Annotated in this window: 47 protein-coding genes (1 of these 47 cut by a window edge); 23 read left to right on the top strand and 24 right to left on the bottom strand. The window is 69.7% G+C overall.

Translation table 11 applies throughout. From position 1 onward, the window contains the following. From CKO41_RS00485 to gnd, 3 genes are all read right to left on the bottom strand, one after another. A protein-coding gene (locus CKO41_RS00485) for a hybrid sensor histidine kinase/response regulator (protein WP_207143564.1) crosses the window boundary here: on the bottom strand, positions 1-508 show its 5' end (the start). It extends 2,972 nt beyond the left edge of the window; only the first 508 of its 3,480 coding nucleotides appear in the window; it begins with the start codon at positions 506-508; its stop codon lies beyond the left edge, outside the window. Positions 509-598: 90 nt separating this feature from the next. Then, positions 599-1,729 carry a glycosyltransferase gene (locus CKO41_RS00480; protein ID WP_200380938.1) on the bottom strand — a complete coding sequence of 377 codons (1,131 nt, stop codon included), beginning with the start codon at positions 1,727-1,729 and terminating at the stop codon, positions 599-601. 39 nt (positions 1,730-1,768) lie between these two features. Further along, positions 1,769-3,205 (bottom strand): decarboxylating NADP(+)-dependent phosphogluconate dehydrogenase, encoded by a 1,437-nt coding sequence (gene gnd, locus CKO41_RS00475; protein ID WP_200380937.1) that lies wholly within the window; start codon positions 3,203-3,205, stop codon positions 1,769-1,771. 216 nt (positions 3,206-3,421) lie between these two features. On the opposite strand from gnd, the gene CKO41_RS00470 reads away from it, so the two are divergent. Both CKO41_RS00470 and CKO41_RS00465 read left to right on the top strand, forming a co-directional pair. Beyond that, complete coding sequence (locus tag CKO41_RS00470) at positions 3,422-4,258, top strand: transglycosylase SLT domain-containing protein (protein WP_420826414.1); 837 nt, start codon at positions 3,422-3,424, stop codon at positions 4,256-4,258. Between the two features lie 110 nt (positions 4,259-4,368). Beyond that, the gene (locus tag CKO41_RS00465; protein ID WP_338113744.1) at positions 4,369-4,884 is read left to right on the top strand and encodes a disulfide bond formation protein B; all 516 of its coding nucleotides are present in this window, start codon (positions 4,369-4,371) and stop codon (positions 4,882-4,884) included. Positions 4,885-4,900: 16 nt separating this feature from the next. Here the strand turns inward: CKO41_RS00465 and CKO41_RS00460 are convergent, their stop codons facing one another. Then, positions 4,901-5,791 carry a carbon-nitrogen hydrolase gene (locus tag CKO41_RS00460; protein WP_200251811.1) on the bottom strand — a complete coding sequence of 297 codons (891 nt, stop codon included), beginning with the start codon at positions 5,789-5,791 and terminating at the stop codon, positions 4,901-4,903. A gap of 255 nt (positions 5,792-6,046) precedes the next feature. Here CKO41_RS00460 and CKO41_RS00455 point away from each other — a divergent pair, with 255 nt between their 5' ends. Both CKO41_RS00455 and CKO41_RS00450 read left to right on the top strand, forming a co-directional pair. Further along, a complete protein-coding gene (locus CKO41_RS00455; protein WP_200251809.1) occupies positions 6,047-6,418 on the top strand; it encodes a rhodanese-like domain-containing protein in 372 nt (123 codons plus the stop codon). 65 nt (positions 6,419-6,483) lie between these two features. After that, a complete protein-coding gene (locus CKO41_RS00450) occupies positions 6,484-6,819 on the top strand; it encodes a hypothetical protein (RefSeq protein WP_200251806.1) in 336 nt (111 codons plus the stop codon). 50 nt (positions 6,820-6,869) lie between these two features. Here the strand turns inward: CKO41_RS00450 and oadA are convergent, their stop codons facing one another. After that, positions 6,870-8,705 (bottom strand): sodium-extruding oxaloacetate decarboxylase subunit alpha, encoded by a 1,836-nt coding sequence (gene oadA / locus CKO41_RS00445; protein ID WP_200251804.1) that lies wholly within the window; start codon positions 8,703-8,705, stop codon positions 6,870-6,872. Between the two features lie 16 nt (positions 8,706-8,721). After that, entirely contained in the window at positions 8,722-10,143 is a 1,422-nt protein-coding gene (locus CKO41_RS00440) for an acetyl-CoA carboxylase biotin carboxylase subunit (protein WP_200251802.1), read from the bottom strand. A gap of 277 nt (positions 10,144-10,420) precedes the next feature. On the opposite strand from CKO41_RS00440, the gene CKO41_RS00435 reads away from it, so the two are divergent. Then, a complete protein-coding gene (locus CKO41_RS00435; RefSeq protein WP_200251800.1) occupies positions 10,421-10,897 on the top strand; it encodes a universal stress protein in 477 nt (158 codons plus the stop codon). A 22-nt stretch (positions 10,898-10,919) separates the two neighbouring features. On the opposite strand, the gene CKO41_RS00430 is transcribed toward CKO41_RS00435, so the two are convergent. From CKO41_RS00430 to CKO41_RS00415, 4 genes are all read right to left on the bottom strand, one after another. Continuing rightward, positions 10,920-13,787, bottom strand: coding sequence for a DUF349 domain-containing protein (locus tag CKO41_RS00430; protein ID WP_200251798.1), 2,868 nt, complete (start codon positions 13,785-13,787; stop codon positions 10,920-10,922). Between the two features lie 146 nt (positions 13,788-13,933). After that, the gene (locus CKO41_RS00425; RefSeq protein WP_200251796.1) at positions 13,934-14,575 is read right to left on the bottom strand and encodes an MBL fold metallo-hydrolase; all 642 of its coding nucleotides are present in this window, start codon (positions 14,573-14,575) and stop codon (positions 13,934-13,936) included. Positions 14,576-14,690: 115 nt separating this feature from the next. Next, on the bottom strand, positions 14,691-14,927 hold the full coding sequence (locus tag CKO41_RS00420; RefSeq protein WP_200251794.1) for an HP1242/YdcH family protein: 237 nt from the start codon (positions 14,925-14,927) through the stop codon (positions 14,691-14,693). Between the two features lie 233 nt (positions 14,928-15,160). Further along, positions 15,161-15,682 (bottom strand): OmpH/Skp family outer membrane protein, encoded by a 522-nt coding sequence (locus CKO41_RS00415; RefSeq protein ID WP_200380936.1) that lies wholly within the window; start codon positions 15,680-15,682, stop codon positions 15,161-15,163. Between the two features lie 391 nt (positions 15,683-16,073). Between CKO41_RS00415 and CKO41_RS00410 the strand changes: the two genes are divergently transcribed. The 7 genes from CKO41_RS00410 (at position 16,074) to lysS (ending at position 24,185) form a co-directional block, all read left to right on the top strand. Next, positions 16,074-16,610, top strand: a complete 537-nt coding sequence (locus CKO41_RS00410) for a DUF2058 family protein (RefSeq protein WP_200251791.1) — start codon at positions 16,074-16,076, stop codon at positions 16,608-16,610. Positions 16,611-16,642: 32 nt separating this feature from the next. Continuing rightward, positions 16,643-17,383: an NYN domain-containing protein gene (locus CKO41_RS00405; RefSeq protein ID WP_200251788.1), complete on the top strand. Its 741-nt coding sequence runs from the start codon at positions 16,643-16,645 to the stop codon at positions 17,381-17,383. Positions 17,384-17,450: 67 nt separating this feature from the next. Continuing rightward, positions 17,451-18,224 (top strand): TatD family hydrolase, encoded by a 774-nt coding sequence (locus tag CKO41_RS00400; protein ID WP_200380935.1) that lies wholly within the window; start codon positions 17,451-17,453, stop codon positions 18,222-18,224. A 13-nt stretch (positions 18,225-18,237) separates the two neighbouring features. Further along, on the top strand, positions 18,238-18,999 hold the full coding sequence (locus CKO41_RS00395) for a tRNA threonylcarbamoyladenosine dehydratase (protein ID WP_200380934.1): 762 nt from the start codon (positions 18,238-18,240) through the stop codon (positions 18,997-18,999). A 4-nt stretch (positions 19,000-19,003) separates the two neighbouring features. Then, on the top strand, positions 19,004-21,373 hold the full coding sequence (gene hypF / locus CKO41_RS00390) for a carbamoyltransferase HypF (protein ID WP_200380933.1): 2,370 nt from the start codon (positions 19,004-19,006) through the stop codon (positions 21,371-21,373). A gap of 170 nt (positions 21,374-21,543) precedes the next feature. Next, a protein-coding gene (prfB, locus tag CKO41_RS00385; protein ID WP_200380965.1) for a peptide chain release factor 2 occupies positions 21,544-22,642 on the top strand; the annotation gives its coding sequence in 2 pieces (ribosomal slippage) (positions 21,544-21,618 and positions 21,620-22,642; 1,098 coding nt in all). A gap of 37 nt (positions 22,643-22,679) precedes the next feature. Continuing rightward, positions 22,680-24,185, top strand: a complete 1,506-nt coding sequence (lysS, locus tag CKO41_RS00380) for a lysine--tRNA ligase (protein ID WP_200380932.1) — start codon at positions 22,680-22,682, stop codon at positions 24,183-24,185. A 532-nt stretch (positions 24,186-24,717) separates the two neighbouring features. Here lysS and ygfZ read toward each other — a convergent pair. Then, complete coding sequence (ygfZ, locus tag CKO41_RS00375; protein WP_200380931.1) at positions 24,718-25,749, bottom strand: CAF17-like 4Fe-4S cluster assembly/insertion protein YgfZ; 1,032 nt, start codon at positions 25,747-25,749, stop codon at positions 24,718-24,720. Between the two features lie 170 nt (positions 25,750-25,919). On the opposite strand from ygfZ, the gene CKO41_RS00370 reads away from it, so the two are divergent. Beyond that, on the top strand, positions 25,920-27,764 hold the full coding sequence (locus CKO41_RS00370; RefSeq protein WP_200253391.1) for an RNB domain-containing ribonuclease: 1,845 nt from the start codon (positions 25,920-25,922) through the stop codon (positions 27,762-27,764). A 317-nt stretch (positions 27,765-28,081) separates the two neighbouring features. On the opposite strand, the gene mepK is transcribed toward CKO41_RS00370, so the two are convergent. After that, a complete protein-coding gene (gene mepK / locus CKO41_RS00365) occupies positions 28,082-28,609 on the bottom strand; it encodes a peptidoglycan L,D-endopeptidase MepK (protein ID WP_200253389.1) in 528 nt (175 codons plus the stop codon). Positions 28,610-29,469: 860 nt separating this feature from the next. On the opposite strand from mepK, the gene CKO41_RS00360 reads away from it, so the two are divergent. Further along, positions 29,470-30,147 carry a lytic transglycosylase domain-containing protein gene (locus tag CKO41_RS00360; RefSeq protein WP_200380930.1) on the top strand — a complete coding sequence of 226 codons (678 nt, stop codon included), beginning with the start codon at positions 29,470-29,472 and terminating at the stop codon, positions 30,145-30,147. 41 nt (positions 30,148-30,188) lie between these two features. On the opposite strand, the gene CKO41_RS00355 is transcribed toward CKO41_RS00360, so the two are convergent. Both CKO41_RS00355 and CKO41_RS00350 read right to left on the bottom strand, forming a co-directional pair. Beyond that, positions 30,189-32,513 carry a DUF1631 domain-containing protein gene (locus CKO41_RS00355; RefSeq protein WP_200380929.1) on the bottom strand — a complete coding sequence of 775 codons (2,325 nt, stop codon included), beginning with the start codon at positions 32,511-32,513 and terminating at the stop codon, positions 30,189-30,191. Between the two features lie 150 nt (positions 32,514-32,663). After that, on the bottom strand, positions 32,664-32,882 hold the full coding sequence (locus CKO41_RS00350) for a hypothetical protein (protein WP_200253384.1): 219 nt from the start codon (positions 32,880-32,882) through the stop codon (positions 32,664-32,666). A 246-nt stretch (positions 32,883-33,128) separates the two neighbouring features. On the opposite strand from CKO41_RS00350, the gene sat reads away from it, so the two are divergent. Beyond that, a complete protein-coding gene (gene sat / locus CKO41_RS00345; protein ID WP_200253382.1) occupies positions 33,129-34,316 on the top strand; it encodes a sulfate adenylyltransferase in 1,188 nt (395 codons plus the stop codon). A 44-nt stretch (positions 34,317-34,360) separates the two neighbouring features. On the opposite strand, the gene CKO41_RS00340 is transcribed toward sat, so the two are convergent. The 4 genes from CKO41_RS00340 to CKO41_RS00325 all read right to left on the bottom strand — a co-directional run bounded on the left by CKO41_RS00340 (position 34,361) and on the right by CKO41_RS00325 (position 38,754). Beyond that, positions 34,361-35,215: a pentapeptide repeat-containing protein gene (locus tag CKO41_RS00340; RefSeq protein ID WP_200253380.1), complete on the bottom strand. Its 855-nt coding sequence runs from the start codon at positions 35,213-35,215 to the stop codon at positions 34,361-34,363. 137 nt (positions 35,216-35,352) lie between these two features. Then, positions 35,353-36,615, bottom strand: a complete 1,263-nt coding sequence (waaA, locus tag CKO41_RS00335; RefSeq protein WP_200253378.1) for a lipid IV(A) 3-deoxy-D-manno-octulosonic acid transferase — start codon at positions 36,613-36,615, stop codon at positions 35,353-35,355. Between the two features lie 13 nt (positions 36,616-36,628). Beyond that, complete coding sequence (locus CKO41_RS00330) at positions 36,629-37,717, bottom strand: glycosyltransferase (protein ID WP_200380928.1); 1,089 nt, start codon at positions 37,715-37,717, stop codon at positions 36,629-36,631. Further along, positions 37,714-38,754, bottom strand: a complete 1,041-nt coding sequence (locus CKO41_RS00325) for a glycosyltransferase family 9 protein (protein ID WP_200380927.1) — start codon at positions 38,752-38,754, stop codon at positions 37,714-37,716. The genes CKO41_RS00330 and CKO41_RS00325 overlap by 4 nt, the downstream gene beginning before the upstream one ends. A 357-nt stretch (positions 38,755-39,111) precedes the next feature. Here CKO41_RS00325 and CKO41_RS00320 point away from each other — a divergent pair, with 357 nt between their 5' ends. The 4 genes from CKO41_RS00320 (at position 39,112) to CKO41_RS00305 (ending at position 42,900) form a co-directional block, all read left to right on the top strand. Further along, a complete protein-coding gene (locus CKO41_RS00320) occupies positions 39,112-39,993 on the top strand; it encodes a CPBP family intramembrane glutamic endopeptidase (protein WP_200380926.1) in 882 nt (293 codons plus the stop codon). 62 nt (positions 39,994-40,055) lie between these two features. After that, entirely contained in the window at positions 40,056-41,561 is a 1,506-nt protein-coding gene (locus tag CKO41_RS00315) for a Ycf46 family AAA ATPase (protein ID WP_200248785.1), read from the top strand. A gap of 70 nt (positions 41,562-41,631) precedes the next feature. Beyond that, positions 41,632-42,573 (top strand): DnaJ C-terminal domain-containing protein, encoded by a 942-nt coding sequence (locus CKO41_RS00310; RefSeq protein ID WP_200248808.1) that lies wholly within the window; start codon positions 41,632-41,634, stop codon positions 42,571-42,573. 3 nt (positions 42,574-42,576) lie between these two features. Next, entirely contained in the window at positions 42,577-42,900 is a 324-nt protein-coding gene (locus CKO41_RS00305; protein WP_200248810.1) for a chaperone modulator CbpM, read from the top strand. Positions 42,901-43,276: 376 nt separating this feature from the next. On the opposite strand, the gene CKO41_RS00300 is transcribed toward CKO41_RS00305, so the two are convergent. Beyond that, positions 43,277-44,479 carry a glycosyltransferase gene (locus CKO41_RS00300; protein WP_200248813.1) on the bottom strand — a complete coding sequence of 401 codons (1,203 nt, stop codon included), beginning with the start codon at positions 44,477-44,479 and terminating at the stop codon, positions 43,277-43,279. A gap of 82 nt (positions 44,480-44,561) precedes the next feature. Between CKO41_RS00300 and CKO41_RS00295 the strand changes: the two genes are divergently transcribed. Further along, the gene (locus tag CKO41_RS00295) at positions 44,562-44,942 is read left to right on the top strand and encodes a hypothetical protein (protein ID WP_200248816.1); all 381 of its coding nucleotides are present in this window, start codon (positions 44,562-44,564) and stop codon (positions 44,940-44,942) included. Between the two features lie 73 nt (positions 44,943-45,015). Here the strand turns inward: CKO41_RS00295 and CKO41_RS00290 are convergent, their stop codons facing one another. Then, positions 45,016-45,462, bottom strand: a complete 447-nt coding sequence (locus tag CKO41_RS00290) for a cache domain-containing protein (RefSeq protein ID WP_200248828.1) — start codon at positions 45,460-45,462, stop codon at positions 45,016-45,018. A 219-nt stretch (positions 45,463-45,681) separates the two neighbouring features. Next, positions 45,682-46,839 (bottom strand): aminotransferase class V-fold PLP-dependent enzyme, encoded by a 1,158-nt coding sequence (locus CKO41_RS00285; protein ID WP_200380925.1) that lies wholly within the window; start codon positions 46,837-46,839, stop codon positions 45,682-45,684. Positions 46,840-47,142: 303 nt separating this feature from the next. On the opposite strand from CKO41_RS00285, the gene CKO41_RS00280 reads away from it, so the two are divergent. Continuing rightward, positions 47,143-47,910, top strand: coding sequence for a PilZ domain-containing protein (locus tag CKO41_RS00280; protein ID WP_200248834.1), 768 nt, complete (start codon positions 47,143-47,145; stop codon positions 47,908-47,910). A 27-nt stretch (positions 47,911-47,937) separates the two neighbouring features. On the opposite strand, the gene CKO41_RS00275 is transcribed toward CKO41_RS00280, so the two are convergent. Both CKO41_RS00275 and pta read right to left on the bottom strand, forming a co-directional pair. Further along, complete coding sequence (locus CKO41_RS00275; protein WP_200380924.1) at positions 47,938-49,134, bottom strand: acetate/propionate family kinase; 1,197 nt, start codon at positions 49,132-49,134, stop codon at positions 47,938-47,940. Positions 49,135-49,302: 168 nt separating this feature from the next. Then, a complete protein-coding gene (gene pta / locus CKO41_RS00270) occupies positions 49,303-51,405 on the bottom strand; it encodes a phosphate acetyltransferase (RefSeq protein WP_200380923.1) in 2,103 nt (700 codons plus the stop codon). 507 nt (positions 51,406-51,912) lie between these two features. Here pta and CKO41_RS00265 point away from each other — a divergent pair. Both CKO41_RS00265 and CKO41_RS00260 read left to right on the top strand, forming a co-directional pair. Beyond that, positions 51,913-52,971: an efflux RND transporter periplasmic adaptor subunit gene (locus CKO41_RS00265; RefSeq protein WP_200248843.1), complete on the top strand. Its 1,059-nt coding sequence runs from the start codon at positions 51,913-51,915 to the stop codon at positions 52,969-52,971. After that, a complete protein-coding gene (locus tag CKO41_RS00260; RefSeq protein WP_200380922.1) occupies positions 52,968-56,081 on the top strand; it encodes an efflux RND transporter permease subunit in 3,114 nt (1,037 codons plus the stop codon). The genes CKO41_RS00265 and CKO41_RS00260 overlap by 4 nt, the downstream gene beginning before the upstream one ends. 80 nt (positions 56,082-56,161) lie before the next feature. Here the strand turns inward: CKO41_RS00260 and CKO41_RS00255 are convergent, their stop codons facing one another. Beyond that, positions 56,162-57,118, bottom strand: a complete 957-nt coding sequence (locus tag CKO41_RS00255; RefSeq protein WP_200248849.1) for a DUF808 domain-containing protein — start codon at positions 57,116-57,118, stop codon at positions 56,162-56,164. Positions 57,119-57,139 lie beyond the last annotated feature (21 nt).

The following is a 57,139-nucleotide window of genomic DNA, read 5'->3' as shown; positions in this document are numbered from 1 at the left end:
CGGTGGCCCGCAGCGGCGCGTAGCCGGAGAGCCAGTGGCCCCAGCGATCGGTGTAGATCTCCTCCTCGACGATGGGGCCGGCCATCCTGTCGAACTGGCTGCGCAGGAGCGGACTGGCCTCGTCGTAGCGGCCGCCGAGCGGGGCTGTCTCGGCTGGGTCCTCCTCGGCGTCGACGACGAACCGGATGGACCCATCCGGGGCCTGTCGCATCGTATACACGAAGTAGAGATCCGAGGCGTTGTCGCGGATGCGCTGGAGCTCGCGCTGCATCTGCCGATAGGCGGCGGAGTCCATGCCGGCCTCCGGTGTGATGCGCGCGTGCAGGTCGCCGTCCAGCGTGGCCGCGGCGACCCCGGCGACGTCCTGTAGCCGCTGGCGCAGATCGGCGATCGCCTGATCGCGGGCGATCTCGAAGAGCACGAGGGAGAGGAGTCCGGCGACGACGGAGGTCACGCCGAAGAAGATCAGCGTGAGCTTGGTCTGCAAGCGAAACGGGCGACGCGTCAAGGTGGCTCGCGGGATACGTTCGGTGTTCAAGTCTGTGATGCGACTATACCGAATCCGGCCGCGGCTGTCGTCGAAGTCGCCCGACGGCGGTCACGTCGGATGGGCCGGGTCGTCGGCGAGTCCCAGGGCCGCCAGATAGCGGCGGGCGGCGATCGCCTGGTCGTATTCGGCGACGGCAGTCCGCAAGGTCGCCGCGGGCAGCGGCGCCGCTAGCGTCGCCGCCATCGCCTCGGCCAGCGCCGCGGCGTCGCCGACCGGTACCAACGCGCCGAAGCGGCCCTGATCGAGCAGTTCGGCCGGCCCGCTCGGGCAGTCGGTCGACACCACCGGCGTGCCGAGCGCCATGGCCTCGGTGAGGACGTTCGGCGAGCCCTCCCAGGCCGAGGACAGGACGAACAGCCGGGCGCGCGCCATGAAGGGATAGGGATTGGCCTGAAAGCCGGGCAGGTCCAGGTCGGCGGCGATGCCCAGTGCGCCGGCCAGGGCCTCGAGGGCCGGGCGGTCCTGCCCCTCGCCGAGGATGATCAGTCGGCAGGGCCGTTGGGCACGCACCCGTGCGAAGGCGCGCAACAGGGTCGGAAAGTCCTTCTGGCGGGCCAACCGCCCGGCCCCGACGACGACCGGCGGCCCGCCCGGCTCCAGCCAGGGATGGGGGCAGGGGGCCGCCGCCTGGGCCGGGAGGTCCGGCGTGATGACCGGGTTTCGGATGACGGTGATCCGCGCGCGCGGCAGGCCGGCGATGGCGGCCGTGTCGGCGGCGACCCCCTCGGAGACGGCGACGATCCGCTCGAGGTGCGGATAGAGCCGCCGGATCGGCGCATAGCGCAGCGCGCGCTGGAGGGCGGACTTGCCGGCCATCGCCGTGGACAGGTGGGTGCCGAGGCGCAGGACGATCGGCGTCTCGGTGCCGGCGATCGCCCGGGCAAGGACAGCGGCGCGTCCGGCCCGGTCCTTAGCGGCGAGCAAGGCCGCCGGCCGCTCGCGGCGCAGGTAGGCGGCCAGGGCCGGGACGGCGAGGAGCGCATGGCCGCTGCCCATCGGCAGGCAGCGCACGGACGTTGGCAGGCGCTCGAGGTGGGGGCTCTGCCGGCGGATCGGCAGCAGGTCGACCGCGCGGCCGAGGTCGACGAGGCCACGGACCAGGTTGACGATCATCCGCTCGACCCCGCCATGGCCGGAGAAGGAGACGAAGACGGCGATCTGGCCGGGGTGGTCGGTCATTGGGGCGGTCTTCCGGGGGCGGCGGCGAAGGCCGCCATTTTACCCGAGGTCGCCGCCCTGGCGGCCTCGGCCCCAGTCGGTGTGGAAGGCTTCGCCGCGCGGGCGATCGGTGCGCTCGTAGGTATGGGCGCCGAAGTGGTCGCGCTGCGCCTGGATCAGGTTGGCAGACAGGTCGGCGCGGCGGTAACCGTCGTAGAAGGCCAGTGCCGAGGTCAGTGCCGGAACGGGGAGGCCGAGGCCGACCGCCATCGCCACCGTCTTGCGCCATCTCGGCAGGGTGCGGGCCAGTTCGTCGCGGAAGAACTCCTGTTGGAGCAGTGATTCGGGCTCCGGGGTCTCGTCGTAGGCGGCCTTGATGTCGTCGAGGAACCGGCTGCGGATGATGCAGCCACCGCGCCACATGAGCGCGATGCCCCCGAGGTCGAGCTGCCAGCCGTAATTGTTGGCCGCCTCGCGCAGGAGCAGGAAGCCTTGAGCGTACGAGCAGATCTTGGCCGCATAGAGGGCGTCATGGATCCGCTCGATGAACCTCTGCGGCTCGATGCCGAAGGTGAGCGGCCCGGCGGGCAGACAGGTGCTGGCCCGTATCCGCTCGTCCTTCATGGCCGAGAGGCTGCGGGCGAACACCGCCTCGCCGATCAGGGGTGCCGGCACACCCAGCTCTAGCGCCTCGATCGCGGTCCAGGATCCGGTCCCCTTCTGGTCGGCCCGATCGAGGACCTTGTCGATCAGCGGGGCGCCGTCGTCGTCGCGCACCGCGAGGATCTGGGCGGTGATTTCGATCAGATAGGAGCTCAACACCCCCTTGTCCCAGTCGGCGAAGACGGCCTGGACCTCGTCGACGGTCAGGCCGAGCCCGGCGCGCAGCAGCAGGTAGGCCTCGGCGATGAGCTGCATGTCGCCGTATTCGATGCCGTTGTGGACCATCTTCACATAGTGGCCGGCGCCGCCCTCGCCGATCCAGTCGCAGCAGGGTACGCCATCGACCCGGGCGGCGATGCCCTGGAACAGCTCTCGAATCAGCGGCCAGGCCAGCGGATCGCCGCCGGGCATGATCGACGGGCCGTGACGGGCGCCGTCCTCGCCGCCGGAGATGCCGGCGCCGACGTAATGGATGCCCCGGGCGGCGAGCGCGCGGGTGCGCCGCTCGGTGTCGCGGAAGTGGGAGTTGCCGCCGTCGATGAGGCAGTCGCCGGCGTCGAGGAGCGGGGTGATCTCGCCGATCAGGTCGTCGACCGCCGACCCGGCGCGCACCATCATCAGGATGCGCCGTGGGCGTGCGAGGGTCGCGACGAGGTGCGGCAGCGCGTGGTGGCCGACGATGCGCGTGCCGGCGGCCGGGCCGGCCAGGAAGGCATCGACCTTTGCCGTGGTACGGTTGAAGACCGCGACCCGGAAACCGTGGTCGTTCATGTTGAGCGCCAGGCTCTGGCCCATCACGGCCAGGCCGACGACCCCGATGTCAGCGTCGGGCATCGCTGTTCTCCGCAGCGGTTGAAGGGGGGTTCAGTCATCGATTATAGGGGCTCTGCGTCCCGCCCGTGTCGGAAATACTTGGCAAATCGGCAGGTTTTCGGCCAGAATTCGGGCTATGCCGTCTTCGGGGCGCCGACATCGAGTGGGGCGCCACACGACGAACCGGTCTAGGGCGGCATCCTGCCGAACGTCCTCAGGAACAATGACGGGGAACCGATGCGATTGGGAACGAGAGCGACCTACTCGATGGTGCTTGGGGTGCTGATCGCGGCCTTGCTGCCCGCCGCCGTCGGTGCCATCGAACGCCTGCCGACCTTCGATGAGATCTATCAATCCCGCCATGCCGACGACCTGACCGCCTGGGGCCGGCGCTACGAGCGCGGCGTCGGCGTCGCCCAGGATGCGAAGAAGGCCACCATGCTCTACTGCAAGGCCGCCGCCAAGGGTGATCGCGAGGCCAAATTCTACCTCGGCCAACTGCTCGCCTTCGGACGCGGCATCGAACGGGACAAGGACCTCGCCGCCGCCTGGCTACACGCCGCCGCGGCAGCCGGCGACGAACGCTCGCGCAGCATGTTGATGGTGCTCGACGTCGGGGATGCGCCAACGCGCGCGGCTGTCTGTCCGCTGGACGCCGGCGGCCGTGTCACGCGCATCGCCAGCCGCCCGCATCCGGCGCGCGGGGCGATCGCCGACCTGGTGCGCCGCCTCGCCCCTAACTATGGCCTGGACCCCGACCTGGTCCTGGCCGTCATCGAGACCGAGTCGAACTTCAACCCGAGCGCCCGGTCGCCGAAGAATGCCCAGGGACTGATGCAGCTGATCCCGGCGACCGCGGCCCGCTTCGGCGTCGAAGATACCTGGGATCCGGAGCAGAACATCCGCGGCGGAATGGCCTACCTGAGCTGGCTGCTAAAGCACTTCGACGGCGACGTCGAATTGGCGCTGGCCGGTTACAACGCCGGCGAGGGAGCGGTCGAACGTCACGGCGGAGTCCCACCCTACCGCGAGACACGCAATTACGTGAGTCGCATCATCGCGCGGATCAACTGATCGCGTCGGCGGGCTTAGGCTCGGACCCGGATAGGCCGCGGCTCGCACCGGCGGGCCGAGCGCCGCGTACCGATACCCACGCCGCGCGGGCAGATGGACCGGAATTCGCTATGCCTGCCATGATCTCCATCCGTCCCCGGGCGATCTGGATGGCGCTGGCCGCGGCCAGCGCCACGGCCGTCGCCGTGAGCTTCTTCCTCACCGAGTGGCGCCTGCTCGAGGCCTGCCACCTCTGCATCTTTCAGCGCCTGCTCTTCATGCTGCTGGTCGTGCTGAGCGTCGTCGCGGCCCTTGCCGCCACGCACCTCCTCGGGCGGCTCGTCGGGGTCATGGCGGCGGCCGTCGCCGCCTTGGGGATCGGTATCGCCGCCTACCAGAGCCGGCTGCAACGTCAGGCCGTCGATAGCCTGTTCTCTTGTACCGGCGAGGAGCTGGGTCCGCTCGAACGTCTCGTCGAATGGCTCGGCGGTCACTGGCCGGCCCTGTTCATGCCGTCGGGCTTCTGCGAGGATCCGGGGGCGGTCTTCTTCGGCCTGAGTCTGGCCAACTGGACCCTGATCGTCTTCGCACTCTGTCTGGTTGCCGCCGCCTGGGCCCTGTGGTTGGGGTGGCGCAGGCCGGTCTGAACCGCGGCTGGCCGGCTCAGTCGCGGTAGCGGCGTAGCAGGTCGGCGTAGGCGTCGATACGCCGATCGCGCAGGAAGGGCCAGAGGCGGCGCACGGTCTCGGTGCGGTCGCGGTCGATCCGCGCGACGAGCAAGTGCTCTCTGTCGCCGGGGGCCTGTGCGACCAGCTCGCCCTGGGGGCCGCAGACGAAGGAGCGGCCCCAGAACAGGGCGCCGGGCGTCGCGCCGCTCGGGTCGGGCTCGAGGCCGACCCGGTTGCACACGGCGACCGGCAGCCCGTTGGCGATCGCGTGGCCGCGCTGGATGCCGATCCAGGCCTCCAGTTGGCGGGCCTGTTCGTCGGGGGTGTCCTGCGGGTCCCAGCCGATCGCGGTCGGGTAGAGGAGCAGTTCGGCCCCGGCGAGGGCCATCAGGCGTGCCGCCTCGGGGTACCACTGGTCCCAGCAGACGAGGACGCCGAGGCGCCCGACGGCGGTGTCGATCGGCTCGAAGCCGAGGTCGCCGGGCGTGAAGTAGAACTTTTCGTAGTAGCCCGGATCGTCCGGGATGTGCATCTTGCGATAGGTGCCGGCCAGCCGACCGTCGCTGTCGAGCACCACGGCGGTGTTGTGGTAGAGCCCCGGGGCCCGGCGCTCGAACAGCGAGCCCACGATGACGACCCCGAGTTCGGCGGCCAGCGCCCCGAGCCTTGCCGTGCTGGGGCCGGGGATCGGCTCGGCCAGGTCGAAGCAGGCCGGATCCTCGCGCTGGCAGAAATAGGCGCCGTTGTGCAGTTCTTGGAGCAGAACCAGACCGGCGCCGCGCGCGGCACCCTCGCGGATGGCCGTCTCGCAGGCGGCCAGGTTCGCGGCCGGGTTGCCCTGGTCGGATTGCTGTACGAGGGCGATGCTCAGCGGGGCGCGTGCCATGGTCGATGCCTCTGGGTCGGGGCGACGAGGACGGGGCGGCATTGTAGCGGGCGGCATGCGTCGGTGGGAATCGCACGCACCGCCTCCCCCGGCCGGATCGCAAGGCAGGCACCTTCTGCGGATGTCTCCGGCCTGACTTGCCTTGGCGGGCGGTGGCGGCGATGATACTGGCCATTTGCCGTTCACACCCTGCGCGGCGCTCGGTTCTGCCGGCCGGCATGGTGTGTTCGTCTGTCTTGCACGGGGAGTCCTCGCATGAGCGGTCTGCTCAGGAATCTGTTTTGGTGGGTGCCCTTCGGTACGGTGCCCGAGTTGGCGCCGCAGGCGCTGCGCGCCGAGTTGGCCGGTGCCGAGCCGCCCTTCTTGCTGGATGTGCGCACCCCGGCCGAGTGGCGACAGGACCGCATCGACGGGGCCGTGAACGTGCCCGTGACCGAACTCAAGGGGCGTCTGCCGTCGCTCGGGCTGGATCCGCGGCGACCGATCGTCGCTATCTGCCGTTCGGCCCACCGCAGCATCGGTGCCGTGCGGCTGCTGGAACTGAACGGCTTCACGGCGGTGCGTCAGCTCGAGGGGGGCATGCTGGCCTGGCAGCAGGCCGGGTTGCCGGTGGCGCGGGGGGGTTAGTCGCCCGCCCGCGCAGGGCAGGGCGAACCAAGGGCGTCGCCTTCGGGCGGCGACAGGTATGGTCGATGCACTATCGAGTCTTTTACTACTTCGCCCGCTCCCAGGAGGTGATCTCCTCGGCGAGCGCCGTCGAGATGAGCGCCCGCGCGATCCGTGAGCGGTTGGTGCCGCGCCTGCAATCGGAGGATGACTATCTCGGCATCCTCGATGCGGAGGACCAGGTCCTCCAGATCCTCCGGGAGCCCGGGGGAGAGCGCTATTGGGTCGAGATCCCGCTCGATGCGGCCAAGGCCTCCTACGGGCGTCATATGTCGCTCGGCGAGTTGAACGAGCTGCTCGCGGCCCTGCCGGGGCGCTTCGAGCAGGACCAGATTCCGGGGTTGAGCTACCGACCCTGGTGACGGGTGCCCCGCGGCGGGCCGGTCCGGCCCCGCCGGGGTGTTGGGGGCCGTCAGGCCTCCGGGGTGATCTCGACCAGGACCTCGTCGGGGTTGACCGCATCGCCCTTGACGACGAATACGCCGGTGATCCGGCCACCGATCGGCGCCTGGATCTCGGTCTCCATCTTCATCGCCTCGGTGATCAGGAGCGGCTGGCCGGCCTCGACCTGGTCGTCCTCGGCGACCAAGACCTCGACGATGCTGCCGGGCATCGAGGTCGTGACGTGCCCCTCCTTCGTCGGCTTCGGCCGCTTGCGGTTGTCGTCCTTCTGCTGGACCGCACCGCTCGCGCCGCCGGTCAGCACCAATTCGTCGAGGGTCTCGACGACGACCTCTTCGGGGATCCCGTCGATCGCGAGATAGAAGTGGCGCTCGGACTGCTCCTTGTGGCCGGTGCCGGTGACCTTGACGTGATAGGTCTCGCCATGGATCGCGATATTGAACTCGGTCGGGGCCGTGCGGGTGTCGTCGACGGCGCCCGACGGCGGGGGCTCCAGCGGCTCGGGCTCCAGGGTGCCGGCGGCGCGGTGCTCGAGGAACGAGCGGCCGATCTCGGGGAACATCGCGTAGGTCAGGACGTCCTCGTCGCTGTTCGCCAAGGTGCCGATGTCGGCGGTGAGCTTGTCCATCTCGGCCTTCAGGAGATCGGCCGGGCGGCATTCGATCGGCTCCTCGTTACCGATCGCTTGGCGCTGGAGACCTGCATCTACGGGGGCCGGGGCTCGGCCGTAGCCGCCCTGGAGGTAGCGCTTGACCTCGTTCGTGATGGTCTGATAGCGCTTTCCTGTCAACACGTTGAGGACGGCCTGGGTGCCGACGATCTGCGAGGTCGGGGTGACTAACGGCGGGTAGCCGAGGTCGGCGCGCACCGCCGGGATCTCGGTCAGGACCTCCTCCATGCGGTCGAGCGCGTTCTGCTCCTTCAGCTGGTGGGCGAGGTTCGAGATCATACCGCCCGGGACCTGATTGACCTGGACGCGGGTATCCACGCCGGTGAACTCGCTCTCGAACTGGTGATAGCGCTTGCGGATCTGGTAGAAGTAGATGCCGATCTCCTGGATCTTCTCCAGATCCAGGCCGGTGTCGTACGGGGTGCCACGCAGGGCCGCGACCAGGCTCTCGGTCGGGGAGTGCGAGGTGCCTCCCGCCATCGACGAGACGGCGGTGTCGATGTGTTCGCAGCCGGCCTCGATCGCCTTGAGGTGGCACATCTCGGCGAGCCCGGCCGTGGCGTGCGAATGCAGGTGCAGCGGCAGGTCGACGGCATCCTTGAGCGCCTTGACCAACTCGCTCGCGGCATAGGGCGTGAGCAGCCCGGCCATGTCCTTGATCGCGATCGAGTCGCAGCCCATCGCGGCCAGTTCGCGGCCCATCTTCACGTAACCGGCGGCGTCGTGGACCGGGCTCACGGTGTAGCAGATGGTGCCCTGGGCGTGCTTGCCGGCGGCCTTCGTCGCCTCGATCGCGGTGACCAGATTGCGCAGGTCGTTGAGGGCGTCGAAGATGCGGAAGACGTCCATGCCGTTGGCCGCCGAGCGTTTGACGAAGGCCCGCACGACGTCGTCGGAGTAGTGGCGATAGCCGAGCAGGTTCTGGCCGCGCAGCAGCATCTGGAGGCGGGTGTTGGGCAGGGCCTCGCGCAGTAGGCGCAGGCGCTCCCAGGGGTCCTCCTTCAAGAATCGCAGGCAGGCATCGAAGGTGGCCCCGCCCCAGCACTCCAGCGACCAGTAGCCGATCGCGTCGAGCTTGGGACAGATCGGAAGCATGTCGGCCAGGCGCATCCGGGTGGCGAGGAGGGACTGGTGGGCGTCGCGCAGGACGACCTCGGTGATGTGGACCTTTGGCATCTTCGTCGATCTCGGTTTACAGGCCGGCGTGGGCGGCGATGGCGGCGGCGATGGCGGCGGCGATGTGATCCTTGCGTCGCTTGCTGGAATAGCCCAACAGCTGCTGCTGGTTCGCCTCCAGGAAGCCGGTGTCGAAACGGCCGCGGCGGAAGTCCGGGTGGTTCAGGATCGCCAGGTAGAAGGGGATCGTCGTCTTGATCCCGAAGACCCCCATGTCGCGCAGCGATCGGGCGCCGCGATTGACCACGTCGTCCCAGGACAGCGCCCAGACGACGAGCTTGGCCAGCATCGAGTCGTAGTAGGGCGGCACCTGGTAGCCGGTGTAGATGGCGCCGTCGGTGCGCACGCCGGGGCCGCCGGGGGCGTAATACCGGGAGATGCGCCCGAAGCTCGGCAGGAAGTTGTTCTTCGGGTCCTCGGCATTGATGCGGAACTGGATCGCGAAGCCGCGCCGGCTGATCTGGTCCTGACGGAAGCGCAGTGGCAGCCCGGCGGCGATGCGGATCTGCTCCTCGACCAGGTCGACGCCGGTGATCGACTCGGTGATCGTATGTTCCACCTGGATGCGGGTGTTCATCTCCATGAAGTAGAAGCGCCCATCGGCGTCCTGGAGGAACTCGACGGTGCCTGCGTTGGTGTAGCCGACGGCCCGCGCGGCGAGCACGGCGAGACCGCCGACGTACTGGCGCTGCGCCTCGTCGAGCTGCGGCGACGGGGCGATCTCGATCAGCTTCTGGTTGCGCCGCTGGATCGAGCAGTCGCGCTCGTAGAGGTGGACGCAGTTGCCGTGCTGGTCGGCGAGGACCTGCACCTCGATGTGGCGCGGGTTGACGACGCAGCGTTCGAGGAAGACCTCGGCGCGGCCGAAGGCCTTGGTGGCCTCGGAGATCACGCGCGCGAAGTTGTGACGCAGCTCGGCGGGGTCGTTGCAGCGGCGGATGCCGCGTCCGCCGCCGCCCGAGGTCGCCTTGAGCATGATCGGGTAGCCGATCTGCTCGGCGGTCGCCAGGGCCTCCTCGACGCTCGCGAGGTTGCCCGGGCTGCCCGGGGTGACCGGCACGCCGGCCCGTTGCATCGCGAGGCGCGCCTCGGTCTTGTCGCCCATGCGCTGGATGACGCCCGCCGACGGACCGATGAAGGTGATACCGCGACGCGCGCAGGCGCGGGCCAGTTCTGGATTCTCCGAGAGAAAGCCGTAGCCGGGATGGATCGCGTCGCAGCCGGTCGCAATCGCGAGGTTGACGATGCGGTGCACGTTCAGATAGCCGGCGAGCGGGTCGGCGCCCAGGCTGTAGGCCTCATCGGCCTTCTTCACGTGCAGCGAATAGCGGTCGGCCTCGGCGTAGATGGCGACGGAGCGGATGTCCATCTCGGCGCAGGCGCGGATGATGCGCACGGCGATCTCGCCGCGGTTGGCGATCAGTATCTTACGAAGCATGCTGGCGTCTCTTCGCGGCAGAAGGCCCGCCGCCCGGGCTGCGGGCGGCGAGGGGAAAAGCCCGGTGCCCGTCGGCCGCCGGCCTCTGCGGATGTTGCGATGCAATATAGCGAATGGCGAAGGGATGGGAAAGCCCGGCACGGACCGCTCGCGGCCCCCTCGCCATCGGTCTATGATGAAAGGCGATGGTTTCCTTGGTGCCCGGCGCCAGGTGCGGTCGGGTGTGTCGACCGGCGGTCGGGTGCGCCGGCATCCGACGACCCCGAGCGAGGTGATCATGTCCGAATCGATCTATCGGCATCTGTTGCTGGCCGTCGACTTCGCCCCCGAGAGCGAGCCGGTCATCGCCCGCGCCGAACGGTTGCGCGAGGACCTCGGCGCGCGCCTGACGCTGTTGCACATCGTCGAGAGCGTGCCGCCGGCGATCGAGTACATGCCCATGTCCTACTCGGGCGAGGCGATCCTCCCCGAGGGGCTGGAGCTCGAGGGGGAATTGCTCGAGGTCGCGCGCGCCCAGATCGACGCCCTCGGCGAGCGCCTCGGCGTGCCGCCGGCCGATCGCCTGATCAAGATCGGCACGACCGGTTACATGATCGACGAGACGGCCGCCGACCTCGGCGCGGACCTGATCGTCGTCGGCAACAAGGGGCGTCACGGGTTGCATGCGTTGCTCGCTCCGTCGACGTCGAAGGCGGTGCTGCGCGCCCAGACCTGCGACCTGCTCTGCGTCCACCTGGAGGCCGGGCCGCGCTGAGCGGCACACGCAGCCGGGCGGTTCAAGCGGCCTCCACGGCGTCGGTCCGTGCGCCGCGCGCCAGGGCGGCGCGCGCCTGCGCGAAGCGCTCTTCCAGGCGCGGCGCGGACGGAAACGGCCCGCACAGGTACCACTTCGAGAGCAGGCCCGCGGCGTTCGCCAGGGGGTCCTTCTCGCCGGCCGCCATCCGTTCGGTCAGCCGCGAGACCTGGAAGGCGAGGCGCTCCTCGGCAAGCTCGGCGGGCGATTCGACCTGCGCCAGGATCTCCAGTTGCAGGCAGAGCCCCTCGCGCTCGCGATGGTTTTCGTCGAGGAGCTCGGCCGGCATCGGCTCGCCGCGTTCGAGGAGGGCGAGGGCGGTCGCGAAGCGGGCACCGATCGCGGTCTGGAGCGCCTCCTCCTGGCGTGGCAGTGCCGACCACTCGGCCTTGACCGAGGTCAGGTCGAGTCGGGTCGCATCCTCGGCGAGCAGGGCCTGCTCGACCTTGGTGCAGAGTTCCGCCTGGCGGGCGAGCAGCTCGAGACTCGCGCGCCGCGCCGCGGCACGGCGCTCGCGGGCATGGGCGAGGGCCTGGTGATGGGTCGCCCGCCAGCGCCGCTCGAGATCCTGGGCGGCGGCGCGCGGGATGGGTAGCGCCGCCGCTTCGCGCCAGCGCCCCTCGAGATCCCGCAGGGCGGCCTCGATCTCGGTCGGGGTCGCCTCGGCCTCGGCGAGGGCCTGGGCCTCGTCGCAGAGGGCGGTGCGCACGGCCAGGTTGTCGTGCAGTTCGCTCTCGCGCGCCTCGTATTGGGCGCGGCGGCGCTCGAAGACGGCGTCGCAGGCGCTGCGGAAGCGTCGCCACAGGGCGTTCTCCTCGGACTTGCGCCCGGCGACCGTCGTCTGCCAGCGGCGTTGGCAGGCCTTGACCGCCTCGATGGCCTGTTCGAGGTCAGGGTGCTCCACGAGGGCCTCGACCTCGGCGATCAGCCCCTCGCGATCGCGACGGTTGCGCGTGCGTTCGGCCTCGAGGCGGCGGTCGAGCTGCTTGATCGTATTGCGGAAGCGCCGTTCCAGGCCCTTGCGGTGACGGCCCTCGACCGGGCCGATCTCGGCCCAGCCGCGGCGCATCTCGCGCGCGGCCTTGACGGCCTTCTTCCAATCCATCCGCTCCCAGTCGACCTCGGCGAGGAAGCGTTCGAGCTCGGCGCAGAGCTGCTCGCGGGCGAGGCGGTTGGCCTCGCGTTCGGCGGCCTGCTGCTCCAAGTACGGCCGGCAGCGTTCGTAGACCTGTTCGGCGGCGGCGTGGAAGCGTTCCCAGCGTCCCTGGTCGGCCGGCGAGCCGGTCTGGTCGAGGGCCTTCCAGGCGCGTTGGATGTCGCGCAGCTGCGGCGCCAGCGTCTCGGGTGGGGCATCGCTTGCGGCCAGCTCGTCGATCGCCTGGCAGAGGGCGGCGCGCTGTTGCTCGCTGCCCCAGCGGCGCCAGCCCTGGAGCTCCTTGATCCGCGGGGCGGCCTGCTGGACCTGGCGCTGGGCCTCGGCGTAGGCCTTGCGCGGCAGCCCGCTCGCCTGGGCCAGATCGATGCTGGCCCGTAGGCTCTGGAGTAGCGGCTCGGCGCGCTTGAGTTCGCCGTCGGCCAGCGCGGCGGCGAGGGCCTCGAGCTTGCCCGGCACCTGGGCGAGGCGCTGCTCGGCCTGGTGGCGCTGCTTCTCGAGCCGTTGGGCGAGGTTGGTCAGATCTTCGCCGAGGGCCTGGGCCTGGCCGGCGGCGAGGATCCCCTCCCCGAGCAGGGCCTGGCCCTCGTTGAGCAGGGGGCGGCTCTTGGTCAGATCCAGGGGCTGGTTCTGGTCGAGCGCTTCGGCGATCCGGGCGTGCAGGGTCGCGGCCCGCCCCTGGCGGCGACGCCGTTCGGTGCGCTGCTCCTGATGGCGGGCGAGGGCCGCCAAGGCCCCGTCGAGCTGCCGCTCGAAGTCGGCCCGCTCAGTGTCAGGCAGGGCCGCGGCCGAGTCGGCGCGCAGCCCCTCGGCCCGGGTGCGCAACGCCTCGAGGGCGGCGTCGTCGTCGCTGTCGCGCGCCGCGCCCAGGTCCTCGAGCAGCGCACGCAGCGCGGCGCGCCGCTCATCCAGACGCCGCGCCTCGGCGAGTTGTTGGGCCTGGCTTTCGCGGTAGCCGGCGTAGTCGGCGAGGAAGCGCGCGCGCGCCGCGTCGTAGCGCTCGCGCAGATCTCCGTCCGCGCGCGGTCCGAGGTGCGCCCAGTCGCGCTCGATGCAATCGAGCAGGCCACGGTCCTGCTCCCATGTGCCATGTCGGCCGAGACGCTCGATCCGCTCGCAGAGCTCGAGGCACTGGCCGCGGATCTTCAGCGGCAGCGACTCCTGTTCGGCGATCGCCCGCAGCTTCTCGCGGGCGAGTCGATAGACGCGCTTGTCCTTCTTGCCGATCTGGCGGGTGATCTGCTCCAGGGCCGACTTGTCGGCAAGGCGCTCGATGGCGGCGCGGCGGTTCGAGGCGAGGGGGTCGCGCAGGGCGCAGGCGGTGAGGGTCGCCGGGCTGCCGATCCGGTCGATCGCCGAGCGGCGCAGTTCGCCCTCGTGGGCGGTGGTGGCGATCGCCTCGAGGAGTCCGGCGTCGCTCGTGACGGCGGCCTCGTGGATGCGCTCGGCGAGCGGCAGGCGCGGTTCGTCGGCGCCGCAGATCAGGTTGCGAAGCCGCGCCCGGGCGATGTCGCGCACGCCGGGATCCGAGTCGGCAGCGGCGATCTCGCGCAGATCACGCAGGCTCGTGAGGCGTCGGCAGGCGTCGCGGCGGGCCGTGACGTCGTCACCCTCGCGGGCGGTGCGGGTCAGCAGCGCCTGGTCGTCGGCGGTGGGGCCGCCGGACGGCTTGGTCTTCAGAAAGCGCTTGAAGATCATAAGTCTCTATCGACCTCGGCGTCTCGAAACTGGGCTATGGTAACCGAGACCCGAGGTGAGCACAGGCCCCGGTGGGCCGTCGTCGGGCGCGGTCGGTGGACGGCGGGCGGTCTTCGCCGCCGGGGCCGGGCCATGCGCGGCGCCCGTCAATCCTCCCGGGCGCCGACGAATGGGTTGGTGTGTCGCTCCTCGCCGAAGGTCGACATGGGCCCATGACCCGGGATGAAGCGGATGTCGTCGCCGAGCGGAAAGAGGCGGCCGCGAATCGACTGGATCAGGGCCCGATGATCGCCGCGGGGGAAGTCGGTGCGACCGATCGAACCGGCAAACAGGACGTCGCCGACCTGGGCGAGGCGCGCGGCCAGGTCGATGAAGACGACATGACCCGGGGTGTGGCCCGGGCAGTGGACGACCGAGAGGGTCTGCCGGCCGACGGCCAGCGTATCGCCGTCGGCGAGCCAGCGTTCCGGGTTGAAGGACGGCATCTCGGGCAGTCCGAACATGCGGCCCTGCAGCGGTAGCGTGTCGAGCAGGAAGGCGTCGTCGTGGTGCGGCCCGAGGATCGGGACTCCGAGCGACGCGGCGAGGGGCGCCGCGGCTCCGACGTGGTCGATATGGCCGTGGGTCAGCAAGACCTGAGTCGCGATGATGCGCTCCTCGGCGATCGCCTGGCGGATGCGGTCCGGGTCGCCGCCGGGGTCGACGATGGCCGCCTCCCGGGTTTCGGGGCACCAGAGCAACGTGCAGTTCTGCTCGAAGGCGGTCACGGGAACGATGCGGTACAGCAAGATTTCGGCTCTCGATGTGGCGCTTGGTACGGGGGTGGGTCGGGACGGCGAGCGGTCGAAGCGGATGCCCCGCGCGGTCCCGATGGCCCGCGGCTGTGGTGGTGAGGGTCCGGCCTCAGCCGCGCAGGAAGCTGTACAAGCGGTCCTTCAGGAGGAGCCGTTCCTTCTTCAGTTCCTCGATGGTCTCATCCGCCACAGGCACGCCGAGCTCTTCGAGGGAGCGCACGCGGGCGTCGAGATCATCGTACTGGTCCATGATCCGGGCGAACTCCTCGTCGGAGGCACGCATCGTGGCGATCTTGCCCTCGAGCTCCGGGAACTCGTGCAACAGGTCGTGGGATTCACCAAGCATCTGTATTCGATCCTCATCGAAAAAGGCCGAGGTCTCTCGCTGCCTCGTGGTGTCTAGATGGCTGTCACGTCCTCTCGGGAGAGGTTTCGGCATTCTAACCCATCGCTTCCTAAGGCTCGCAACCTTGCGGTGAAGCGCCTTGCCGTCGCCCGGACGGGGCCTCGCGCGGCCCCGCGGGCGGTCGGAGGTGGTCCGTTGCGACCGGCGAGATCAGACGGGGAGAATCGGGTCCGTCATCGTGTGTCGGCGTCGAGCTGCTCGAGGACCGCATCGGTGAGTTCGAGGTCGTCATCGATGTAGAGCAGCCCGGCGCGGCTGCGCTCGAAGACCGCCGAGATCTTCTGCGCACTGGCGACCTTCTCGACGGCCTTGACGGCCGGGCCGATGATCTCCTGAGAGATCTTCTGTTGCTCGATCATCAGCCTCTCCTGAAAGGTCGCCGCCTCCTTCTGAAGCGCCTGGAGCCGCGCCTTGAGCTCCTGCTCTCGCTTGGCGATCTGCTCCTTGCTCATCAGTGGCTGGTCGCGGTCGAAGGCGTCTTTGAGCTGGCGGATGGCGTTTTCCTCTTTGGCGATCTCGGCGCGTTGCGGGCCGAACTCCTTCTCGAGGCGTTGCTGCGCGCGCTGGCCGAGCTGGCTCTGCTCGAGGACCTTCTGCATGTCGACATAGCCGACCGTGGCGTCCGGTGCCGCGAGGCCCGGCGCGGCAAAGGCGAGACAGGGCAGGAGGGCGAGCAGGGCGGCACGATGAGTCATCTGTCATCTCCTGGATCGACGGTGTTGGATTGAGGCACGGCAAGCCGTGGTTCGCCGCTCGGGCGGATAGGCCGGCTCGATCGGCAGTGCAGTCTCTCCCTGACGGGGGTGCGGATCGCTCGCGACCGGCTGACGAGACGAAACTCTGGCCGCGGTCAACGACGGTCCGCCGCGTCCAGGTCGGACGAAGCAGCGCCGATTCTAAACTCCCAGCCCGAGTTGGGACACCGGCAGTGCGGCCGCTGGTCGGCCCTCTTGCCTTGCGCGGGCGGCTGTTCCATCCTTGCCGGCCGAGGCCCCGGTCCTCCGTGTTGCGTCCGGATCGCCCGCGGATGCGAAGTCGCTCGGGGCGGGCGGATCGATGACGGGGCGCCATCATGGAGATCTTCAGGTGGGCAATTCCCTCCAGGAACAACTACTCAAGGCCGGCCTGGTCGACGAGCAGAAGCTCAAGCAGGCGCGAAGCGACAAGCGCAAGAAGGTCAAGGCGGCCCCGAAACGGGCGGCCGGCGCCGACCCGGCGCGGGAGCAGGCGCGCCAGGCCCAGGCCGAGAAGGCCCGACGCGACCGCGAACTCAACCGCCAACGCCAGGAGGCGGCGCAGCGTCGGGCGCTCGACAACGAACTGCGTGAGTTGATCCATGCCCACCGCCTGTCTCGCGACGGTGGCGAGGTGGCCTTCAACTTCACCGACGGCACGACGCTGAAGCGCCTCTACCTGCGGCGCGAGCAGCAGCAGCAGGTCGTGGCCGGAACCCTGGCGATCGTGCGTCAGGATACCTTCTACGAACTCATCCCGGCCGCCGTCGCCGAGCGGGTCGCGGCGCGCCAACCGGAGCGGATCGTCGTCTTCAACAAGCCGGGCGCCGACACCGGCGGGGATGATGACTACGCCGAGTTCAAGGTGCCGGACGACCTGATGTGGTGAGGGTCGGCCGTCGCCAATGTGAGGAGCGATCGATGGCGAACGATGACAACAAGCGACTGGCCGTGCTGATCGATGCGGACAATGCCGCCCCGGCCATCGTCGAGGGGCTGCTCGCCGAAATCGCCAAGTACGGTACGGCCCACGTCAAGCGGATCTACGGCGACTGGACGCTACCGAATCTGGGCGGCTGGAAGGAGGTGCTGCTGCGCCACTCGATCCAGCCGATGCAGCAGTTCCGCTACACGAAGGGCAAGAACGCGACCGACGGCGCGATGATGATCGATGCGATGGACCTGCTCTACACGGGCAACTTCGAGGGCTTCTGCATCGTCTCGAGCGACAGCGACTTCACGCGCCTGGCCTCGCGCCTGCGCGAGTCGGGCACCGTCGTCTACGGCTTCGGCGAGAAGAAGACCCCGGAGCCCTTCGTCGCCGCCTGCGACAAGTTCGTCTTCACCGAACTCCTGCGCGAGGATGACGACGGCGAGAAGACCGCGCGCAAGAGCGGCAAGGAGCTCAAGCAGGACGCCAAGTTGGTCCACCTGCTGCGTCTGGCCGTCGATGCCGTCGCCGACGACGCCGGCTGGGCCGGCCTCGGGGCGGTGGGCTCGACGATCGCCAAGCGCGCCCCCGAGTTCGATGCCCGCAACTACGGCTACAGCAAGCTCAGCGGCCTGATCAAGGCGCTCCAGCTCTTCGAGGTCGAGGAGCGCCAGATCGGCGACGGGCCGCACAAGGCCCTCTATGTCCGCGACAAGCGGTCGATCGGCTGACGGCATTGATGGCCGCCCCGGCGGTCGCCATCTCGCTTGCACGACCCTCGTCCGTCCGCGCCGCGCCATGGCCACGCCGCCCGTCTTGATCGATACCCACTGCCATCTCGATGTCGCCGCATTCGATGCCGACCGCGCCGCGGTCCTGGCCCGCGCGCGCGCGGCGGGCGTCACCGACCTGGTCATCCCGGCCATCTCGGCCGCCGGCTGGGACGGACTGCGCGGCCTCTGCGCCGCCGAGCCCGGCCTGCATCCGGCCCTCGGCCTGCACCCCGTCTATCTGGCCGACCATGGGGCCGGGGACCTCGCGGCCCTGGAGCGGGCCGTCGCCGCCAAACCGCCGGTCGCGATCGGCGAGATCGGGCTCGATCGGTTCGTCGCCGATGCCGACCCCGAGCGCCAAGCGGCCCTCTTCGAGGCCCAGCTCGCGATCGCCCGGGCCGCCGACCTGCCGGTCCTGCTCCACGTGCGCAAGGCCCATGACGAGGTCCTCGCGATCCTGCGCCGCGCGCGGGTGCGTGGCGGCATCGCCCACGCCTTCAACGGCAGCCTCCAGCAGGCCGAGCAGTACCAGGCGCTCGGCTTCGCGCTCGGCTTCGGCGGCATGTTGACCTTCGCCCGCTCCAGCCGGCTGCACCGCCTCGCCCGCGCCCTGCCGGCGACGGCGATCGTGCTCGAGACCGACGCCCCGGACCTGACCGTTGTCGCCCACCAGGGCGAGCGCAATAGCCCCGAGTACCTGCCCGACGTGCTGGCGGCGCTGGCCGAGTTGCGTGATGAGAACCCGGCCGCGCTGGCCGCGCAGACGACGGCCAATGCCCGCGCGGTCCTCGGGCTTTGAGATCGGTCTCGGTATGAGCAGCCCCGCCCCGCCCGTCGAGTCACTGCCGGATCCGGCCGGTGCGCTCGCCGAGCGCACCCGGATCGTCGTCGGCGATGAGGGCCTCGCGCGACTGCGCGCGGCGCGGGTCCTGGTCGTCGGTCTGGGCGGGGTCGGTGCCTATGCGGCCGAGGCCCTGGTGCGCGCTGGCGTCGGCCGTCTGACGGTCATCGACGGCGACCTGGTCGCGCCGTCGAACCTCAATCGCCAACTCCTCGCGCTCGGCTCGACCATCGGGCGGCGCAAGGCCGAGGTCATGGCCGAGCGGCTCGCCGACATCAATCCGACCTGCCGGGTGACGGCGCTCGATCGGTTCGTCGGCCCCGAGGAGATGCCGGAGTTGATCGCCGACGGCCACGATCGGGTTCTCGATGCGATCGATAGCCTGAGCTGCAAGCTGGCGCTGCTCGAGGCGGCGCTGCGCGCCGGCGTGCCGGTCGCGAGCAGCATGGGGGCCGGCGGGCGCAGCGACCCGGCGCGCCTGCGCCTGGGCGACCTGATGGAGTCGCGCGGTTGTCCGCTGGCGCGCGAGGTCCGCCAGCGCCTGCGCCGCCGCGGGCTGGGACGCGGCGTGCTGGCGGTCTGGTCCGACGAGCCGCCGCGTCCGCCGCTGCCGCCGGAGCCCGTGGGCCGCGGCCGACCGCGCGCCGTCAACGGGACGCTGAGCTATCTGCCGGCCCTGTTCGGGCTGATGCTGGCCGGGGCCGTCGTCGAGCGGCTCCTCGCGACCGAGTGACCCGATGACCGAGCGGGCCGGGGGCGAGGCGATCCGCGCGCGCGGCCTGGTCCAGGGGGTCGGCTTCCGCCCGACCGTCTGGCGCCTCGCCGAGGCCTGCGGGCTGACGGGCGAGGTCCGCAACGATGGGGAAGGGGTCCTGATCCGTGTCTGGGGCGACGCGCTCGCCCGCGAGCGCTTCTGCACCGAGCTTCGTGCCCAGTGCCCGCCGCTCGCGCGCCTCGATGCCCTGGAGCGAACCGCCCTCGCCGAGGCCGCGCCGCCCGGACCCTTTCGCATCGTCGCGAGCGGTGGTGGGGCCGTGCGCACCGGCGTGGTGCCCGATGCCGCGACCTGTCCGGCCTGTCGACACGAGCTCTTCGATCCGACCGATCGGCGCTGGCGCTACCCGTTCATCAACTGCACCCACTGCGGTCCCCGGCTGAGCATCCTCGAGCGCATCCCCTACGACCGCGCCAACACCAGCATGGCGGCGTTCGCGATGTGTCCGGCCTGCGCCGCCGAGTATGCCGACCCGGCGGATCGGCGCTTCCATGCCCAGCCGAATGCCTGCGGGGACTGCGGGCCGCAGGTCTGGCTCGAAGACGCAGATGGGCGGCGGGTCGCGCCGGCCGCCTTCGGGGCGATCGACGCGATCGATGCGGCGAGCCGGCTCCTCGCACGCGGGGCGATCGTCGCGCTGAAGGGGATCGGCGGTTTCCATCTCGCCTGCGACGCCGAGGACCGGGACGCGGTCGCCCGCCTGCGACGGCGCAAGGGGCGCTACGCCAAGCCCTTCGCGCTGATGGCCCGGGATCTCACCGTGATCCGTCGCTACGCCGAGGTCCAGGATGCCGAGGCCGAGCTCCTCGCGAGCCCGGTGGCGCCGATCGTCCTGCTCCGGGCCGGCGGGCCGCGGGCGGTGGCCGGTGCGGTCGCCCCGGGCCAGGATACCCTCGGCTTCATGCTGCCCTACAGCCCACTGCATCACCTGCTCCTCGCCGATTGGGAGCGGCCGCTCGTGATGACGAGCGGCAACCGCGCCGAGGAGCCTCAGTGCACCGCCAACGACGAGGCGGCCGAGCGTCTCGCGGGGCTCGCCGACTATCGGCTCCTGCACGACCGGGCGATCGTCAACCGGGTCGACGACTCGCTCGTGCGCGTCCTCGACGGCGCCCCGCAGCCGTTGCGCCGCGCCCGCGGTTATGCCCCGGCGCCGCTGCCGCTGCCGGAGGGCCTCGCCGCGGCGCCGCCGCTGTTGGCCCTCGGCGGCGAGCTCAAGGTCACCCTCTGCCTGGCCCAGGACGGCCAGGCGATCCTGTCCCAGCACCTGGGCGACCTGGAGGAGGCCCGCACGGCCCGCGAGTACGGGCGCACCATCGATCTCTATCGCGCCCTCTACCGCCATGAGCCGACGGCCCTGGCCGTCGACGCCCACCCGGGCTACCGATCGACGCTGATCGGTCGGGCCTGGGCGGCGCGCGCCGGACTGCCGGTCCTCACCGTCCAGCATCACCATGCCCATATCGCCGCGGTGCTGGCCGACAACGGCTGGCCGCTCGCCGGCGGCCGGGTCCTCGGCATCGCGCTGGACGGGCTCGGCTATGGGCCCGACGGCAGCCTCTGGGGCGGCGAGTTGCTCGTCGCCGATTACCTGGGGTTCGAGCGGGTCGCGTGGCTGGCGCCGGTCGCGCTGCCGGGCGGGGAGCGGGCCGTCCGCGAGCCCTGGCGCAACACCTACGCGCAGTTGCGCGCCCACCTGGGCTGGGACCAGGTCCGCGCCGCGCATCCCGATCTGGAGCTCGTGCGCTGGCTCTCGGGCCAGCCGTTCGCCGTCTGCGACCGGATGATCGAACGCGGCCTCAACGCCCCACCGACGAGCGCCTGCGGGCGGCTCTTCGACGCCGTCGCCGGTGCCGTGGGACTGTGCCGCGAGGGGATCGGCTACGAAGGGCAGGCGGCGATCGAACTGGAGGTGCTCGCTGGGCGAGCCGTCGCGGGCGAGCCGGGCTACGACTTCGCGCTCGTCGAGGACGAGCGTGGCCGCCTAGTCATGGATCCGGCGCCGATGTGGCAGGCCCTGCTCGCGGACCTCGCGGCCGCCGTCACCCCGCCGGTCATCGCGGCGCGCTTCCACCGCGGGCTCGCCGAGACCATCGTCGCCGCGGCCACGCGCCTCGCCTCTCGCCATGGGCTCGCGGCGGCGGCCCTCTCGGGCGGGGTCTTCCAGAATCGGCGCCTCCTCGAGGCAGTGGCCGCGGGCCTTCGCGAGGCCGGGCTGCGGGTCCTGGTCCACCGCCAGGTCCCGGCCAACGACGGTGGCCTCTCGCTCGGCCAGGCGGTCGTCGCTGCGGCACGGCTCCTCGCCGGGGACACGGGTGCCGGCCGCGCCTGAACTGTGCTCTCTTGCGCGCAATCCCTTATAGTTGCGCCCTGCTCGGTGGCCCCGACCCCGTCGGCGGGCCGCGAGATCGCACAGGGCGCGACCGCGACGGCGCGCCGGATCAGGGCGCGCCCCGCGTGCCTCGAACGCGATTGACGATGAAACGACCCCCGGAGAAGCCAGTGCAAGACATCAATCCGATCCGTGCCCAGATCCATGACCTCCGGGGACGCATGGCGTCCCTTAGGGGGTATCTTTGACTACGCCGAGAAGAAGGAGCGCCTGACCGAGGTCCTGCGCGAGCTGGAGGAGCCGAACGTCTGGAGCGACCCGGAGCGGGCCCAGGGGCTCGGGCGCGAGCGCGCCGCGTTGGAGCAGGTCGTGGTCGGCCTCGATGAGCTCGATGCCGGCCTGACCGACGCCGCCGAGCTGCTGGCGATGGCGGTCGAGGAGGGCGACGAGGCGACCGTGGCGACCCTCTGCGCGGACCTCGAGGGCTTCGAGCGACGCGTCGGCGAGCTGGAGTTCCGGCGCATGTTCTCCGGCGAGATGGATGCGAACAACGCCTTCCTCGATATCCAGGCCGGCTCGGGCGGCACCGAGGCCCAGGACTGGGCGGAGATGCTGCTGCGGATGTACCTGCGCTGGGGCGAGCGTCACGACTTCAAGATCGAGCTGATGGAGGTCTCCCCGGGCGAGGTGGCCGGCATCAAGAGCGCGACCATCCGCTTCGAGGGCGACCATGCCTTCGGCTGGCTGCGCACCGAGATCGGCGTGCATCGGCTGGTGCGCAAGTCGCCGTTCGACTCGGGCAACCGCCGTCACACTTCCTTTGCGGCCGTCTTCGTCTCGCCCGAGATCGACGACAGCGTCGAGGTCGAGATCAATCCCGCCGACCTGCGCATCGACGTCTACCGCGCGAGCGGTGCCGGCGGCCAGCACGTCAACCGGACCGAGTCGGCGGTGCGCATCACGCACAACCCGACCGGTATCGTCGTGCAGTGCCAGAACGGCCGCTCGCAGCACCAGAACAAGGACCAGGCGATGCGCCAGCTCAAGGCCAAGCTCTACGAGCTGGAGATGCAGAAGCGTCGCGCCTCGCAGCAGGCCCTGGAGGACAGCAAGTCCGACATCGGCTGGGGGAGCCAGATCCGCTCCTATGTCCTCGACCAGTCGCGGATCAAGGATCTGCGCACCGGTGTGGAGACCGCCAACACCCAGGCCGTGCTCGACGGCCATCTGGACCCCTTCATCGAGGCCAGCCTGAAGAGCGGGCTGTGAGCCGCCTCGAATCCGACAGGCAAAGATTGAACGGACGATGACCGATCAAGATCAGCACGACGAGAACAAGCTCATCGCGCAGCGGCGCGAGAAGCTCGAGCAGCTGCGCGCCCGCGGCAACGCCTTCCCGAACGACTTCCGCCGCGATGCGCTGGCCGGCGATCTACATGCGCGCTTCGGCGAGGTCGAGGCCGAGGCGCTGGAGGCCGACGCCCCCCGGGTGCGGGTGGCCGGGCGCCTGATGAGCCGCCGGGTCATGGGCAAGGCGAGCTTCTCGCACCTGCAGGACATGTCCGGGCGCATCCAGCTCTTCATCCAGCGCGACCAGCTGGGCAGCGAGGCCTACGAGGCCTACAAGCGCGACCTAGACCTCGGCGACATCGTCGCGGCCGAGGGCACGCTGTTTCGTACGAAGACCGGGGAACTGTCGGTGCGCTGCGAGTCGCTGCGACTGCTGACCAAGGCCCTGCGGCCGCTGCCGGAGAAGTTCCACGGCCTGACCGACCTGGAGAGCCGCTACCGCCAGCGCTATCTGGATCTGATCGCCAACGCCGAGACGCGCGAGACCTTCAGCACCCGCACCCGCATCATCCAGTACCTGCGCGACTTCCTGAACGGGCGCGGCTACCTGGAGGTCGAGACGCCGATGATGCACGTCATCCCCGGCGGGGCGGTCGCGCGGCCGTTCGCGACCCACCACAACGCGCTCGACATGCCGCTCTACCTGCGCATCGCCCCCGAGCTCTATCTGAAGCGGCTGGTCGTCGGCGGCTTCGAGAAGGTCTACGAGATCAACCGCAGCTTCCGCAACGAGGGGCTCTCGACGCGTCACAACCCCGAGTTCACGATGCTCGAGTTCTACGAGGCCTACGCCGACTATCACGACCTGATGGACCTGACCGAGGAACTGCTGCGCGGCCTCGCCGAGACCCTGCGCGGCGAGGCGCGGGTCGCCTACCAGGGCGCCGTCTACGATCTCGGCCAGCCCTTCCGGCGGATGACGGTGCGCGAGGCGATCGGCCATTTCAACCCAGACCTGACGCCGGCCGACCTCGCCGACCCGGCACGCGCCCGGGCCGCGGCCGCGCGCCGCCAGATCGCGCTGGAGGACGGCTGGGGGCTTGGCAAGGTCCTCCTGGAGATCTTCGAGAAGACGGTCGAGCCCCAGTTGCAGGATCCGACCTTCATCACCGAGTACCCGACCGAGGTCTCGCCGCTCGCGCGGCGCAACGATGCCGACCCCTTCGTCACCGACCGCTTCGAGCTCTTCATCGCCGGGCGCGAGATCGCCAACGGCTTCTCCGAGCTCAACGATGCCGAGGACCAGGCCGAGCGGTTCCGCCGCCAGGCCGCCGAGAAGGCCGCTGGCGACCTCGAGGCGATGCACTACGATGCCGACTACATCCGCGCCCTCGAGCACGGGATGCCACCGACCGCGGGCGAGGGGATCGGCGTCGACCGGCTCGTGATGCTCTTCACCGATTCGCCGTCGATCCGCGACGTGCTCCTCTTCCCGCACATGCGCCCCGAGGGCCGCGACTAGGCCGGCCCCGGGGCGCCCCCCGCTCAGGGCCGAGAGGTCGGGTTAGCCCCTCGGGGCGTAACCCGACGGCCGGCAACGCGGCGGCCACCGAGGCATCCGTGCCCCGACCGCCCGCAAGCGGGCGCCTACCAGCGCAGGCGGCGTCAGCGGGGCCGTTGTCGGGTTATGGCGCGCGCGACCGCTGCTTTCCCATCGAAGGCCGCGCCGGCGCGCCTGACCCGACGGCCTCGCACCCGAAAAAGAGATCTCGCGCAGAGACGCCAAGGCGCAGAGAAGGAGAAGCGGAGCGTACTGGTGACATCGACCAATGCCTTCTCTTCACGTTGCGCCTCTGTGTCTCTGCGCGAGCCCGTAGGTCGCATGAGCCCTGTAGGGTCCGCTGTGCGGGCCGTTCGGGCTAGTGCAGCACTTCAGAAATCCCGAGGCTGTTCGTTGTCGTTGTCGAGATTCGCAAGCCGACAACGACAACGATCTGAGACGGTCTCGGAACATCCGTACTGCTGTACTAGGCCGGCCCCGGGGCGCGCCCCGCTCAGCGGCCGGCCGGGAAGCCGTAGGGCGGGGCATGCAGGGTCAGGTGCGGGCCGTCGCGCCCGAGCTGGACGTGGTCCTGCTCGGCCGACTCGACCTCGACGACCGCGAGGAGTTCGTAGCGCCCCGGGGCGCTCTCCTGGGCGTCGACGACGAGCCCCGTGCCCTGCCCCGAGTGGCTGTCCGGCGAGAAGAGCTCTTCGCCGGGGCGCGGCGGTGTCGCCGTCTCCACCTCGGCCCGATACATCCGCCGCTTGAGCTTGCCGAGGTGCTGCATCCGGGCGACGACCTCCTGACCCGTGTAGCAGCCCTTCGTGAAGCTGACGCCGTCGATCAGGTGCATATTGGCCATCTGCGGCACCAGGGTCTCGCGCGTCTCCGGGTAGATGCTCGGCAGGCCGGCGCGGATGTCGAGCAGCCGCCAGCGATCCGGGCCGGCCAGCGCGGCCCCCTCGGCGAGGCGCGACCAGAGTGCCTTGACCGCGTCGACTGGGCCGAGGATCTGGAAGCGTGCTGGGTTCCCGGGGATCCGCACGAGCGCCAGATCGCCGGCCCGCGCGAGACCGTTGTCGAGTTCGGGCAGGACGCCGCAGGCACCGGCGACCCGTGCCAGCGCCCCGTCGCCGGCGACGCCGATCGCGACCAGCTCGTCGCTCGCGTCGCGCAGCCGCGCGCGCGAACGCAGCACGAACATCTGCAGGCGCTTCAGCGTCGCCTCGACCTGGCTGCGTGGCAATTGCAAGTAGATGGTCTCGCCCAGGCGCAGCAGCCGAAAATTGGCCAACATCCGCCCTTTGGGGCTACAGTACCCGCTGAGTTGGGTGTGCCGATCCGACAGCTCGCGCACGTCGTTGGTCAGCTGGCCCTGGAGGAACTCGCGGGCGTCGGGGCCATCGACGGCGATGAGCCCCAGGTGCGACAGGTCCACCAGCGTGCAGTCGGCGTCGGCCGGGGCCTCGGGAAAGGTGACCCGGCCCTCGTCGTCGATGCGGGCCGATAGGGATTCCAGGAAGGCTTTCCATTCGCTGTTCATGGTCGTGGCGTCTCGCTCTCTGTGTCGCGGGCGGCGTCGGGCGACGGCGCCCGGCGGTGTTCAAGGTCTGGCCCGCTATCATACAGGAAGCCCGGAGGCGCCTCGCGCGTCGCCCGCGTGCCCCGAATCCGCCGCGGGCCGAAGGCCCGAATCCGAAAGAGAGAAAGCCGTTGCCGCATCAGCAATCGATCCCCCAGTCCGACAGCCTGGTCCTCTACAAGCTTTATCCGGCGCGGGTGGTCGCGATCGGCGAGAAGATCGAGATCGAGCTCGAGGGTGGACAGAAGAAGCGCGTCCGGCCGAAGGACATCGAGCTGCTGCATCCGGGGCCGCTGCGCAGCCTGGCGGAACTGACGCCTTGTCGCGGCGAGATCGAGGAGGCCTGGTCGCTGCTCGAGGGCGGCGAGACGGATCTGAAGGAGCTCACGGAGCTGGTCTTCGATTGCTATACGCCGGCGGGCTGCTGGGCGGTCTGGCAGCATGTCGCGGCCGGCGTGCACTTCACCGGCAGCCCGGCCGCGATCCAGGTGCGCACGCGCGAGGCCGTCGAGCGCGACCGTGCCGAGCGCGAGGCGAAGGCGGCGGCCGAGGCCGATTGGCGCGGCTTCCTCGAGCGCGTGCGCCTGGCCCGGCCGGCCCCCGAGGATCGCGAGCGCCTGCTGGAGGTCGAGCGACTGGCCCTTGGTCAGGGCGAGCGTAGCCGCATCCTCCAGGCGCTCGGCCACCAGGAGACGCCGCAGAATGCCCACCGGGCGCTCGTCGATTGCGGCTATTGGCCGGGCGATTACAACCCCTATCCGCGGCGCGTCGGGGCCGTGATCGAGGATCCGACGCTGGTGGTGCCGGCGCTGCCGGAGGAGGCGCGCCTCGACCTGACGCACCTGAGCGCGTACGCGATCGACGACGAGGGCAACGAGGATCCGGACGACGCCCTGAGCCTCGAACAAGGGCCCGAGGGCGAGCGGCTCTGGGTCCATGTCGCCGACGTCGCCGCGCTGGTCTCGCCCGCGGGCGAGCTGGAGCGCGAGGCGCGCGCCCGCGGCGCCAACCTCTATCTCCCGGAGGGCATCGTCAACATGCTGCCGGGCGAGGTGACGACACGCCTCGGCCTCGGGCTCCAGGCGGTCTCGCCGGCGCTCTCATTCGGCTTTCGCTGCGGGCCGAGCGGGGAGCCGATCGATCTGCGGGTCGAGCGCACCTGGATCCGGGTCGAACGCCTGACCTACGAGGCGGTCGAGGGCCGCATCGAGGCGTCGCCGTTCGCCGCGATGAATGCCTTTCTCGCCCCGTTTCGTGCCCGTCGCGAGGCCCGTCAGGCGGCCAGCATCGACCTGCCGGAGGTCAGCGTGCGGGTGCGCGACGGTCGCGTCCTGATCCGTCCGCTGGCGCGCCTGCGCAGTCGGGCGCTCGTGACCGACGCGATGCTGATGGCCGGCGAGGCGACCGCGACCTTCTGCCGGGAGCAGGGGATCCCGATCCCCTATGCCTGCCAACCGGCCCCGAATGCCCCGAACGGCTCGGAGGCGCCGCTCGACCTGGCCGGGATGTACGCCTACCGGCGCAAGTTCAAGCCGACGCGGCTGGTCCGCGAGCCCGAGCCCCATGCCGGCCTCGGGCTGCCCCTGTATACGCGCGCGACCAGTCCGCTGCGTCGCTATTCCGACCTCATCGTGCACCAGCAGCTGCGCGCCTGGCTGCGCGGCGAGGCACCGCTCGGCGCCGACGAGGTGATGCTGCGGGTCGCGGAGGCGGATACGGCCAGCGCCCTGGTGCGTCGCGCCGAACGCCTGTCGAACCAGCACTGGAAGCTCGTCCATCTGCAGGCCCAGCGCGACTGGCGCGGCGAGGGGGTCGTCGTCGAGATCGACGAGCACAAGTGCACGGTCCTGATCCCGGAGTTGGCGCTGGAGACGCGAGTCCGCGTGCGTCACGAGGCGGCCTTGAATGCGCGCGTGCGGCTCGCGCTGCGCGAGGTCGACCTGCCGGAACTCGGCGCGATCTTCGCCACCAAGTGAACGCAGGGCACGGCCCTGCCCACCCTGCGGAGCGGTTCGAGAACCGCCGGCGCGCGTGCCGGGCGAGCGCGCGGCGTACCCCCAGCGCTGTGGCGCCGCCTGTCGCGTTATGGTGCGCGCAATCTGTCCTTTCCCGAAGAACGCGGCGCGGGCGCACTGGCCCGGCCAAGGCCGCTACGTCGCAGCCGATGCAGTTGGCCGTTGCGGTCCGGGCAGAGGTGGCGCGCGTTCGGGAGCTGGCGATGGGCCCCGCCCATCCGACGCGGCCGATGATCGGCGCGGCCGGCGATCCGCCGCGCGAGACGCTCCGGCCGCGGTCAGGCGACCCAGCGGCGCACGGTCCCAGTATCCAGGTGGACGAAATCGGACCTCGGATAATAGCCGACGCCACCACGGCCCAGTGCGACCGCGATGTCCCGGACCCGTCGGCTGCGGGTGTTCGCGAGGCGCACATCGACCGCTTGCCCGGTCAGGTGCAGGCTCTTCTTGGCGACGCGGCTGGAGCGGCTGCGCAGCATCGCGTTGGTCTGCGGGGAGCGGTAGGCGCTCAAGACCTCGTAGATGGCATCCTCGTTGCCGATCGATCGGCGGACATCGTAGAGGATATCGAGTAGTTTGGGGTCGATCGGGACGATATCGCCGGTGCGGAAATCCCTGAACAGGTGGTTGATCTTCCCTAATTCGCTGCGCTGATAGTTGTCGCCGATCCGATAGCAGACGGTGAGCCGCTCGTCGGTGTGTTGGTGGTGGAAGGAGAGGAAGCGTGGCTTGGCGTCGGTCTTGGTGGCAAAGGCGGGTGCTGCGGTTGCAGCGAGCGCAATACCAAGGAAGATTCGTCGGTTCAAGGGTACCCCTCCGCGATTATTTTATGTCGACGCGCCGGATTATAAGGAGCGAGTGCCATTAAGCAAATTTTTCTTGGTGAAAATGGGTTAATGTCCTGTCACGCCACATTCTGTTGCGCGATTGCACCTAATTGTTGTGATTGGGCATTTTTGCTCTTTTGCAGATGGCGCCGACTGTCGTGAGCGGCCTTGCCAGGCCCCGCGTGGCCTCGATTGGCGCAATGCTCGGAATTGATCGCGCGTGCCGTCCGATACCGGTTCGCAACGATTGAGGGGCCGCCAAATGTCTGCCATCGAGGCCAATCGAGGCGGCGCCGGTTTGTTGCCACCGGGTCCTCGCCAAGACGCGGGGGACCATCGTCGAAAAGGTCGATTTGGTCACAGTATTCCTGGCCTTGTCTATTTCAGTCAGCGACTTGCGTTTATTGCCGCACCGTGACGAGCAATGATGGTGTGCCATTAGGGGAGGCCTGTAGCACGCGTCGACCAGCGCGGTCCGCGGTCCACGTGTGGCGTGCCGTTGCCAGGTCTGGAACAGGGTTGTCGAATTGCTTATGATCCGGGCCACGATGGTAATCGTTGCACCGCCCTGGGCGCCGCTCGTTGCGACTGGGCGTTGCGGCGTCGAGCCATCCGTCGTGCCGGGGGGCGCGGGCGACGCCGAGCGCTAAGGCGTTTCCCGTTTGGGGCTAGCCGGCTAGCGGTGGCGGGGCGCCTTCCGGCGATTCGGCATGCCCTTGCGGGGCGGGGCGGCCAAGTCGGGTTCGCTGTTCCGGGTGCCGGTAGGAAGGGGGACCGGTCTCTTCGGCGCCTTCGGGCGTCGGCTCGCTTGCCCTCGCGGAGGGCCTGGGGAGGGGAAGATGGTGTGCGCGAGAGTCTGCGTGATAGCCTTGCTGTGTTGGATCGCCGTCCCTGCACTGAGCGACGTGTACAAGTACACGGACGCCCAGGGCAATGTGATCTTCACCGACAAGCCGCTCGGCCGCAAGGACCTGAGCCTCGAATGGCGGCGGTCGGCGAAGGGGCTGGCCGAGGAGAACCGCGATGCGCAGCGGCGGCTCCTCGCCTATAGCCGCGTCACCGCGTCGGGAACGCCGAAGGCCAGCGGGTCGCTGGCCGAGCGGCGCGCCGGCTACGATGGCGTGGTGCGATCGATGGCGTTGCGCTATCGGTTGTCGCCCGAGTTGCTGCACGCCGTGATCCGGGCCGAGTCGGCCTACGATCCGAGCGCCGTTTCGTCGGCCGGTGCGATCGGTCTGATGCAACTGATCCCGGCGACGGCCGAGCGCTACGAGGTCCGCGATATCTGGAACCCGGTCGAGAACGTGCGCGGCGGTGCCGCCTATCTGCGGGATCTCCTCGACCTCTTCGACGAGGATCTGTCGCTCGCGCTGGCCGGCTACAATGCCGGGGAGAATGCCGTGATCCGCCACGGCCGCAAGATCCCGCCCTATCCCGAGACCCAGACCTACGTGCGCAAGGTACTCCAGTTCTACTGGGCCGAGCGTGCCGCCGTGACCCAACTTGCCGCCCGCTGAGCGGGATTCGGCGCACGTCGGTGTGTCGCGAGTCCAGGGGTTCAGGGGGCTCGGTCGGTTTGGGGCAACGCTGCGTCTCCTTTGTCGCCCCCGCCGAGGACCTTGCGAATCGACATCAGGGCGCGGTCGATGAACGGGTGCTTCGGAGGCGGGACGATCCGGGCCCGCCCGGCGAGGATCTCCTGGGCCAACTCGCGCAGGCCCTTGACCTCGGCCTGCATCCCCGAGCGATCGACGAACATGCAGGTCGAGGTCAGGGGGCTCATCCAGGATAGCTTGATGTGGCGTGGCCGTCCGCCGTCGCTCGGGGTGAGCTCCAACCAGGTCCCGAAGCGCAGCTGACGCAGCTCCTCCAGCAGTGCTTTCTCCTCATCCGAGACGTCGTCGTTCTCGTCCTCGTCGTCCATCGCCAGTGCCTCGCTCGGTGGCAGACCGGCGTCGTGCGCTGCTTCGGGCGACGCCGCCTCATCCGGGGTCGGCGGGGTGCCCGGCGTCGGGCGTGGCCACTGCGCCGGCGGTTGATCGAGCAGCGCGAGCAGGCCTTCGATGGTGTCGCGGTGGACGTCGTCCATCGTCTGGGTCTGCGCGCGGATGGCATCGCGCACCGCGCCGATCGCCTCGGCCGACGCCGCCTCGCGCCGTGGGTCGAAGAGGTCGACGAGCTTCTCGGCCATCGCGATGGCCCGCTGCCAGCCCTCGCCCTGTTCGGGTTCACGCAGCGACGTGAAGACCAGGTGATCGGTCCAGGCCCCGCTCAGGAAGGCGAGGACGGCGTCCGGCAGCGGGCGTCGCCCGATCAGTTCCTGGACCGTGCGCATGGTCTTCTGACGGGCCACCTGGAGGCGCTCTCGGCCGCGAAGCGTGTCCTGGCTGCGCTGCTCCATGGTCTCGATGCGGCGCCGCTGCTCCTGCACCGCCGCCTCGAAATCGGCCAGCAATTCGTCGAAGAGGGCAATGTCGTCGTCGAACTCCATCAGCACGCGGTCGACCGTCCGGCGCATCGCCGGGAAGATGCCACGGTTGGGGTTGCCTTCCTCGACCCAGAGGCTGCCGGCCTCGATCATCTGATCGAGCAGGTGGCGGGCCGGGTGACGGTTGTCGACGAGCATGCGTCGGTCGATCAGGGCCACCTTGAGATAAGGGGTATGTAGGTGGCTGAGCAGCGCCTTGGCCGAATTGGGCAGGATCGGGTCGTTGAGCATGTACTCGAAGAGCATGCCGATCAGGTCGATCAGGTCGCTGTCGACGGCCGACAGGTCGGTTTCGTCGACCTGTTCGCGGATCTGTCGGCGCTCGTCGGCGAGCGTCACCTTGACCCGATCGAGGAAGGCCGCATCGACCTCGACATCGGGGGCGAAGGCCTCCGTTCCGCCGGCAGCGCTGCCCAGATCGGCGCGCGACAGGGATTGGATGCGGCTGATCGCGCTGAGCAACTGCGGGTTCGACGGCGCATCGAGATCCAGCGCCGCGCGGGCCTCGCCGTCCGGGCGGCGCTTGGCCATGAGGTCGAGGATCGAGCCGAACAGTTCATTGGCCAGCGATGGCTGGTCGTCGTGCCCCCCGTCGGGCGAGGCCGTCCGGTGGGCGGCCGTCGCGGTCTTCGCCTTGGCACCGCTTGCGTCCTTCGGGGTCGGCTTGTCGTCCCCGGCGGCCGTTGGCCGGGGCCGCTGGGCCGAGCCCCCGTCGGTGCGCAGCGGAACGGGCTTGAGATTCGGCAGGATCCCGGCCTCCTTCAGGTGCCGGTTCAGCTCGTCGTAGACCTTGGTCAACTGGCGGATGACGAAGCGGTCGAACAGGGCATAGAGGATGACCTTGATCTTGACCTCGACATCGAGGCTCTCGAGCGAGCGGCGGAACGAGCGGACCAGGTGGTGGGGGCCGGCGGGGATCTCCGAGTCCTTGAGCTTGAGCCCGCCGTTGACGACCGCAAGGCGCTGCGCCAGGGCGTAGAGGTCCGGAAAGAAGCTCGCGTTGGCCCGCATCGTGAGGTTCTCGCAGGCGACCGACTCCTCCATGTCCTCTGGCTCGATGAGGGCCAGCTCGATGCCATCGGCGGAGAATCCGCCGTCCTCGTCGGTGAGCCGGCCGTAGCGGGCAAAGCGTTCGAAGCCGCGGTTGATCTCGACACGGAAGGTGTGTTCGATGTCGGCGCGGCGCCGCTGCAGCAGGTTCATGGCCTCGAAGAATCGGCCCTGCAGGGCATTGTTCTCGGCCCGTTCGGCGAAGTCGAGCAGCACGGCGTCGCAGTGATCGAACATCTCGATGAACTGGGCATCGATGATGACGAGCGCCGTGTCGCGACAGGCATCGAGCACCGTATCGTGGCGAGTCGCCCTGATCTGCCGCTGTTTTCGTGGCTCTGACATGTCGGCTATCGCGATCGAGTGTCGGCTGTCATGGTCGGCGGGGACGCTCGCGACCCGATGCCGGCGGACGGAAGCGGTTCCGGGGTCATTGAATTCGCCGTTGGTGCTGCCGTCTCGGGCATCGACTCCATGTCGTCGCGCGCCGGGCCCCTAGTCTTCGCCGATGACGCGCTCGTCGCGCGGGATCGACAGCAGTCGTTCGGCCTCGGCCTCGTGGTGGGCGAAGATCATCCGGTACAGGGTCGTGTCATCGGCACCCCGGGTTGCCCTCAGGTCGCGCACACGCCCGCGCGCCTCCTGATAGCTGCCTTTCGTGTCCAGATGGGTTAGGATCAGCGGCGGCTCGATCCTGTAGATATAGTAAGGCATCTAGCCATCTCCCGATATGCCTGGTCGCGGATCGCGACGCGGACGCCGCCGCTGCCCCTGCGGCGCGCGAGTACCGAAGCGAGTGTAGCGGAATTTTCTGGGGCCATAAACAGAGTCCCGGACGCGGGGAGCCGCTTCGCGTGGTAAGGTTCGCCCGGCGGCCGAGGGCCGCACCCTATTTGAGAATCGGATAAAGGCGGAGCGGGCCATACCCCGACGTCCGTCGTCGCATCGATGAGGAGGCCCATGATCAAGCCAGTCGGTTCTGACGTCCTTAAGCCACGTTTCGTATATGATTCCGCACGCCACCACGCCCTTTCCAGTGAGGCCGAGGGCCTGCCGTCGGTCCTGATCAGCTCGCAGGCGGCCGGCAACGCCGTGATGCTGGCCGGGGGCTATTTCTCGCCCCTGCCGGGTTTCATGGGGCTGGCCGACGCCCTGAGCGTCGCCGAGTCGATGACGACGACCGACGGTCGCTTCTTTCCGGTGCCGGTCCTCTGTCTGCTCGACGACGTCGAGGCCATTCGCGGGGCCTCGCGGATCGCGCTGCGCGACCCCAACCTCGAGGGTCATCCGGTCCTCGCCGTCATGGACGTCGAGCGCATCGAGCGGGTCGACGACAGCCAGATGGCCCAGATGACGCACCAGGTCTATCGCACCGATGACCCGGCCCACCCGGGCGTCGCGACCTTCCAGTCCCAGGGGCGTTTCCTCGTCTCGGGGCCGATCGAGGTCCTCCATTTCTCGTACTTCCAGCAGGATTTTCCCGACACCTTCCGCACCGCCGTGGAGATCCGCAACGAGATCATCGAGCGGGGCTGGCGGCGCGTCGTCGCCTTCCAGACCCGCAACCCGATGCACCTCGCCCACGAGGAACTCTGTCACATGGCGATGGAGCGACTCGGCTGCGATGGCCTCGTGATCCACATGCTGTTGGGCAAGCTCAAGCCGGGCGATATCCCGGCCCCGGTGCGCGATGCGGCGATCCGCAAGATGGTCGAGCTCTACTTCGCGCCGAACAGCGCCATGGTCACCGGCTACGGTTTCGACATGCTCTACGCCGGTCCCCGCGAGGCGGTCCTGCACGCCTACTTCCGTCAGAACATGGGGGCGACCCACTTCATCATCGGCCGGGACCATGCCGGCGTCGGCGACTACTACGGCGCCTTCGACGCCCAGGAGATCTTCGATACCGAGGTGCCTCAGGGGGCGCTCGAAATCGAGATCTTCAAGGCCGACCATACGGCCTACTCGAAGAAGCTCAACCGGGTCGTCATGATGCGCGAGGCCCCGGACCACACGAAGGACGACTTCGTCCTCCTCTCCGGTACCAGGGTCCGCGAGATGCTGAGCGACGGGATCGCCCCGCCGCCGGAGTTCTCCCGGCCCGAGGTCGCGCAGATCCTGATGGACTACTACCGCTCGCCGGCCTGAACCGAAGACCCCCGTGGCGGCGCGGCCGCCGCGCCGCGCTGGCCTCAGCGAAGGTTCTTCTTGTAGCCGGGGATCTTGGCGTTGCGCGCCCGCGAGAAGTTGGCGAACTCCATCGTCACGCTCGCGAGTTCGACCCCGGCGAAGTCGGCGTTCGTCACGTCGGCGCGGCGCAGGATCGCGCCGCCCATGACGGCGTTCGTGAAGTTGACGTCGGTCAGGTTGGCATTGCGCATGTTGACGTCCTGGGCGAGGACGTGACGCAGGTTCGCGCCGCGCAGGTCGGCGCCGTCGAAGTTCGCCAGGTTGATCACGGTGAAGCCGTCGGGCTGCCGGCTCGAGAGATCGGCGTCGTGCAGCGAGGCCATCGCCAGATTGGCGTCGTTGAGGTGGCAGTCGCGCAGGTCGGCGCCGCAGAGGTTGGCCTCGCGCAGGTCGGCCTTGATGAAGAGGGCATTGTTGGCGACGACGTGGCAGAGGTTGGCGCCGCTGAAGTCGGTGCCGCGCAGGTCGGCGTGGCTGAGATCGACGCCCTCCAGGTGGGCGCCGCGGGCCTCGACGTGGCGCAGGTCGGCACCTTGCAGGTTGGCCCGGGTAAGGCGCGCGCCGGTGAGGATTGCGGCTCGGCCGTGGCGCTCGGCTCCGAGGCGCGCCCGAGCGAGGTCGGCGCCGCTCAGGTCGGCGCCGCTCAGGCGAACCCCGACGAGCAGGGCGCCGACCAGCCGCGCCGCGCTCAGGTCGGCCTCGACCAGGTCGCTGAGCTCCAGGTTGGCGCCGCTCAGATCGACGCCGCGCAGGTCCGCGCCGTTGAGGCTCATCTCGCGCAGGTCCGCCCCCGCGAGGGTCTCGCCCGAGACCTGTGCGAGCACGGCGCCGCTGACCTTGTGTCTAATCTCGATCATCTCGCACCTCGTATCGAAGAGACGATGGCCGCGCCATCGCCGTGAACCCGGGATCGTCCGGCGTCAAGCTTACCAAGGGTGCGGACCGAGCGGTCGAGGTCCCAAGCCCGCGAACGCATCCCACCCCGTCCAGCCCCTCATCCCAGCCGCTCATCGACGAGGGCGATCAGGCGCTGCGTTGCCCCGCGGTTGGACGCGACGACCCTTTGGCCATTCTCGCCGATGCGGGCGCGTTCGGTGGCATCGCCGAGCCAGATGGCGATCTGACGCCCGAGTGCCCGGGCATCGGCGACCTGGACCGCGGCCTCCTCGGCGAGGAGGTTCTCGGTGATCGAGGCGAAGTTGAAGACGTGCGGGCCGATGACGACCGGGATGCCGAGGGCGGCGGCCTCGACCGGATTGTGGCCGCCGACCGCCACCAGGCTGCCGCCGATGAAGGCGGCGTCGGCCGCGGCGAGGAAGGCCGGCAGTTCGCCCATCGAGTCGCCGAGGAAGACGGCCGTCTCCGGGGTGCAGGGCAACTCGGCGCTGCGCCGCACCAGCGTGAGGCCGCGCCGCGCGACGAGGGCCGCGACCCGCTCGAAGCGCTCCGGGTGGCGCGGCACCAGGACCAGTAGCGCTGCCGGCCACTGGCGGCGCACCTGCGCGTGGGCGGCGAGGACCTGCTCTTCCTCGCCGGCATGGGTGCTGGCCGCGACCCAGACCGGTCGTTCGCTCCCCCAGTGGCGGCGCATGACCTCGGCGCGCTCGATCAGGCTCGCCGGCAGGCGCAGGTCGAACTTGACGCTACCGGTCACGCAGACCCGATCGGGCGGCGCCCCGAGGGCGCGGAAGCGTGCCGCGTCGGCCTCGGCCTGGGCGGCGATGCAGTGGAAGCGGGCGAAGGTCTCGCCGGCGAACCGCCCGAGCCGGGCATAGCCGCGCGCCGAGCGCTCGGAGAGGCGGGCGTTGGCGAGGATGACCGGGATCCCGCGCGCCTCGCAGGCGCGGAGCAGATTGGGCCAGACCTCGGTCTCCATGATCACGACCAGGCGCGGGCGCACCCGGTCGAGGAAGCGCGCGATGACGGGTTTCAGATCGAACGGTGTGTAGAGGTGCGGGATCGGCTCGGGGGAGAGCCCGGCCAGGCGTTCTGCGCCGGTCGGGGTCGTCGTCGTCACGAGCAGACGCCGCGGCGGGTCGCCGGCGCACAGGTGGCGGATCAGCGGCTGGGCGGCCTGGACCTCGCCGACCGAGACCGCGTGCAGCCAGACCTCGGCCTGCGGCGGCGGGCGATCATACCGGGCAAGGCGCTCGCGCCAACGCTGGCGGTAGGCCGGCAGGCGCCGACTGCGCCACAGCAGCCGCAGCAGCGCGGCTGGCGTCAGGAGCCAGAGGAGGAGGTTGTAGAGGCGTTCCATCCGGCTGCTCCGTTCAGTGTCTGGTGGCGAGGAGTTCGCGGTAGACGGCCAGGTTCCCGGCGACCATCGCCGCAGGCGAGAACTCGGCGCGCATCCGCGCCTGACCGGCCGCGCCCATCCGAAGGCGCAGCGCCTCGTCGCCAAGCAGCCGTCGGCAGGCCGCACCGAGCGCGGCGCTGTCGCCGGGCGGCACGAGCAGACCGGTGACGCCGTCGACGACGGCCTCGGGGATCCCGCCGACCCGGGTCGCGACGACCGGCACGGCGGCGCTCGCGGCCTGGAGCAGGGCGACGCCGAGCCCCTCCATCGTCGCCGGGTGGACGAGGATGTCGAGGCACGGCAGGCAGGCGGCGAGGTCGGGGCGAAAACCCACCAGATGGACCCGTCCGGCGAGGCCGGCGTCGGCGACCGCCCGGTGAAGCTCTTCGGCCAGGGGGCCCTGGCCGAAGAAGGCGCAGTGCAGCCGCGGGAACTCGGCGACGAGGGCCGGCAGCGCGGCGATCAGGTCCCTGTGGCCCTTGCGCGGGATCAGTTGAGCGACGACGCCGAGCCACAGGGCGTCGGCCGGCAGGTCGAGGGCCGCGGCGACCCGGGCGCGCTCGCAGGGTCCGGCGAAGGGGTCGCTGGCCACGGCGCTGCGCACGACGCGCAGCTTCTCGGGCGGCAGGCCCTCGGCGAGCAGGACGTGGCCGATGCCCTCGGAGATCGCGACGACGCGGTCGTGGAGCCGGTATTTCAACGCGACCAGCCAACGCGGCTCGGGATTGTCGACGCGCCGCGAGAGGACGATCGGCCGGCCGTGCCGGCGGGCCGCCAGCGCCCCGAGCACATCGGCCCCGGCGCGGCTGTGCAGGTGCACGAGATCGGGCCGGCAGCGCGCGATCAGGCGTGAGAGCCGCGGGATCAACCCCAGGTCGAGGTCGCCGCCCATCGCCAGGCCATGGACCTCGGCGCTCGCGCTCGCCGCCTGCGCGAGGTCGCTGCCGCGCGGACAGGCGAGGATATTGGTCACCCCGGCCGCGGCGAGCCCCTCGAGCAGGTAGAGGACCTGCTGGGCCCCGCCGTAGAGGTGGCGCCCGGCCTCGACGTGCAGGACCTTCATCCGGCGTCCCGTCCCAGCAGGTCGTGCGCGGCCGCCAGGCACGCCTCGACCTCGATCAGGCGCATGCAGGTGAAGCGGCCCTCGCAGGTCGGGTCGCGCCGGCACGGCGAGCAGGCGAGGGGGTGGTAGAGGACCCGGGCGTCGGGTCGGCCCGTGTCGAGGTAGGGCCGCGTCGAGCCGAACAGGAGCAGGCTGGGGCGGCGCAACGCGATGCCCATGTGGCCGAGGCCCGTGTCGACGCCGATGAGTAGCCGCGCCCGGGCGGTCACGGCGGCCGCCTCGCGCAGGCTCGTCTCGCCGACCAGGCTGACCAGCTTGGAGCGCGCTGCGGCGCGGATGCGCTCGGCCGCGGCGCGATCGCCCGGCCCGCCGAGCAGGACCGCCGGCAGGCCGAGGTCGCCCGCCAGGCGGTCGGCGAGTTCGGCCCAGCGCGGCTCGAACCAGTGCTTTTGCGGCCGGGTCGTGAAGGGGCAGAGGACCGCGTAACCCGCCTCGAGGGCATGCTCGCGGATCCGGGCCTCGGCGAAGGCCGCGTCGGCCGGGGCCAGGTGCAGGGTCATCGCGAAGTCCTCGCTCGGCAGGCCCAGGGCCTCGGCCAGGTGGCGGTATTCGGAGCCGATCTGGCGCTCGTCCCCGCCGCGCGGGATCGTGCGGGTCATCAGCCAGCGGCTGCCCTCGCGCGAGCCCAGGCCGATGCGCTGCGGCGCCCCGCTCAGCCAGGCGAGGAGCCCGCTCTTCATGAGCCCCTGGAGGTCGAGGACGAGATCGAACCGGTGCCCCCGTAGCCGCCGCCGGAACGCGACGACCTCGCGCGCCAGCGCGGTGAAGCGCCTTGCCCGCCACAGGGCCAGCCAGTCGCGCCGCGGCCAGACGAGGACGCCGTCGAGGCCCGGGTGGCATTCGATCAGCGGGGCGCACTCGGGCTGGACCAGCCAGTGGATCTCGGCGTCCGGATGGGCCCGCCGCAGGGCGTCGATCAGCGGCGTCGCGAACAGCACGTCGCCGATGGCGGAGAGGCGAACGAGGAGGATCTTCACCGGATGGGGTCGACGGCGGGCGTTGAGGGGTGGGAGTGAATGCCGATTGGGAGCGGTTCAAAAATGAGCGATACGAAATTCGCGGACGTCAAGAAACTACGAAATACACGAAAGTTGCTAAACGGCCAATGATCCTCCGTCTATTCAGGGTTTTCGCGTCGTTCGCGTGTTTCGTAGTCACGAGAAGACGTACTGGTTGTCATTGAATCGTCGCCGAGCGTGTTGTGAACCGATCGGGGGCGACGCGAGGCCCCGCCGGCCAGGCCGATCCAGAATGCTACCATAGCCGGTCGACGAGAAAGCCGACGTTGGCCGTGCCGCCGGGGGCACGGCTGCGGTGCCGCCGAGGGGTTGAGGATGCGAGAGACCGGGCTGTTCTTCCTGTTCCTGTTCGTCTGCCTGATCGGCGCCGCCGTGGCGACGGTGCCGCTGATGCAGACCGGTTGGTTCGACTACTCGCCGCAGCGCGTCATGGGGCGCCTGGCGCAGCTCTTCATCCTGATCGGCCTCTGGCCCTTCCTGCGCTGGCGGGGCCTCGCGACGGCCCAGTCCCTCGGCTGGGGCGTCGCGCGCGCGCGCATCGCGCGCAGCCTCGCGCTCGGCTGGGTCGCCGGGGTCGCGATCCTGCTCGTGCTGGTCGCGGCCCTGCTCACCCTCGGCGTGCGGGTCCTCGACCCGAGCCCCGAGCGCGGCGCCGCCTGGCTCGCGACCAAGGCCCTGCAGGCCCTGATCGCCGGTCTGTTGATCGCGGTCCTGGAGGAGACCTTCTTCCGCGGCGCCCTCTACGCCGGCATCCGGCGGCGCAACGGCCTGGCGTCGGCCGTCGCCTGGTCGGCGGCGCTCTACGCCCTGCTGCACGTGATGAAGCCCTCCGGGCTGCCCGACGGGGTGGCCTTCGACTGGGCCGGGGCGGCGCAGATGTTCTTGCAGGTCTTCGGGGGTGTCCTGCAGTGGTCGCATCTGGATACGCTCGCGGCCCTCTTTCTGGTCGGGGTCTTCCTCGCGTTGGTGCGCGAGCGCAGCGGTCACATCGGCTGGTGCATCGGGCTGCATGCGGGCTGGGTCTTCGTCATCCAGGTCACGCGCCGCCTCACCGACGACGAGGCCGGGGCCCGGCTCGCGTTCCTCGTCGGCGACTACGACGGCGTAATCGGCTGGCTCGCCGCGGCCTGGATCGGCCTTCTGGCCGCGGTATTCTGGCGCGCGTCGGCACTGCCGCGCGGTGCGCGGGCGGACTGAAGGGGGCACGCCACCTTGGTGATGGACGCGATGACGGATCCCCGATCGACGGCGGCCCGGCGATGACCGACCTGCACGACCTCGAGCTCCTGCTGCGCTCGACGACCCCGCTCCTGCTGATCGAGTCGCTGGAGGAGCCGCGCATCGTCGAGCTCTTCACGCGCCTGGCCCTGCGCCTCGGCGAGCCGGCGTTCGGCTGGACCGTGACTGACGGCCTGAGGCGCCTGGAGTACGAGGGGTCGCCGCAGCGCGATCTCGCGACCCCAACCGCGGTGCTGCGCCACATCAAGGCGACGCCGCAGCGCGGAGTCTATCTGCTGCTCGACTTCCACCCCTTCCTCGACGACCCGGTCAATGTCCGCCTGATCAAGGAGATCGCCCAGGGCTACGAGACGCTGCCGCGCACCCTGGTCCTCGTCAGTCATGCCTTGATCGCCCCGGTCGAGGTGCGCCACCTGAGCGCCCGCTTCGAGCTGCGCCTGCCAGAACGCAACCGGCTCCTGGCGCTGATCCGCGAGGAGGCCCAGGCCTGGCAGCAGGCGAGCGCCGGGCGCAGCTTCCGCGCCGACCGTGACGCCGTGGCCCAGTTGACCCGCAACCTGCTCGGCGTCAGCGAGTCCGATGCCCGGCGCCTGATCCGCAACGCGATCCGCAAGGACGGGGCGATCACGCACGAGGACGTGCGCGAGGTCACGCGCGCCAAGTACGAGTTGCTGAGCCCCGAGGGCGTCATCGGCTTCGACTACGACACCGCGAGCTTCGCCGACGTCGCAGGGCTCGAGAACCTCAAGGAGTGGATCGCACGCCGCCGCCCCGGACTGCTCGGCGGCGGCGACCCGGCCGACCGCCCGCGCGGGATCATGCTGCTCGGCGTCCAGGGCGGCGGCAAGAGCCTGGCTGCCAAGGCGGTAGCCGGTCAGCTCGGCATCCCGCTGCTGCGCCTGGATTTCGGCGCCCTCTACGACAAATACTATGGCGAGACCGAGAAGAACCTGCGCCGGGCGCTACGCACGGCCGACCTGATGGCCCCCTGCGTCCTGTGGATGGACGAGATCGAGAAGGGCCTGGCCACCGGCGGCGATCACGATGGCCTCGCCCAGCGGGTCCTCGGCACGCTGCTGACTTGGATGGCCGAGCCGCGCAGCGCCGCCTTCATCGTCGCGACCTCGAATGCGATCCAGCGCCTACCTGCGGAACTCGTGCGCAAGGGGCGCCTCGACGAGATCTTCTTCGTCGACCTGCCCGATGCCGCTGTGCGCCGAGAGATCTTCGCGATCCACCTGCGCCGCCGCGGCCTCGATCCGGGGCGGTTCGACCTCGAACGCCTGGCGGCGCGCAGCGACGGCTTTACAGGTGCCGGCATCGAGCAGGCCGTGGTCTCGGCCCGCTATGCGGCCCGGTCCGTCGGTAGCGAACCAACGACCGAGGCGATCCTCGAGGAACTCGGTCGGACCCAGCCGCTGTCGGTCGTCATGGACGTGCAGATCGCCGCCTTGCGCGCCTGGGCGCGGGGGCGCACGGTCGCGGCCCATGGCGGCCCGGGGGATGGCGACGAGGCGGTCGTTTGACGATGACCGCTACCATCCCCAGATTGTGGATGCGCGGGTCCTCTCGACCTTGACTACAGGTTTACAGGCAATGGAATACAAGGACTACTACAAGATCCTCGGCGTCTCCCGCGACGCCTCGGCGGACGATATCAAGCGCGCCTACCGGCGACTCGCCCGCAAGTACCATCCGGATGTGAGCAAGGAACCGGACGCCGAGGCCCGTTTCAAGGAGGTCAACGAGGCCAACGAGGTGTTGAAGGACCCCGAGAAGCGGGCCGCCTACGATGGACTCGGCAGCGGCTGGCAGGCCGGGCAGGAGTTCCGGCCGCCACCCGGTGGGGGCTTCGAGCACCAAGAGTTCCACTTCCGCCCCGAGGACATGGCTCAGTTCAGCGACTTCTTCTCGAGCCTCTTCGGGCGCGGCGCCCGCGGCAGCGCGCGGGGTGGGCCGAGTGCCCGTCAGCGGCGTGGCGAGGACCAGAATGCGCGCCTGCGCATCAACCTCGAGGAGGCCTATGCGGGCACGACCCGCCAGCTGCGCCTCGAAGAGCCGGTCATTGGTCCCGACGGGCGGGTCCACTCGCAGAGCCGGATGCTGAACGTGCGCATCCCGGCCGGCGTGACCCAGGGCCAGCAGATCCGCCTGGCCGGCCAGGGGCTGCCCGGTCACGGTGGCGGCGCGGCCGGGGATCTCTATCTGGAGATCGACCTCGCGCCGCACCCGCATTTCCATGTCGAGGGCCGGGACATCCGCATCCAGGTGCCGATCGCCCCCTGGGAGGCGGCGCTCGGCGCGACGATCCCGGTCCCCACGCTCGGCGGGGCCGTCAATCTCAAGGTGCCGGCGGGCTCGCAGAGCGGGCGACGGCTGCGGCTGAAGGGACGTGGTCTGCCTGGCTCGCCGCCCGGAGACGAGCTGGTCGAACTGGAGATCCAGACGCCACCGGCGCACACGGAGGAGGAGAAGGCCCTCTATCGTCGCATGGCCGAGACCTTCCCGTTCAGGCCGCGGGCCAAGTTGGGAGTGTGACCCATGCGCCAGACAGTCATCGAGATCGAGGGCGTCCTGCTCGACGAGGGGCTGACCGTGACCTTCACCGAGTTGGGACAGTTGTGCGGGGCGGATGCCGAGGCCATCGAACGACTGGTCGCGGAGGGGGTGCTGCGCCCGGTCGGTCGCCGGCGCGAGGAGTGGTGCTTCAGCGGTCGCGAGATTGGCCGTGCCCGGCGGGCGCTGCGTCTGCTGCGCGACCTGGAGCTGAACCTGGCCGGCGCCGCGCTGGCGGTGGAACTGCTGGATGAGATCGAGGCGCTGCGCGCCCGGTTACGCCTGCTCGAGCGCGATGTCGATCGCTGAGCAACGACTCAAGAACAACCGACACGTCTGATTGGAACTGGTCTCCCCCGTGCTTGCGTCGGTTGTTTCGGCACCGTTCCTAGGCGGTGGGACTCGGCCGCCGATGTCGGGTGGCGGCGCGCGCGCCCCCTGCCGTCTCCGAGAGGCCGGGCGGGCACGCTCGACCCGACGCGGCTCCCGGCCGGTCCGGTGTAGGGGCGCCTTCAGTCGCGTGACGGCCACGGCGGTGGCGGATTGTGTTGCGGCTGAAGCCGCACCTTCAGCACTCTCCACCGCCGGGTGAACTGGAAACCGGATCGGTTTAGGCGCCTCGGTAGGGGTCTTCGAGAAAGAGAGGCTGGCGCCCGCTGTCGTCCGACCGACGGCACCGAGGGGTTCAGGCCTTCGGTTCGTCGGCCGTGATCGGCACCAATTGCGCGTCGCGGCGTCGCTCCATGACCTTGCGGTAGAAGGCCAGCATCCGCTCGGCGAGGACCGGGGCCGACCATTCGGCGGCATAGGCGGTTCCGGCCTGCGCGAGCTCGGCGCGCAAGCCGGGGTCGCGCAGCAGCCGGACGGCCTTTGCGGCGAAGTCGGCCTCGTCCTCCTCGGCGATCAGGCTACCGCGGCCGTCGACGAGGACCTCGCGGGTGCCCATGACGGCGGTCGAGACGACCGGCAGGCCGAGCGCCAAGGCCTCGAGGACGACCAGGCCCTGGGTCTCGGTGCGAGAGGCGAAGACGAAGACGTCGCCGGCGCTGTAGCAGTCCTCGAGGGGTCCGCCGCGATCGAGGTAGCCGACGAAGCGGACCTGCTCGGCGATCCCGAGTTGGGCGGCGAGCGCCTCGAGCGAGCGGCGCGCCGGCCCGCCACCGGCGATCACGAGCAGCACGTCGGGCATCTCGGCCTTGACCGCGACCAGCATCCGCAGCAGGAACTCGACGTTCTTCTCGTGCGCGATGCGCCCGACATGGACCAGGACCGGGCGCTCGGGGGCGATCCCGTGGCGCGTGCGGAAGGCGGCCCCGTCGCCGCGGCGGAACCGTTCGAGCTGGATACCGGTTGGGATCACCTGGGCCGGGATCGTGACCCCGTAGCCGCGCAGCACCTCGAGCATCGCCCGGGACGGCACGACCAGTCCGTCGACGTCGTTGCACTGAGAGGTCGAGAATCGCCGGGTGATGAACCGCAGCCAGGCCGACGGCAGGAAGGTCACGTACTTGTCGAAGTACTGTTCGAAGAAGGTATGATAGCTCGCCACGGCCGGCACCCCAAGTCGGCGCGCCAGTCCGAGACCCGCGTAGTGGGCGATGAAGGGGGTCTGGATATGGACCAGGTCGTAGCCGCGGGCGAGCAGCGCTCGATGGTAGTGGCGTAGTGCGCGGGTGCGCAGGATGCGGTCCTCCGGGTCGATCGGCAGGTAGCGCGACGGGATGCGGATGATCTCGAACGGCTCGGCGGCGGCGCTACGCCCGTAGTCGGGGGCGATCAGGGTCAACTCGTGCCCTTTGGCGACGAGTTCGTGGGCGAAGGTTTGGATCGACGTCGAGACCCCGTTGACGCGGGGGAAATAGACGTCGGAGATCATCAGCACACGCATCGCGCGGCTCCCGGCCTCTGGCAAATCATGAAATGGTAACGGACGGCAGGCGTCCGTTGCGTGAGCGAATGGTTACATAAAAATGACGCTTCTGCTGCGACGGATGCCTTTCCTGTTCGGCGTGTTCCTGCTGTTCGCGGTCGGCGCTGCGCGGGCCGAACCGGCGCCGGTCCTATGGGGCTACGGGGGGCAGTCGTGCGCGCGGGTGGTCCAGGCGTCGGACGGCCTCGAGCGGGGCAACGAGGCCGAGATCGTCGATTACGGGCGCTTTCAGGAATGGGTGGCCGGCTTCGTCTCGGGGATCAACCTGGCAAGCGGGCGGGACGTCCTGAACGGCATGGCACTCAGCGTCGCGATGCAGCGCATCGAGGCCGAGTGTCGCGAGGATCCGCGGCGCGATCTCTTCAGTGCCGCGACGGCCCTGGTGCGCGCCTCGATGCAGTTCGATCAACTGGTGCGCTGAAGCGGCCCGAGCCGGTGGGGCGACACGTCCCTGTGTCGCGGCGAAGATCGCCGATCGGGCGACTGCGGTCAGGCTACTTGTAGGCGCCCACGCCGCAGAAGAAGCCCTCGTCGTTGGTCGCGATATAGCTGGTCTTCGGCTTGATCTCGTCGGTGCCCGGATAGGGCCAGCTGTAGTCCACCCAGCCCTCGCCGGACGCCTTGGCCAGCGCGATCATGTCCTGGAACAGCAGGTCGCCGTACTTGTTGAATTCGAGCAGGTTCTTGCCAACGAGCTCGGGCTTGACGGCGTGCGACAGCATGACGCCATCCATATCCATGCAGAAGACGTAGAGGTCCTTCTCCTGGAAACCACCGTCCGGGTCAGCGAAGGTCGCGAAGGCCTGCTCGCTGCCCATCTCGTTGACCGCGGCCCGCGCCTTCTCGCTCATCGCCTTGGCCTCATCGGGGGTGGCCATGTCGGCGGCGAAGGCCGGGACCATCAGGGCGGCGGCGGCAACTCCTACCAGGATCTGCTTCATCTCTGTCTCCTCGGTCTGTATCTCGTTGTCGGGAGTGCAGACGGTATTACATGTCGCAACCCGCGTCCATTATCCGCATGCCCGCTCGCAAGGCGAATCTGTTCGGATCGGCGGAAGAATGCAGACGAGGCCGATCGGCGGTCAGGCGTCGCCTGGACGGGTAGGGGCCAGCTCGCAGGCGACCCGGGCGGGCGGCGGATCGCCTGCCAGCGGTGCCGTCTATCGGGCGGGGTTGTCCTGGGCGCGACGCCGCACCTGGCCGCCTGCCAGGGCCGCGGCGAGCTCCATCGCCCGCACGAGCGTCTCCTCGCGCGTATAGAAGTGCGGCGAGAAGCGCACCCCGCCGCCGCGCGCCGCGCACAGCACGCCGTGCCCCATCAGCGCCTCGTAGAGGGCCGGCTGATCCGCCCCGGGCACGCGGAAGGTGACGATGCCGGCGCGGCGCGCCGCGGCCCGCGGGCTGAGCAGCTCGAAGCCATGGCGGTCGACGAGCGCGATGAGACGGGCGGTGCGCTCGCCGATCGCGTCGGCGACTCGCTCGATGCCGATCTCTTCGAGCAGCGACAGGCTCGCCTCGAGGGCATGGATGCCGAGCATGTTGGGGCTGCCGCACTCGAAGCGGGTCGCATCGGGCGCCGCACGCCAGTCGGGGCGCTCGAAGTCGCCGCGCTCGGCGACCATGTGCCAGCCGAACTGGTGGAGATCCAGCGCCTCGCGCAGCGCCGGCGCGACATAGAGCAGGGCCACACCCTCGGGACCGAGCAGCCACTTGTGGCCGTCGGCGACGACGAAGTCGGCGGTGCAGCGGCCCAGGTCGAAGGGCAGGGCGCCGAGGCTCTGGATCGCATCGACGCAGAGGTGGATGCCGCGCAACCGGCAGCCGGCCCCGAGCCGCTCGAGGTCGAGGCGCAGCCCGCGGGCATACTGCACCGAGCTGACTGCGACGAGCCGCGTGTGCGCATCGCAGAGGGCGAGGAGGTCGTCCTCCGGGGCCTCGGAGCGCGCGAGATCGAGCTGGCGCAGCCCCACCCCGCGCGGGGCCAGCGACTCCCAGACGATACGGTTCGACGGAAACTCCTGGAGGATCCCGACGACATTCTCGCCCGGCTGCCAGCGCAGCCCATGGGCGATGATCGAAAGGGCCTCCGAGGTGCTCTTCACGAGCGCGATGTCGTGCGGTGCCGCCCCGATCAGCCGGGCCAGGCGCTCGCGCAGGCGCCGCTCGGTCGCGAGCCAGGCCGGATAGCGTCGCGACCCGAGCCGGGCGTTCTCCTCGGCGAAGCGTGTCACGGCCGCGACCGTGCGGCGCGGCCACGGCGCGACGCCGGCGTGATTGAGATGCAGGACCTCTGGGTCGAGCGGGAATTCGTCGGTCATGGTGCGATCGGGCCTTGCCAGGGGTTGCATGCGGCGCTGCCGAGCGGCCGGCTCGAGGTGCCGACCGGGCTGACGATTTGGGTCCCATTGTGCCGCACTCGGTCGCTCGGCGCGCGCCCCTCGCCGATGGGGCATCGCGGTGAGCGGCCCGATGCCAGGTGATGCGATGGCACCGAGTTTGCTTTGAGCTCAGCCAAGAACGCGCCGTGACCGGCGCCCGGGATCGTTTCCAAACGATGGAATGGCCCGGCGGCCACTGGACTCAGTGTACCGTCGGCGGGCTGGGACTAGGGGACCGACGCCATGATCAAGCAAACCAGCAACGGGAAAGACCGCGGTAACAGGCGCAAGCACACGCGGCTGCCGATGAGTATCCCGGTGACCATCCGGGCCGAGGGTGCAGAGACGTTCCATCGTGTGCAGAATCAAGACATCTCATGGGGCGGGGTGCGGTTCCTCGCATCGAAGGCGGCCGTAGCCAATCTCAAGTCGGTGACCGTGACCTTTCCCTGGAGCAATGGCCGCCATTTCTCGGCGCTCGCCGAGGTGGTGCGCAAGGACAGCGTCGATGATGAGACCGCGCTCGTCGCCGCGCGGTTCTCGAGGCTCTCGACCGCCGATCAACACCGCTTGGAGAAACTCTTGCAGATGCTGCACGGCGCAGGCGCTCCGGCAAGCAGCGAGCCGAATCTGTCGATGGCCCCGGTGCTCGAGATCTTCTTCAGCGATACCCAGGAGATCTACGACAAGCTGGCCGAGATCGCCGAGGGCCGGTTCTCGATGACGGTCTTCGAGTCCTACGAGCCGGGTCAGAGCATTCGCCTGGTGCTCGGCGGCATCGCCGATGTCCCGGCGCTGCGGCTGCGCGCCCGCGTGGTTCGGATCGAGGCCGTGCAGTCGGAGGCGGCCTCGGAGTGGGCGATCTTCAATCTGGAGCTGAGCTTCGAGCACCCGGCCGACGAGCTCAAGGCGGCGGCCGCGTCGCTGGAGCACCAACTCGCGACCAGCCGGGCGACCTCCGGCTTTGCCGGCGACGCCGAGGATATGGCCTCCGAAGACCTCCTCGTCTGACACTTGTGGCGATGCGCCGGTGGGCGCTCAGGTCACGGTGTCGTAGACCTGCTGGGCGATCTCGAGCTCCTCGTTGGTTGGGATCACGAGGACCTTGACCGGACTGTCCGGCGTACTGATATCCTGTTCGCCGAGCGCAGCCTCGTTCGCCGCCGCGTCGAGGTGGATCCCGAGATTCTCCAGGTGGCCGCACGCACGCGATCGGATCAGGGCATCGTGCTCGCCGATCCCGCCGGTGAAGACGATGGCGTCGACCTGGCCGAGCACGGCGTAGTAGGCACCGATGTACTTGATCAGGCGGTGACAGAAGACCCCGATCGCGAGTTCGGCGCGGTCGTCCCCGGCCTCGGCCAGGCGGTGGATCTCGCGCATATCGTTGACCCCGGCGAGGCCGAGGAGGCCGCTCTGGCGGTTCAGCAACTGGTCGAGCGTGTCATTGTCGAGACCCAGGTTCTTGCTCAGATAGAAGAGGATCGCCGGATCCAGGTCGCCGCTGCGGGTCCCCATCACCAGGCCCTCGAGCGGTGTCAGACCCATCGAGGTATCGACGCTGCGTCCGTTGCGGATCGCCGTCGCGCTGGCCCCATTGCCCAGATGGAGCGTGATCAGGTTGCAGTCGCGCAACGGCCTGTCGAGCAGCGCCGCGGCACGCTTGGCGACATAGTGGTGGGAGGTCCCGTGAAAGCCGTAACGGCGCACCCTGTGCTCCTTGTAGAGATACTCGGGTAGCGCATAGCGGTAGGCGGTGCGCGGCATCGTCAGGTGGAAGGCGGTATCGAAGACGATCACCGAGGGCACGTCGGGACAGAGTTCGCGGGCCACGGCGATGCCGGCCAGGTGTGCCGGGTTGTGCAGCGGCGCGAGCGGGATCATCGCCTCGATGACGCCGAGCACCTCCTCATCGACGATCGTAGGGCTGTGAAAGACCTCGCCTCCGTGCACGACTCGGTGGCCGATGGCGCCGAGCTCATCGAGATCGGCCAGGGTGCGGCTCTCGCGCAGGCCCTCGATGATGTGGGCGATCGCGGCATGGTGGTCGGGGATGGCCAGGTTGTCATCGCGACGGTGGTCGACCCCCTCCGCGTCGGTCCATCGGCAGGACAGATCGCCGACTCGCTCGCCGATGCGGCTGACGGCCCCCGAGGCCAGCGACGGCCAATCCTCGCTGTCGAAGAGCTGGTATTTGATCGATGAGCTGCCTGAGTTGAGGACCAGGATCTTCATCGTCGTTCTCCATTGAAAGCATGACAACATCCGGGGACGATCGCCGGCGCCGGGCCTACGAGGATCTCCGCGGGCCTCCGGGCGCTCGGGTGGATCGCCGCGGCCGCCGACCAGCCCGGATTCTAACCGCTGCGCCGGCGCTCCGCCGCGTCCCGACCGACGGGCTGGTTACGCGCCGGCCTGTCGGCGACCGTTTTGGGCCTGCACTGCGGTGATCACGACGGTGTTGACGATGTCGGCGACGGTGCAGCCGCGGCTCAAGTCGTTGACCGGCTTGTTGAGGCCCTGGAGCACCGGGCCGATCGCGACGGCCCCGGCGCTGCGCTGGACCGCCTTGTAGGTGTTGTTGCCCGTGTTGAGGTCGGGGAAGATGAAGACGGTCGCCTGCCCGGCCACCTGGCTGTCGGGCATCTTCGAACGGGCGACGCTGGCATCGACGGCCGCATCGTACTGGATCGGGCCGTCGAGCTTGAGGTCCGGGCGGCGCTCGCGGGCGATCCGCACGGCCTCGCGCACCCGCTCGACGTCCTCGCCCTTGCCCGAGGTGCCGGTCGAGTAGGAGAGCATCGCGATGCGCGGCTCGATGCCGAAGGTCGCCGCCGTCGTCGCCGAGGTGATCGCGATATCGGCCAGTTGCTCGGCGTTGGGGTTAGGGTTGACGGCACAGTCGCCGTAGACCAGTACCCGGTCGGCCAGGCACATGAAGAAGACGCTCGAGACCAGGTGTACGCCTGGACGGGTCTTGATCATCTCGAAGGCCGGGCGGATCGTGTGCTGCGTCGTGTGCACGGCGCCCGAGACCATCCCGTCCGCATCGCCGTGGTGGACCATCGCGGTGCCGAAGTAGCTCACGTCCTCCATCAGATCATGGGCCATCTGCTCGGAGATGCCCTTGTGCTTGCGCAGCTCGAAGTAGGTGCGGGCGTACTTCTCGCGCTCCGGGGCCGTCGCCGGGTCGATGATGCGCACCTTATCCAGGGTCAGGCCGAACTCGCCGATGCGTCGGGAGATCTTCTCCGGGTCGCCGAGCAAGACCAGGTCGACGACGTCGCGCAGCGACAGGATCTCGGCGGCGCGTAGGATCCGCTCGTCGGTGCCCTCGGGCAGCACGATCCGCTGGCGGCTCGCCTTGGCCCAGCGCACCAACTCGTATTCGAACATTAGCGGCGTCAGCCGATCCGAGTGATGCACGGCGAGGCGCTCGCGCAGATCGGCGATCGCGACGTTGGCCTCGAACAGGCCGAGCGCGGCGGCCACCTTGCGGCCGTCCTCGGCGAGGATCGTCGGCTCGATGCGGCTCACATCGAGCGTCGTCGCGAAGGTATCGCTCGAGACCCGCAGGATCGCGACCTTGGTGCGGCGCAGGCCCTCGATCAGGCGCTCGAGGTTCCTCGCGAGCGGCAGACCGCCGGTCAGCAACAGCCCGGCGACGCGCGGGAAGGCGGTCGAGACGTCGGCAGCGAGCGCCGCCAGGATGATGTCGGAACGGTCGCCGGGGGTGATGATCAGGCTGCCATCCTCGACATAGTCGAGGAAGTCCGGGATCTCCATCGCGGCGATCTTGAAGTTGGACACGACCTGGGTCAGGGCGTCGGCATCGCCGTAGAGGCACTCGGCGCTGAGCGCCTTCTGGACCTCGCCGACCGTCGGGCTACTCAGCGCTGGCTGCGCGGGCAGGACGTAGACGCTCTCGCTTCGCGGCAGCAGGCTGCGGGCGCGGCCCAGCACCAGTTCGCGATGCTCCGGGGCGATGCCGTTGACGACGGTCGCCACCAACTCGCTACCGCGATCGATCAGCGACTCGTGGACCATTCGCACCGCATCGAGGGTCTCCCCAGGCGTGCGGTGAAAGCCCCGGACGACGGCGACGATCGCGCAGCCGAGGTTGTTGGCCAGATCGGCATTCACATCGAATTCGAGCGACGGGGAGATGCCGCTGAAGTCCGTGCCGGCGCAGACGACCAGGTCGCACTTCTCCTCGAGCATCTTGAACTTGTGGATGATCAGCTTCAGCAGTTCGTCGTAGTGGCCGCCGCTCATCAGTTGGCGGGCCGTCTCGGCGGTGCACCCGTAGAGCATCTCCTCGGCGAAGGGCAGATCGTAGCGTTCGCGGATCAGCGCGATCAGGCTGTCGTCGGCGGGTGCGGTGGAGAGCACCGGACGGAAGAAGCCGACTCGCCGGTTGACCGACGAGAGCATCTCCATGAAGCCCAGGACTACGACCGATTTGCCGCTGCCGGCGCTGGCGCCGGCGATATAGATGCTCTGCATGTCTCTCTCTGTCGATGGGTGTGTCGCCCGGCCGGCCGCCCCGCGCGCCGCCGGCACGACCGCCGAAAAGGGGGCGATCTTACCAAACTCCGATGTCGGTCCGTCGATGTGGCCTGCACGAACCGGGCGAGCCGTATGAGGGCGACTTCGCGGCGTGCTCCCGGGGCACGCCGCATGGTCTACAGCACGACCAGTCGGCCCTGGGGTCGCGGTCGGGCGCAGTGCATCTGGCGGGCGTCGACCATAAGTCTGACCAAGGCGCCGTTGGTCCGCACAGCGGACCCCGCCGGTGCGGGCTCTTGATCGGGTCGGGGTGACGGGACCGTCCCCGGGGATGGTCGGAGTTATGATCAAGGCCATCTGGCGGAACGTTTCGCCGTCGCTGGCGGTCCTCTCGAAGAGATGCCCGGCCCACGATGGGCAGCGGCGCGACGGCATTCCCCCGCGCCGCGACAACACCCAGGCCCTCCTGTATAAAGTGCCTTCCGCCCAGCCGAGTCGATCCCCATGGTGCGTCTCCTCGTCTTGACCCTCTCGCTCCTGATCCTGCCTGCTACGCTCCATGCCGACCCGCCGCCCGAGGGGCCGGCGGTGATCGTCGCCGAGGCCGTGTCGCGGCCGCTGGCCGATCGCGTCGAGGCGCTTGGGACGCTGAAGGCCAACGAGGCGGTCACGATCACGGCCAATGTCACCGAGGTGATCTCGGCGATCCACTTCGACGATGGCGAACGGGTCACGCGCGGCCAGGTCCTGGTGGAGATGAACAGCGCCGAGCAGCAGGCCCTGCTCGACGAGGCCATCGCCCGCCTGGGCGAGGCCGAACGCCAGTTCGAGCGGGTCAAGTCGTTGGTGGCCCAGCGCTCGGCCTCCGAATCGATGCTCGACGAGCGCCGCCGCGATGTCGAGACGACCCGGGCGCTCGTCGTCGCGATCCGCGCGCGACTCGCCGACCGTGTCATCGAGGCGCCGTTCGACGGTGTGGTCGGGCTCCGCGATATCAGCCTCGGCGCGCTGGTGACGCCGGGCGACCTGATCACGACGATCGATGACGACAGCGTCATGAAGCTCGACTTCGCGGTGCCGAGCGTCTATCTGACGACGCTCGCCCCCGGGATGGCGATCGAGGCCCGCGCCCGCGCCTTCGGCGACGAGGTCTTCACCGGCGCGATCCGCGGCATCGACAGCCGCGTCGATCCGGTCACACGCTCGATCCAGGTGCGCGCGATCCTCCCCAATCCCGAGCGTCGCCTGCGCCCCGGCGTGCTGATGCGCGTCGAGCTCAAGCGCAACGAGCGCGAGGCGCCCGTCATTCCGGAGGCGGCCCTGGTGCAGGCCGGGCGCGAGCACTTCGTCTTCGCCCTCAGCGCTGAGCATGTCGTGGAGCGGCGCCGCGTCGAGATCGGCGCGCGCTTGCCGGGGGTCGTCGAGATCCGCGACGGGGTGGCCGTCGGCGAGCGGGTCATCAGCCAAGGCCAGGACAAGGTCCGTCCGGGCCAGACCGTGCGGGTCCTGGCCGTCGATGATGGCACGAGGACGCTGCGCGAGATGTTGGAGGCCGGGCAGTGATTCTGTCCGACGTCGCCGTCACCCGGCCGGTCTTCGCCAGCGTCCTGTCGCTGCTCCTCGTCGCCTTCGGGCTGGTCGCCTGGGATCGCCTGCCGCTGCGCGAGTATCCCGACATCGACCCGCCGGTCGTCTCGGTCGACACCGTCTACCCCGGGGCGGCGGCCAACGTCGTCGAGACACGCATCACCCGGGTGATCGAGGACCGCATCTCGGGGGTCGAGGGCATCGAGAGCATCGAGTCGGTGAGCGAGGACGGGCGCTCGGCCATCACCATCCGCTTCGATGTCACGCGCGACATCGACGGGGCCGCGAACGACATCCGCGACCGCGTATCCGGTGCCCTCGATGAACTGCCGGACGAGGCCGAGCCGCCGGATATCCAGAAGGTCGACAGCAACGAAGACGTCATCATGTGGCTGAACCTGGTCAGCGACCGGATGACGGTGCCCGAACTCACCGACTACGCGCGCCGCTACCTCGTCGACCGCTTCTCGGTGCTCGACGGCGTCGCTCGGGTACGGGCCGGGGGCGGGCAGAGCTTCGCGATGCGCATCTGGCTCGATCGCACCGAGCTGGCTGCGCGCGGTCTGACGGTCGCCGACGTCGAGGCGGCGCTGCGCGCCGAGAACGTCGAGCTGCCGGCCGGCAGCGTCGAGTCGCTCACGCGGCAGTTCAGCGTGCGCGTCGACCGGGCCTTCCACACGGCCGAGGATTTCGCGCGTCTGGTCCTCGCCCGCGGCGCCGGTGGCTACCTGGTCCGCCTCGGTGACGTCGCGCGCGTCGAGCGGGGCACCGACGAAGACCGGACCTTCTTCCGCGGCAACGGGGTGCCGATGGTCGGGATCGGCATCATCAAGCAGTCGACGGCCAATACGATCGCGGTCGCCGAGGCGGCGAAGGCCGAGATGGAGCGGGTCAATGCGATGCTGCCCGAGGGCATGGAGCTCAAGCAGAGCTACGACACCTCGGTGTTCGTCAAGGGGGCGATCCAGGAGGTCTATAAGACCCTGACGATCGCGATCGGCCTCGTCATCCTCGTCATCTTCCTATTCCTCGGCTCGGGGCGCGCGACCCTGGTGCCGGCGGTGACGGTGCCGGTCTCGTTGGTGGCGACCTTCACGGTCCTGCTGTTCTTGGGCTTCTCGGTCAATATCCTGACGCTGCTGGCCCTGGTACTCGCGATCGGCCTCGTCGTCGACGATTCGATCGTCGTATTGGAGAACATCCACCGGCGCATGGGAGAGTACGGCGAGACCCGTCTGGTCGCGGCCTTTCGCGGTACCCGCCAAGTCGGCTTCGCCGTCATCGCGACGAGCCTGGTGTTGGCGGCCGTCTTCGTGCCGATCGCGTTCCTCCAGGGCGATGTCGGGCGCCTGTTCGCCGAGTTTGCGCTGACGATGGTCGCGGCGGTCGGCTTCTCGACGCTGGTCGCGCTGACCCTCTCGCCGATGCTCGCCTCCAAGGTCTTGGCGCCGGCCCACGGCGGTGGCCTGAGCGAGCGAGTCGATCGCGGCTTCGGCTGGGTGCGACGCGGCTACCGCGCCCTGCTCGGGCTGTTTCTGTCCCAGAAATGGCTGATCGGCCTTTTGTTCGCGGCGACCCTGGCCGGCGCCCTGTGGCTCTTCGATGCCATCCCACAGGAGTACGCACCGAAGGAGGACCGCGGCGCCTTCTTCGTCCTCGTCAATGGCCCCGAAGGGGCGTCGTTCCAGTACATGTCGCAGTACATGGACGAGATCGAACGGCGCCTGCTGCCCTATGCCGAGAGCGGCGAGGCGATCCGGGTCCTGGTGCGCGCGCCGCGCTCGTTCGGCAACAGCGCCATCTTCAACACCGGCATGGTCGTCGTCGTCCTCAACGACTTTGCGCAGCGCCGCTCGGGCTGGGCGATCATGGAAGAGGTGCGCGCCTCGCTCGCCGGCCTGCCGGGCGTCAAGGCCTTTCCGGTGATGCGCCAAGGGTTCGGCGCGCGCATCCAGAAGCCCGTGCAGTTCGTCCTCGGCGGTGGCACCTACGAGGAGCTGGCGGCCTGGCGCGACATCCTGCTCGCCAGGATCGAGGAGGACAACCCGGGCCTGACCGGCATCGATTGGGACTACAAGGAGACCAAGCCCCAGCTGCGCGTGGCGATCGACTATGACCGCGCGGCCGACCTCGGCGTCAGCGTCAGCACGATTGGGCGCACGCTGGAGACCATGCTCGGCTCGCGGCGGGTGACGACCTACATCGACGCCGGCGAAGAGTACGACGTGATCCTCGAGGGCGAGCGGGCCGCTCAGCGCACGCCAGCCAGCCTCGAGAACCTCTATGTCCGCTCGCAGCGCAGCGGCGAGCTGATCCCGCTCGCCAACCTCGTCACGGTCACCGAGGTGGCCGACTCGGCGAGCCTCAATCGCTACAATCGGATGCGGGCGATCACGATCGAGGCCAACCTGGCCGACGATCTCGCCCTCGGCGAGGCCCTGGACTACTTAGAGCGCCTCGTCGCCGAGCATCTCCCGGAGCAGGCCCAGGTCGACTACAAGGGCCTGTCGATGGACTTCCGCGACAGCGCTGGCGGGGTGCTGTTCGTCTTCCTGCTCGGGGTCGTCGTCGTCTACCTGGTCCTCGCCGCCCAGTTCGAGAGCTGGATCCATCCGCTGGTCATCATGCTCACGGTGCCGCTCGCGATGGCCGGGGCCCTGCTCGGCCTCTGGCTGACCGGCCAGACGATGAACCTCTACAGCCAAATCGGCCTCATCATGCTGGTGGGGTTGGCGGCCAAGAACGGCATCCTGATCGTCGAGTTCGCGAACCAGTTGCGCGATCAGGGCCGCGCCTTCCGCGATGCCCTGTTCGAGGCGGCCGACGTGCGTCTGCGCCCGATCGTGATGACCGGCATCACGACGGCCGCCGGCGCGATGCCGTTGATCCTCTCGCAAGGGGCCGGCGCCGAGACGCGCATGGTGATCGGCACTGTGATCTTGTCCGGGGTGCTGGCCGCGACCCTGTTCACGCTGTTCGTGGTCCCGGTCGCCTACGACCTGCTCGCGCGGGGCACGGGCTCGCCCGGGGACGTCAAGCGCCGGCTCCTCGCCGAGGAGGCGACGGCCGACCGAGAGGCCACCTGAGCAGGGAGCACAGGGTCGATGGCGCCGAGGACTGCGGCCGGATCCTCGGGCTGTCCTGTCCCTTGCGGTCTCGGCGCGTCTCAGCCGCCTTTACGCCAAAGGCGGCCTGCCCGTTCTGCGGCCGTGACCAGGGCCAGGATCAGGGCCCCAGCCAGGATGCCGACGACCGCGTTCGCCAGTGGGCCGACGAGCGCCGCGAGCACGAGGCCAATCGCCGGGACGCCGCGCGCCGCCTCGACCAGGCTGTGCAACAGGTGCTCGGCACCGGGAAGGCCGTGGACGAGGATCCCGCCGCCGACGAGGAACATCGCGGCCGTGCCGATGACCGCCAGGCCCTTCATCAACAGCGGCGCGGCGTCGATGAGCCGCCGGCCGAGGCCACGGAGCAGGCGCGCGCCGCGGCCGGTGCCAGGGCGGCGCCCCAGGTAGAGACCGAGGTCGTCGAGCTTGACGATGCCGCCGACCAGCCCGTAGACGCCAACCGTCATCAGCAGGCCGACGCCGACGAGGACGGCGAGCTGGGTCGCGAGGCTGGTCTCGGCGACGACGCCGAGCGTGATGACGATGACCTCGGCCGAGAGCACGAAATCGGTCCGGATCGCGCCCCGGATCTTCTGCCGCTCGAGGTCGGCCATGCTCTGGCCCGGATCGAGGAGGGCCGCAGTCAGCTGAGCGTGCTCGCGAGCCGCCTCCTCCGGCGGGTGGAGGTAGCGGTGGGCGAGCTTCTCGAACCCCTCGTAGCAGAGGAAGCCGCCGCCGAGCATCAGCAGCGGCAGGATCGCCCAGGGCGCGACGGCGCTGATCAGGAGCGCGGCCGGGATCAGGATCGCCTTGTTCTTCAGGGAGCCGACGGCGACCGCCCAGACCACCGGCAACTCGCGCTCCGCCAGCACCCCGACCACCTGCTGGGCGTTGAGCGCCAGGTCATCGCCGAGGACCCCGGCGGTCTTGCGCGCCGCGACCTTGGTCATCGCCGAGATGTCGTCGAGGACGGTCGCGATGTCGTCGATCAGGGCAAAGAGGCTGGTGCCGGCCATCGCTGGCTCCTGGTTGGGCTA

The organism is Thiococcus pfennigii (assembly GCF_016583835.1).
GTDB classification, from domain to species: domain Bacteria; phylum Pseudomonadota; class Gammaproteobacteria; order Chromatiales; family Chromatiaceae; genus Thiococcus; species Thiococcus pfennigii.
The sequence above is the reverse complement of the archived record's forward strand: the minus strand, read 5'-3'. Positions and strand labels throughout refer to the sequence as shown.

Bases quoted from the DNA above. Each gene is read 5' to 3' on its own strand.
- CKO41_RS00480 (WP_200380938.1), bottom strand. From the start codon at position 1,729: ATGACCGACCACCCCGGCCAGATCGCCGTCTTCGTCTCCTTCTCCGGC.
- gnd (WP_200380937.1), bottom strand. From the start codon at position 3,205: ATGCCCGACGCTGACATCGGGGTCGTCGGCCTGGCCGTGATGGGCCAG.
- CKO41_RS00470 (WP_420826414.1), top strand. From the start codon at position 3,422: ATGCGATTGGGAACGAGAGCGACCTACTCGATGGTGCTTGGGGTGCTG.
- CKO41_RS00465 (WP_338113744.1), top strand. From the start codon at position 4,369: ATGCCTGCCATGATCTCCATCCGTCCCCGGGCGATCTGGATGGCGCTG.
- CKO41_RS00460 (WP_200251811.1), bottom strand. From the start codon at position 5,791: ATGGCACGCGCCCCGCTGAGCATCGCCCTCGTACAGCAATCCGACCAG.
- CKO41_RS00455 (WP_200251809.1), top strand. From the start codon at position 6,047: ATGAGCGGTCTGCTCAGGAATCTGTTTTGGTGGGTGCCCTTCGGTACG.
- CKO41_RS00450 (WP_200251806.1), top strand. From the start codon at position 6,484: ATGCACTATCGAGTCTTTTACTACTTCGCCCGCTCCCAGGAGGTGATC.
- oadA (WP_200251804.1), bottom strand. From the start codon at position 8,705: ATGCCAAAGGTCCACATCACCGAGGTCGTCCTGCGCGACGCCCACCAG.
- CKO41_RS00440 (WP_200251802.1), bottom strand. From the start codon at position 10,143: ATGCTTCGTAAGATACTGATCGCCAACCGCGGCGAGATCGCCGTGCGC.
- CKO41_RS00435 (WP_200251800.1), top strand. From the start codon at position 10,421: ATGTCCGAATCGATCTATCGGCATCTGTTGCTGGCCGTCGACTTCGCC.
- CKO41_RS00430 (WP_200251798.1), bottom strand. From the start codon at position 13,787: ATGATCTTCAAGCGCTTTCTGAAGACCAAGCCGTCCGGCGGCCCCACC.
- CKO41_RS00420 (WP_200251794.1), bottom strand. From the start codon at position 14,927: ATGCTTGGTGAATCCCACGACCTGTTGCACGAGTTCCCGGAGCTCGAG.
- CKO41_RS00415 (WP_200380936.1), bottom strand. From the start codon at position 15,682: ATGACTCATCGTGCCGCCCTGCTCGCCCTCCTGCCCTGTCTCGCCTTT.
- CKO41_RS00405 (WP_200251788.1), top strand. From the start codon at position 16,643: ATGGCGAACGATGACAACAAGCGACTGGCCGTGCTGATCGATGCGGAC.
- CKO41_RS00400 (WP_200380935.1), top strand. From the start codon at position 17,451: ATGGCCACGCCGCCCGTCTTGATCGATACCCACTGCCATCTCGATGTC.
- CKO41_RS00395 (WP_200380934.1), top strand. From the start codon at position 18,238: ATGAGCAGCCCCGCCCCGCCCGTCGAGTCACTGCCGGATCCGGCCGGT.
- hypF (WP_200380933.1), top strand. From the start codon at position 19,004: ATGACCGAGCGGGCCGGGGGCGAGGCGATCCGCGCGCGCGGCCTGGTC.
- lysS (WP_200380932.1), top strand. From the start codon at position 22,680: ATGACCGATCAAGATCAGCACGACGAGAACAAGCTCATCGCGCAGCGG.
- ygfZ (WP_200380931.1), bottom strand. From the start codon at position 25,749: ATGAACAGCGAATGGAAAGCCTTCCTGGAATCCCTATCGGCCCGCATC.
- CKO41_RS00360 (WP_200380930.1), top strand. From the start codon at position 29,470: ATGGTGTGCGCGAGAGTCTGCGTGATAGCCTTGCTGTGTTGGATCGCC.
- CKO41_RS00355 (WP_200380929.1), bottom strand. From the start codon at position 32,513: ATGTCAGAGCCACGAAAACAGCGGCAGATCAGGGCGACTCGCCACGAT.
- CKO41_RS00350 (WP_200253384.1), bottom strand. From the start codon at position 32,882: ATGCCTTACTATATCTACAGGATCGAGCCGCCGCTGATCCTAACCCAT.
- sat (WP_200253382.1), top strand. From the start codon at position 33,129: ATGATCAAGCCAGTCGGTTCTGACGTCCTTAAGCCACGTTTCGTATAT.
- CKO41_RS00340 (WP_200253380.1), bottom strand. From the start codon at position 35,215: ATGATCGAGATTAGACACAAGGTCAGCGGCGCCGTGCTCGCACAGGTC.
- waaA (WP_200253378.1), bottom strand. From the start codon at position 36,615: ATGGAACGCCTCTACAACCTCCTCCTCTGGCTCCTGACGCCAGCCGCG.
- CKO41_RS00330 (WP_200380928.1), bottom strand. From the start codon at position 37,717: ATGAAGGTCCTGCACGTCGAGGCCGGGCGCCACCTCTACGGCGGGGCC.
- CKO41_RS00320 (WP_200380926.1), top strand. From the start codon at position 39,112: ATGCGAGAGACCGGGCTGTTCTTCCTGTTCCTGTTCGTCTGCCTGATC.
- CKO41_RS00315 (WP_200248785.1), top strand. From the start codon at position 40,056: ATGACCGACCTGCACGACCTCGAGCTCCTGCTGCGCTCGACGACCCCG.
- CKO41_RS00310 (WP_200248808.1), top strand. From the start codon at position 41,632: ATGGAATACAAGGACTACTACAAGATCCTCGGCGTCTCCCGCGACGCC.
- CKO41_RS00305 (WP_200248810.1), top strand. From the start codon at position 42,577: ATGCGCCAGACAGTCATCGAGATCGAGGGCGTCCTGCTCGACGAGGGG.
- CKO41_RS00300 (WP_200248813.1), bottom strand. From the start codon at position 44,479: ATGCGTGTGCTGATGATCTCCGACGTCTATTTCCCCCGCGTCAACGGG.
- CKO41_RS00295 (WP_200248816.1), top strand. From the start codon at position 44,562: ATGACGCTTCTGCTGCGACGGATGCCTTTCCTGTTCGGCGTGTTCCTG.
- CKO41_RS00290 (WP_200248828.1), bottom strand. From the start codon at position 45,462: ATGAAGCAGATCCTGGTAGGAGTTGCCGCCGCCGCCCTGATGGTCCCG.
- CKO41_RS00285 (WP_200380925.1), bottom strand. From the start codon at position 46,839: ATGACCGACGAATTCCCGCTCGACCCAGAGGTCCTGCATCTCAATCAC.
- CKO41_RS00280 (WP_200248834.1), top strand. From the start codon at position 47,143: ATGATCAAGCAAACCAGCAACGGGAAAGACCGCGGTAACAGGCGCAAG.
- CKO41_RS00275 (WP_200380924.1), bottom strand. From the start codon at position 49,134: ATGAAGATCCTGGTCCTCAACTCAGGCAGCTCATCGATCAAATACCAG.
- pta (WP_200380923.1), bottom strand. From the start codon at position 51,405: ATGCAGAGCATCTATATCGCCGGCGCCAGCGCCGGCAGCGGCAAATCG.
- CKO41_RS00265 (WP_200248843.1), top strand. From the start codon at position 51,913: ATGGTGCGTCTCCTCGTCTTGACCCTCTCGCTCCTGATCCTGCCTGCT.
- CKO41_RS00255 (WP_200248849.1), bottom strand. From the start codon at position 57,118: ATGGCCGGCACCAGCCTCTTTGCCCTGATCGACGACATCGCGACCGTC.